This is a genomic window from Nocardiopsis metallicus, from assembly GCF_014201115.1.
GTDB lineage: Bacteria > Actinomycetota > Actinomycetes > Streptosporangiales > Streptosporangiaceae > Nocardiopsis > Nocardiopsis metallicus.
In genome coordinates this window covers 5,438,261-5,494,932 of the sequence record NZ_JACHDO010000001.1, presented here as the reverse complement: position 1 = coordinate 5,494,932, position 56,672 = coordinate 5,438,261, and the positions used below count along the sequence as shown (strand labels likewise).

Here is a 56,672-nt window from a genome sequence, read left to right as displayed (position 1 = left end):
CGAAACCGAAGCCCCCGGTTTTGCGTGCCGTGAGAGACATGGGAGGGAGGGCATGTGCGAGGATGCGGAGGATCATCCGCGTGTTCGCACCGAGAGAAGGGAACCCCCACGATGGTGGACAAGCCGGGTGCCGGCCAACCTGGCGCTGCCAGCGATTCCGACCGCTCCATCGGTGAGTTGGTCTCCGACGCCACCGACAACCTCTCCCGCATCGTGCGGCTCGAGATCAAGCTCGCCAAGCTCGAAGCCAAGGCCGACGCGGTCAAGATCGGCAAGAGCCTCGGGGAGTTCGGGGCCGCCGCCTTCGTCCTCCACCTGGTCCTGATCCTGTTCTCGGTCACCGTGGGCCTCTTCCTCGCCGAGGTGGCGGGGTGGGCCTTCTGGCTCTCCTTCCTGACCGTCACCGGCTTCTACCTGCTGATCGCCGCCCTCCTCATCCTGGTCGCGGTGATCAACCTGAAGCGCCGCCAGGGCCTGGCCCGCACCGCGGTCACCACCTCGCGCCTCATGGGGATCCTGCGCGGTGAGATCCGGCCGCCCCGCGGCACTGACGTCGAGGCCGCCGCGGAAAGCGAGACCCCCGCTCCCGCCGGCCGTTAACCGACGGTGCTGGACGACTCGGCCGCCTACGTCGACGGTCCCTGGACCCACCGAACGGTCAGCGCCGCCGGTGCCCGGTTCCACGTGGCCGAACTCGGCGAGGGCCCGCTCGTCCTCCTCCTACACGGGTTCCCCCAGTTCTGGTGGGCCTGGCGCGACCAGCTGCCCGCACTGGCCGAGGCGGGGTACCGGGCCGTCGCGGTCGACCTGCGCGGCTACGGGGCCAGCGACAAGACCCCGCGCGGCTACGACCTCGTGGGACTGGCCCAGGACATGGCGAGCCTGGTCCGCGCGCTCGGCGCGGCCGACGCCGCCGTGGTCGGCCACGGAGTCGGCGGGCTCGTCGGATGGACCATGACCGCCTACCACCCCGGTGCGGTCCGCGCCCTGGCCGCGATCTCGGCCCCCCATCCCCGCCGCGCGGCGCGCGTCCTGTTCTCCGGCGGGCCGGGCACCCGGCACATGCTCCGCGCCCAGCTGCCGATCCTGCCCGAACACCGCCTCCTCGCCGACGGCTGCGTGCGCGTGGGCGAGCTCCTCGACGAGTGGTCCGCCCCGGGCTGGCCGGACCGGGAGGCGCAGGAGCGCTACCGGCTCGCGTTCTCGATCCCCAAGGTCTCGCACTGCTCGCTGGAGTACCACCGCTGGATCTTCCGGTCGCGGTGGCGCACGGACGGGCTCAGGTACGCCAACCGGATGCGGCTCCCGGTCCGGGTGCCCGTCCTCCAACTGCACGGGGCCCTGGACCCCGTGTGCCCGCCGGATACCGCGCGCTCCTCCCGCAAGCATGTTCTCGGTCCTTTCGCTTGGGTACGGGTGTCGGACGCCGGTCACTTTCCCCACGAGGAGCGCCCGCGCGAGGTGGAGCGGGCTCTCGTAGGGTGGTTGCGGGAGATCGACGGCGAACGACCGGCAGCGGACGACAGCCGACAGCGGTGAACGTCCGGCGGCGAACAGCGGTAAGCAGCGGTGAACGGCGGTGGGGCACGCATGAGCAGGGGACCTCGACCCGGGGCGGACGGAGTCCGCGATCGCGACGAGACCGGACGGGCACAGAACCAGCGACCGCGGGACCGTTACGGTCGCCCGATGCCGCACGGCAGCGTCGGCGAGGTGGACCGGGTCCCCGACGACGCCGTGTTCACCGTGGAGGAGGGCATCGCCGAGGCGCAACGCCTGCTCGACGGCGGGTTCGCCTTCACCGCCCACGAAGTGCTCGAAGCGGTGTGGAAGTCCGTGGACGAGCCGGAACGTGAACTGTGGCGGGGGCTCGCGCAGACCGCCGTGGGTGTCACGCACGCCCAGCGCGGTAACCGGGTCGGAGCGGCCCGCCTGCTCCGTCGCGGCGCGGACCGGGTGGAGCCCTTCGGCCCCGACGCTCCGCACGGGGTGGACGTGGCCGCCGTGGCGGCGTTCGCCCGGGCCCTGGCCGACGACCTCGATTCCGGCCGCGCGACCTCCGGCGACGGTATCGACCCCTCGGGGATGCGCCTGCGCCAGGCGTAGGTCCGTCTCGCCCGGTGAGCGGGACCATAGAGAGGGCGGCGAGGGGACGGAGTCCTTCGTCTTCCGGGCGACAGCGGCCTTTTCGGGATACGGTTGCCCGGAGCGTGATTCCGTCCAGGCCGAAACCACGCCCCGTCCCAGGGGATGTCAAGAAGCGGCGCGGGGGGCGGCTGGTGTTCTCCGGTGGCTGTCAGACGATCGCCGTGGAGCCCTCTGGCCTCCCGCTTCCCCCTGGTGTGCCCGGTGCGCCCGAGACCACTGTGGCTTCTGATTCCTAAGCGGCAAATTTCCCTTTCATGGGCCTCTGCGTGCTTTAACGTTAACATCGAATTAACACGTTATGCGGAGCTATGCGCGATCAATCAGGTCGATAAAGCACTTTATCCGATTCTCAAGATCACCGTGAGATCACATCTTTAATCTCTCTTGGGCAAATGCCGAATCGGCTCTCTGATTTATTTCTTTCCGTGCGTAGAATCCCCGGATCACCGTCCGCGCGTGAGTAACTGCGGACGGCGTGCACCACACAGAAAGGTGGCACCGCTTCGACCCCGACAAGCGTGCCGTCGAGCCAGTTCAGATGCCTTTCGGACGGCGGTACGTCCACGGCGGTGCGCGGCACCGAAGCCTACGAGGCCGACGTTTCGCACGCCTTCGCGGAGGGGTCGAAAAGGACGTGCCCGTCTCAAGGAGGACGGATTGTCTGGGCTCAACCTCGCCACTGGAAGTGGCATGGCTCTAGCGCTCGAGGGGAGGGACCTCACCCTCGTCATCGTCGTGATGGTGGTCGCGCTGCTCGCGCTCGCCGTCGCCGGAATGCTGGTTCGTGAGGTCCTGGCCGCCGGTCAGGGCACCGAGCGAATGCGCAACATCGCGGTCGCGGTCCAGGAAGGAGCTGCGGCCTACCTGAAACGGCAGTTCCGAACCCTCGCGGTGTTCGTCGTCGCCATCCCCCTTCTCCTACTCCTGCTGCCCGCGGACAGCTGGGCGATCGCCATCGGGCGGTCGCTCTTCTTCGCCCTCGGCGCGCTGCTCTCCGCCGCGACGGGGTTCATCGGCATGTGGCTCGCGGTCCGCGGCAACGTCCGGGTCGCCGCGGCCGCGAGGGGCGGCGGTGAGAGCGACAACCACCGCGCCATGCGGATCGCCTTCCGCACCGGTGGCGTCGCGGGCATGATCACCGTCGGCCTCGGCCTGTTCGGTGCCGCGCTCGTCGTCGTCCTCTACCGGGGCGACGCCCCCATCGTCCTCGAGGGCTTCGGCTTCGGCGCCGCGCTCCTGGCGATGTTCATGCGTGTGGGCGGCGGCATCTTCACCAAGGCCGCCGACGTCGGCGCCGACCTCGTCGGCAAGGTCGAACAGGGCATCCCCGAGGACGACCCGCGCAACGCCGCCACCATCGCGGACAACGTCGGCGACAACGTCGGCGACTGCGCGGGCATGGCCGCCGACCTCTTCGAGTCCTACGCCGTGGTCCTCGTCGCCTCGCTCATCCTCGGCCGGGTCGCGTTCGGCACCGAGGGCCTGGTCTTCCCGCTGCTGGTCCCGATGATCGGTGTCATCACCGCCATCATCGGCATCTTCATCGTGGCGCCCAGGGCCAAGGACAAGACCGCGATGACCGCGATCAACCGCGGCTTCTTCATCTCCGCCGCGATCTCCGCCGTCCTGGTCACCGCCACCGCCTTCTGGTACCTGCCCAGCAGCTTCGAGGAGATGAGCGGGGTCAGCGAGAGCGTCATGGCCGAGATCGCCGAAGCGGGCACCAACCCCGACCCGAGGTTCATCGCGGTCGCCGCGGTCCTCATCGGTCTGGTGCTCGCCGCCGCCATCCAGCTGCTCACCGGCTACTTCACCGAGACCGACAAGCGCCCGGTCAAGGACATCGGCGAGAGCTCCCAGACCGGCGCGGCCACCGTTATCCTGTCCGGCATCTCCGTCGGCCTGGAGTCGGCGGTCTACTCGGCCCTGCTCATCGCGGGCGCCGTGTACGCGGCGTTCCTCCTGGGCGGCGGATCCATCACCCTGAGCCTGTTCGCCGTGGCCCTCGCCGGAACCGGTCTGCTCACCACCGTCGGCATCATCGTCGCGATGGACACCTTCGGTCCGGTCTCCGACAACGCCCAGGGCATCGCCGAGATGTCCGGGGACGTCGAGGGCAGGGGAGCCGAGATCCTCACCGGTCTCGACGCCGTCGGCAACACCACCAAGGCGATCACCAAGGGCATCGCGATCGCCACCGCGGTCCTGGCCGCCACCGCCCTGTTCGGCGCGTTCCGTACCTCGGTACAGGAACAGCTCAGCCTCGCCGGGCTCGACCCCGACTCCTTCTCCCTCTCCCTGGACCAGCCCGACGTGCTCGTCGGCGTCATCATCGGCGCCAGCGTCGTGTTCTTCTTCTCCGGCCTGGCGATCATGGCGGTGGGCCGCGCCGCCCAGCGCGTGGTCCTGGAGGTGCGCAACCAGTTCCGCACCCGCCCGGGGATCATGGACGGCACGGAGAAGCCGGAGTACGCGCGGGTGGTCGACATCTGCACCAAGGATTCGCTGCGCGAGCTGGTCACCCCCGGTCTCCTCGCGGTCCTGGCCCCCATCGCGGTCGGGTTCGCCTTCGGGTACGCCCCGCTCGGCGCGTTCCTCGGCGGTGCCATCGCCGCCGGTGTGCTCATGGCGGTGTTCCTGTCCAACTCCGGCGGCGCCTGGGACAACGCCAAGAAGCTGGTGGAGGACGGTCACCACGGCGGCAAGGGTTCCGCCGCCCACGAGGCCACGATCATCGGTGACACCGTCGGCGACCCCTTCAAGGACACCGCGGGCCCGGCCATCAACCCGCTGCTCAAGGTGATGAACCTCGTGGCCCTGATCGTCGCGCCCAGCGTGGTGCTCTACGCGGACAACACCGCTCTGCGGGTTGGCGTGACCGTGGTCGCGGTGGGTGTGCTGGTCGGCGCCATCCTCTGGTCGAAGAACCGGGGCGCGGGTACCGAGACCGACCTCGCCGAGATCAGTGGTGCCACCGCGCCCAAGGACGCCCCCGAATCGGGTGACGGCGGCGCCGTCACCGAGGGGGACGACACCGAGGTCTCCGGGGACGGCACCGAGAACGGCCCGGAGAACAAGGACGGCGACCGTAGGGAGGAAGCCCGCGCGGGGGATGCCGGCAAGGGCTGACCCCCTGCTCCCACTCCTCTCCTTCTGTTAGGACAGTGTCTTCTGAAGACTGTCCGAGCGTGCGGCCGCCCGGGCCCTCCCCGGGCGGCCGCACCGTGTGCGGGCACCGGGAGAGCGGGCACGGGGAGAGAAGGGGACACCAAGGGAGGGGTGCCGTCCAGGGTGGTGAGGACACACCTAACCTGGGTGGGCGTGACCGCGCAGGTCACGGCGGACCGACCACATGGTCAAGGGAGCGGCGTTGTCGGGGTTCAAGGGTTTGTTGGTCATCGTGGGGGTGATGGTGGGCTTCATGGCCCTCCTCGCCGTGGTCGCGACGGTGCTGTCGTCATGAACCGGACGCTCCTGCTGATGCGCCACGCCAAGGCCGAGGACAGTTATGAGGTCACGGACTACGACCGCGCCCTCACCGCGAAGGGGTGGGGCCAGGCCGAACGCGTCGGCCAGCTGCTCGCCGAGCGGGGGTACACCCCGGACCGCGTGATCTGCTCCGCGGCCAAGCGGACCCGCCAGACCCTGGACGGGGTCCTGGGCGCCATGGAACGCTCCGGCGGACTCCCCTCCCGGCCGGAGACCGACTACGCCGAGGCCGCCTACCTCGCGGGAGCGGACGAACTCCTGGGGCTGGTCAACCTGGTCGACGCCGACGCGAGCACGGTCCTGGTAGTCGGACACAACCCGACGATTGCCCAGGTGGCCGCTTCCTTCGTGGGCAGCGAGGCCCTGGTTGCCTACTCCCCGGCGACCGTGGCCGCCGTCGACCTCGAGGTCGAGTGGCTGTACGCCGCCCCCGGGACCGGCGCCGGCAGCATCCTCAACTGAACGAACGGGGCGTGATCCAGGATGTGACCCAGGACACGTCCACGATCGTTTGCATCACCCCGGGGCGGGGGGGTAGTGTTCTCCGAGTCGCCTCCTAACGGCCCAAGGCCGCAAGGGGAGCACGATCTTCTCGGTCGAAACGAACACGGGTTCTCCGTGGGCGTGATCGGATCTTCGAGTCAGACACTCTCCGAAGCACAGCGGTTCGAGCACTGCTCGCGCCGTGTAGGCTCGGGGAGTTGCTTCGAACAGACCAGCGGAAACAACGCGGTGAAAACACCGCCGAGGAAACGCTAGGCTGGGAAAGGCACAACGGGCTTTACCCCGATCAGGAACAACACAAACCGCCGATTTGGCGGGGCGCGGAACACCTGATAAAGTAAAGACACAACACAGCGTATCTGCCGCTCACGCGGTGGACCGGACGCGAAAGCGGCCAAAACGCAGAAAGCCTTCCACGGAAGAGCAGACGGAACCAGCTGGTTCTGGCGCTTGTACGGGAAGAGTGATTGTTTCTTGAGAACTCAACAGCGCGTGTTTGATTTTCTTTAAGCCATGTTTGTTTTGGCCCCGACGCACTTCGGTGCGTAGGGTTCCTTTGATTGGTCATCGCGAGATGATCGGTCAGGATTTCTTCTAGGTTTACTCACCCCAGGCTGACCCTCGCGGTCGCCGGGATGGGTTGTTTGACCTTTATGGAGAGTTTGATCCTGGCTCAGGACGAACGCTGGCGGCGTGCTTAACACATGCAAGTCGAGCGGTAAGGCCCTTCGGGGTACACGAGCGGCGAACGGGTGAGTAACACGTGAGCAACCTGCCCCTGACTCCGGGATAAGCGGTGGAAACGCCGTCTAATACCGGATATGACCTGTCACCTCATGGTGGCGGGTGGAAAGTTTTGTCGGTCAGGGATGGGCTCGCGGCCTATCAGCTTGTTGGTGGGGTAACGGCCTACCAAGGCGATTACGGGTAGCCGGCCTGAGAGGGCGACCGGCCACACTGGGACTGAGACACGGCCCAGACTCCTGCGGGAGGCAGCAGTGGGGAATATTGCACAATGGGCGAAAGCCTGATGCAGCGACGCCGCGTGGGGGATGACGGCCTTCGGGTTGTAAACCTCTTTTACCACCAACGCAGGCTCCACGTTCTCGTGGGGTTGACGGTAGGTGGGGAATAAGGACCGGCTAACTACGTGCCAGCAGCCGCGGTAATACGTAGGGTCCGAGCGTTGTCCGGAATTATTGGGCGTAAAGAGCTCGTAGGCGGCGTGTCGCGTCTGCTGTGAAAGACCGGGGCTTAACTCCGGTTCTGCAGTGGATACGGGCATGCTAGAGGTAGGTAGGGGAAACTGGAATTCCTGGTGTAGCGGTGAAATGCGCAGATATCAGGAGGAACACCGGTGGCGAAGGCGGGTTTCTGGGCCTTACCTGACGCTGAGGAGCGAAAGCATGGGGAGCGAACAGGATTAGATACCCTGGTAGTCCATGCCGTAAACGTTGGGCGCTAGGTGTGGGGACTTTCCACGGTTTCCGCGCCGTAGCTAACGCATTAAGCGCCCCGCCTGGGGAGTACGGCCGCAAGGCTAAAACTCAAAGGAATTGACGGGGGCCCGCACAAGCGGCGGAGCATGTTGCTTAATTCGACGCAACGCGAAGAACCTTACCAAGGTTTGACATCACCCGTGGACCTGTAGAGATACAGGGTCATTTAGTTGGTGGGTGACAGGTGGTGCATGGCTGTCGTCAGCTCGTGTCGTGAGATGTTGGGTTAAGTCCCGCAACGAGCGCAACCCTTGTTCTATGTTGCCAGCACGTTATGGTGGGGACTCATAGGAGACTGCCGGGGTCAACTCGGAGGAAGGTGGGGACGACGTCAAGTCATCATGCCCCTTATGTCTTGGGCTGCAAACATGCTACAATGGCCGGTACAATGGGCGTGCGATACCGTAAGGTGGAGCGAATCCCTTAAAGCCGGTCTCAGTTCGGATTGGGGTCTGCAACTCGACCCCATGAAGGTGGAGTCGCTAGTAATCGCGGATCAGCAACGCCGCGGTGAATACGTTCCCGGGCCTTGTACACACCGCCCGTCACGTCATGAAAGTCGGCAACACCCGAAACTTGTGGCCTAACCCTTCGGGGAGGGAATGAGTGAAGGTGGGGCTGGCGATTGGGACGAAGTCGTAACAAGGTAGCCGTACCGGAAGGTGCGGCTGGATCACCTCCTTTCTAAGGAGTCTTTACAGGTCGGCGCTTTTTCTACAGCCGGCCGGACTCGAAAGTGGACCTGAGCGTCCGGGCCTTGAGGGTCTGGTGCGACTCGGGAGTGGCTGAAGTGAAATCGGACTTGACCCCTGGCGACTAGAAGCGTCGGGGGGCGCGCTGTTGGGTATCTGAGGAAGCAATCCCGGCCATCGGCTCCTTTCGGGGGCGGGTGGTCGAGTTGGTTCCCGCTACCACCTCTGAGAACTCCCAGCTTTCGGGTTGGTGTGAGGTATCGGGGTTTGTGGTTGGTGTTTTGATTTGTGAATAGTGTGCGCGAGCATCTTATTATCTGTAGTGGCCAAGTGATAGTGGCACACGGTGGATGCCTTGGCATCAGGCGCCGATGAAGGACGTGGGAGGCCACGATAGGCCGCGGGGAGCTGTCAACCGAGCTTTGATCCGCGGGTGTCCGAATGGGGAAACCTAGCCCGAGTTGTGTCGGGTTGCCGCTACCTGAATGTATAGGGTAGTTGGTGGTGACGCGGGGAAGTGAAACATCTCAGTACCCGTAGGAAGAGTAAACAACAGTGATTCTCCTAGTAGTGGTGAGCGAACGGGGAAGAGGCTAAACCGCATGCGTGTGATAGACGGCAGTCGTTGCGTGTGCGGGGTTGTGGGATGCATCTTTTCAGGTCTGTCGGCCTGGAGCGCTGATGATTTTTCTAGCTGAATCCGTTGGGAAGCGGTACCGGAGTGGGTGAGAGTCCCGTAGGTGAAGGAAGAGTCTAGGTGTTGATGTTCTCCCGAGTAGCGCGGAGCCCGAGAAATTCCGTGTGAATCTGGCAGGACCACCTGCTAAGCCAAAATACGTCCTGATGACCGATAGTGCACTAGTACCGTGAGGGAAAGGTGAAAAGTGCCCCGGTGAGGGGTCGTGAAATAGTACCTGAAACCGTGTGCTGTCAAGCCGTCAGAGCTGAAGCTTGTCTTTGGTGATGGCGTGCCTTTTGAAGAATGAGCCTGCGAGTCATGGTGTGTGGCGAGGTTAACCCGGGTGGGGTAGCCGTAGGGAAACCGAGTCTGAATAGGGCGTTTGAGTCGCATGCTGTGGACCCGAAGCGGAGTGATCTACCCATGTCCAGGGTGAAGCGGGGGTAAGACCTCGTGGAGGCCCGAACCCACCAGAGTTGAAAATCTGGGGGATGAGGTGTGGGTAGGGGTGAAAGGCCAATCAAACTCCGTGATAGCTGGTTCTCCCCGAAATGCATTTAGGTGCAGCGTCACGTGTTTCTTGCTGGAGGTAGAGCTACTGTTTGGCTGATGGGCCCTACAAGGTTACTGACGTCAGACAAACTCCGAATGCCGGTTAAGTGAAGCGTGGCAGTGAGACTGCGGGGGATAAGCTTCGTAGTCGAGAGGGAAACAGCCCAGATCATCAGCTAAGGCCCCTAAGCGTGTGCTAAGTGGGAAAGGTTGTGGAGTTGCTGAGACAACCAGGAGGTTGGCTTAGAAGCAGCCATCCTTTAAAGAGTGCGTAATAGCTCACTGGTCAAGTGGTTCTGCGCCGATAATGTAGCGGGGCTTAAGTACACCGCCGAAGCTGTGAAGTCCAAGTTTAGACTTGGGTTGGTAGGGGAGCGTCGTGCATCCAGTGAAGCTGCCGAGTGATCGAGTGGTGGAGGGTGTGCGAGTGAGAATGCAGGCATGAGTAGCGAAAGCAACGTGAGAAACGTTGCCGCCGATTGACTAAGGGTTCCTGGGGCAGGTTAATCCGCCCAGGGTGAGTCTGGACCTAAGGCGAGGCCGACAGGCGTAGTCGATGGATAACGGGTTGATATTCCCGTACCCGTGCACGAGCGTCCAGTACCGAATCAGGTGATGCTAACCACGCTGGATCCTTCGAGCTCCTTCGGGAGATTGTTGGTGTCTGGTCTGGGACCCGAGCTTGTAGTAGGTAAGTGATGGGGTGACGCAGGAGGGTAGCTCTACCCGGCGGTGGTTGTCCGGGGGTAAGCGTGTAGGCCGAGGGGTAGGCAAATCCGCCTCTCATGAAGGTTGAGACGTGATGCCGAGCCGTTTTCGGTGAAGTGAGTGATCCCATGCTGTCGAGAAAAGCCTCTAGCGAGTTCGTGTGTGGCCAGTACCCTAAACCGACGCAGGTGGTCAGGTAGAGAATACCGAGGCGTTCGGGTGAACCATGGTTAAGGAACTCGGCAAATTGTCCCCGTAACTTTGGGAGAAGGGGAGCCCTGTCTGGTGACGGATCTTGCATCCTGAGCTGGGTGGGGTCGCAGATAGCGGGGGGAAGCGACTGTTTATTAAAAACACAGGTCCGTGCGAAGTCGTAAGACGCTGTATACGGACTGACGCCTGCCCGGTGCTGGAACGTTAAGAGGACTGGTTAGTTGGGGTTCGCCCCGGCGAAGCTAGGAATCTAAGCGCCAGTAAACGGCGGTGGTAACTATAACCATCCTAAGGTAGCGAAATTCCTTGTCGGGTAAGTTCCGACCTGCACGAATGGCGTAACGACTTCCCCACTGTCTCAACCATGGGCCCGGTGAAATTGCACTACGAGTAAAGATGCTCGTTTCGCGCAGCAGGACGGAAAGACCCCGGGACCTTCACTATAGCTTGACATTGGTGTTTGGGATGGTTTGTGTAGGATAGGTGGGAGCCGGTGAAGCTGTCACGCTAGTGGCGGTGGAGGCGTTGGTGAAATACCACTCTGACTGTTTCGGGCATCTAACTTTGGACCGTGATCCGGTTCGGGGACAGTGTCTGGTGGGTAGTTTAACTGGGGCGGTTGCCTCCCAAAGAGTAACGGAGGCGCCCAAAGGTTCCCTCAGCCTGGTTGGTAATCAGGTGTTGAGTGTAAGTGCACAAGGGAGCTTGACTGTGAGACGGACGTGTCGAGCAGGAGCGAAAGCTGGGACTAGTGATCCGGCACCGGCGTGTGGAAGCGGTGTCGCTCAACGGCTAAAAGGTACCCCGGGGATAACAGGCTGATCTTCCCCAAGAGTCCATATCGACGGGATGGTTTGGCACCTCGATGTCGGCTCGTCGCATCCTGGGGCTGGAGTTGGTCCCAAGGGTTGGGCTGTTCGCCCATTAAAGCGGCACGCGAGCTGGGTTTAGAACGTCGTGAGACAGTTCGGTCCCTATCCGCTGTGCGCGTTGGAGACTTGAGAAGGGCTGTCCCTAGTACGAGAGGACCGGGACGGACGAACCTCTGGTGTGCCAGTTGTCCTGCCAAGGGCATGGCTGGTTGGCTACGTTCGGGAGAGATAACCGCTGAAAGCATCTAAGCGGGAAGCTTGCTTCGAGATGAGGTCTCCTGCCTCCTTTGAGAGGGTAAGGCTCCCTGTAGACGACGGGGTTGATAGGCTGGATGTGGAAGCCCTGTGAGGGGTGGAGCTGACCGGTACTAATAGGCCGAGGGCTTGTCCGCTGCAGATAATTGGATGTTCGCGCACGCTTGTTCACGGATTTTCGCCGTGTGGATTCCTTCCTTTGGGGGTTGAGTCTGCTTGGTGTTGGTTTCCGTGGTGGTTTTAGCAGGAGGGTCACACCCGGTCTCATTCCGAACCCGGTCGTTAAGTCTCCTTGCGCTGATGGTACTGCTCTGTGATGGGGTGGGAGAGTAGGTCGCTGCCACGGTTTTTCTTGAGGGGAGGGGGTTCGTTCTTCGGAGCGGGCCCCCTCCTTTTTTGTTGTGGGGGTTTGTGAACATGTGAATGCGGGGGTGGGGGTGTTGTGTGGTGGGTGGGTTTGGTCGGGTTCTCGGTGATCTTGCTACGGGTACGTCAGAGGGGACTCCGCACGTGCGGAGTCCCCTCTGACGCTTGGTTAGTCCTGGGGTGCTGTTACGAGGTCGGCGGCTTCGATTTCTTCGCGGGTGATGCCGAGGATGAAGGCGATGGTGTCCAGGTAGGGCACGTTCACCGAGGTGTCGGCCTGTTGGCGGACGACCGGCTTGGCGTTGAAGGCGACGCCAAGGCCTGCGGTTTGGAGCATGTCGAGGTCGTTGGCGCCGTCGCCCACGGCCATGGTTTGTTCGAGGGGGACGCCAGCTTCTTCGGCGAAGCGCTGGAGGGTGGTGGCCTTGCCCTTGCGGTCGATGACGGGGCCGACCAGGTTGCCGGTGATTTTGCCGTCGATGATTTCCAGGGTGTTCGCCGCGGAGTAGTCCAGACCGAGGTTCTCCACCAGGACATCGGTGATCTGGGTGAAGCCGCCGCTGACGATGCCGCACTCGTAGCCGAGGCGCTTGAGGGTGCGGACGAGGGTACGGGCGCCCGGGGTCAGCTGGATTTCTTCGCGGACCCTGTCGATCGCGGAGGCGTCCAGGCCCTTGAGGAGGGACACGCGTCGGCGGAGGGACTCCTCGAAGTCGAGTTCGCCGCGCATCGCTTCTTCGGTGACCTTGGCTACCTCGTCGAGGCAGTTCGCGTGGGCCGCGAGGAGTTCGATGACCTCGCCCTGGATGAGGGTCGAGTCGACGTCCATGACGATGAGGTGCTTGCCGCGGCGGTGCAGGCCGCTGGCTTGCACGGCGACGTCCACACCCTGGGTGGCGGACTCCATGGCGAGTTCGGCGCGGAGCTGGTCCGGGTTGCCTCCGGAGATCTCCATCTCCACGGAGGTGACCGGATAGCCGGAGAGCCGCTCTATGCGGTCGATGTTGGCTCCGGAACGGGCCACACAGGACGTGATCGCTCCCAGGGCGCCGGGGCGTAGGGGTGCGGCGAGGACGGTGACGTGGAGCCGCTCGGAAGCGATCTCGTTCACGCGGTTGTTGCCGTCGGCGTACTCGACCTCCATGTCGAGGTCGATGGCGGTCTTGTCCAGGGCGGAGCGGATCTCCTCGAAGACCCGCTGGCGGCTCACCCCAGGGGCGACCCGTTCGTCGACCTCCAGAATCGCGCCCAGGACCAGTCGCCCGCCCAGGACGACCTGCTCGAGGTCGACGATGGTGACGGGGAAGACGGAGAGGGTGCTCAGAAGGCGTGCGCTGATGCCCGGACGGTCGCGTCCGGTCACCGTGACCAACAACGTGGATTCATCACTCATGGCGATCTTCACGGTACTCGGCCGTGGGGCGGGAGTGACGGTCAGGGGCCGGGGTTTTCGCAGCTAGTTCACTATGTGGACACTATTTGTCACGGCGGCCCCTGCGCTTCTTCTTCACCTTCTTGGCCTTGACGTCCACTCCGCCCAGCATGCAGGTGCCGGTCAGGTGTACGACGGGGGCGTTTGGGTCCGTGACCTGGTCCGTTCCGTGCAGGTCCGTCCCGCCCAGAATCGCTGACGTGTTGTTGATCACCCGCACCCCGTGGGGCACGGTAATGTCGACCCCGCCCATGATCACGGCGAGCTGGATGGTCACCTCGGGCTGGCTCAGCACCGCTTCGCGCAGGTCCAGTTCCACCCCGCCGCAGAGCACGGAGACGTTGGTTCGGGGCTCCACCAGCCAGCGGCCCCGGCGCTCGCAGCCGCCGAAGACCGCGACGAGGTTCTCCGAGCCCTTGCTCTGCCCGGCCAGGTCCCGCGCTTCGCTGCCGAGGACCTCCATGCCGTTGTCGAGCCCGCCGTCCGTGGCGGTGCGGCCGTACGGCACGGAGGTTCCGGAGCCGGGGAGGTCGGAGATGATCGGGGACAGCTCCCCGATGGTCTTGGCCTTGTAGAGAGTGTCCAGGCGCTCCTCGTGTTCGACCGGGCTGAGCCGCCCCTCCGCGAGGGCGTCACGGAGTCGTTCGGCAACCTGGTCCCGGTCCGCGTCCGAAGCTCGGATGTGCTCGGGTTGCATGATGACGGCTCTCCTCCTCATACGGGTCGGCCACGGGCGGCCTCTCACCCTGTGCTGCTCTCACCCAAGTATCGGGGTGGGAGCTTCACGTGCGGATCAGGTGAATCCCCTGGCTTCACCCGGAGAATTCCCGACACCACTCCCAGGGTTCCATACCCGTCTACGGCAGCTCTATGGCGGCGTGCGCCGCCACCAGGGCCCTGCGCACTGCCGCGTCGAGCTGGTGGAGGGCGTCCCGGCGGAGCTGTGCCTGGTAGGCGCTGAGGCCCCTTCCGGAGGTGGGCTCGGCCAGTTCCACTACTCTTGCCAGCCGCTCGGCCTGAGCCGCCACCCGGTGCGCGCGGTGAGGGTAGCCGTGGGCCAACAGCGGGACACCCGGGTCACCCAGGTCACCGAGGGCCCTGTGCACGGCCGGGGCGAACCCCGCGACGTCGTCCACGCCCTGGAGTTGTTCGGCGACCTGGAGCAGCGTGAGCTTGAGCTGCCGCTCGGCCTCGGGCAGGTCGGGTGTTCGGGGAACGGCGTCGTTTGCCGGATACGGAGCCCACGAAACGCCCACGTAGGATGAACCACGCCGGTCGGCGGCGGGCACCAGGCCCACCTGCCGGTCGGCGAGCTGCACCAGCACCCCCTCCTGAGCCTCGATGGCGGCCTGGTTGAGCTCGGCCGGGCCCACCAGCCCGAACGGATCACCCCAGGCGGGCAGCGCCAACCGGAACGCGGACAACCCCAGGCCACGAAGGCGTACCAGTGCGGTACGCAGCGGTACGCCGCTGTCGAACGGCAGGTCGCCTGGAGGTACTGTCCCGATCAGGTTGGGGCCGCCCCGGCGTTCCACGGCGTCGACGGCGTCGTCCAACCCGACGTGGCCGGACAGCCAGGCGTTGCCCCAGGCGACGAGCGGTGCGGACGTCAGTTGCATTACTTCAGGGTAGGGCGGCCCGTGCACCGGCGTGGGACGTGACGATAGGAGGATGATGGACGGGCGTGTTCTGGGCCTGAACGGGGTCACGGTACGGCGCGGCGGCGAGAACCTGCTCGACGGTGCCGACTGGTCGGTGCTGGAGGGCGAGCGCTGGGTCGTGCTCGGTCCCAACGGGGCGGGCAAGACCACCCTGCTGAACGTGGCTTCCAGCCAGCTGTACCCCACCGCGGGCAGGGTCGAGATCCTCGGGGAGCACCTCGGCGGAGTCGACGTGTTCGAGCTGCGGCCGCTGATCGGCTACGCGGGCGCCTCGGTGTCCAACCGGATCGAGGAGGGCACGCCTGTTCTCGATCTGGTGGTCAGCGCCGCCTACGGGTATCTGGGGCGCTTCCGCGAGGAGTACGGCACCCCCGACTACGGTCGGGCGCGTGCGCTGCTGGGTCACTGGGGCGTGGCCGACCTCGCCGACCGCGACTTCCACACTCTTTCCGAGGGCGAGCGCAAGCGGGTGCTGATCGCCCGCGCGCTGATGTCCGACCCCGAGCTGCTGCTCCTGGACGAGCCCGCGGCCGGGCTGGACCTGGGCGGCCGTGAGGACCTGCTGCGTCGTCTGGGCAAGCTGGCCGCGAACGCGATGGCGCCGGCGCTGGTGGTGGTCTCCCACCACGTCGAGGAGATCCCGCCCGGCTTCACGCACGGGCTGCTGATCCGGGACGGGGCCGTGGTGCAGGCCGGGCCGCTGGACGAGGTGATGACCGCCGAGCACCTCAGCGAGACCTTCGGGCTGCCGTTGAAGGTGGAGCGCGACGGGGGACGTTGGACGGCCAGGGCTGTCTAGGGCCGCCCTCGTCCCCCTGAGGTTGGCTGCCTGCCTGACGTGGCTGTTCCCGTGAAATAGGGGACGTTTATATGCCGAGAATGTATTGTCCGTAAATCCTATTTCCGTCCGGATGTGGTCGTCCCGGAGGGGTATGGGGTAGCGTCAACGTTCAGTGAGCGGATCGCTCTATTTCGGCGCGCTTTATGATCATCCCCGGCGGGCCGCGAGGGTGCGGTCCGCTTCCACGCTGCCTGTCACCCCCGTCAGGAGATCCGGAGCTGCCGCAGATGCCGCTGTTGAACACCGTTACCCGGTTCGACGTCGGGAGGGTTCGCTAACCCATGGCTACGAGCATCATCGTCGTCGTACTTTTCGTCGCCGTCCTGTTGATCATCTTCTGGCGAAGCGTGCGTATCGTGCCGCACTCGATGGAGGACGTGGTCGAGCGTTTCGGTAAGTTCCACCGAACGCTCAGTTCCGGTTTCAACATCGTGATTCCCGGTGTTGACCAGGTCCGGGAACGTATCGACCGCCGGGTGCAGGTGGTCAGCTTCCCGCCGCAGTCGGCCATCACCGAGGACAACCTGGCGGTCGAGGTCGACTCCGCGGTCTACATCCGGGTCGTGGACGCCTACCGCGCCACCTACGAGGTCGCCAACTTCATCCAGGCGGTCGAGCAGCTCACCCTCGCGACCCTGCGCAACGTGATCGGTGGCATGAACCTGGAGGGCACGCTCACCTCCCGGGACCAGATCAACCGCGAGCTCAAGTCCGTACTGGACGAGGCCACGCGCGACTGGGGCATCGAGATCAGCCGGATCGAGCTCAAGGGCATCGAGCCGCCGTCCTCCGTGCAGGAGGCGATGGAGATGCAGATGCGCGCGGACCGCGAGAAGCGCGCCCAGCTGCTCAGTGCCGAGGGTGAGAAGCAGGCCCTGGTTCTGCGGGCCGAGGGTGAACGCTCCTCGTCCGTGCTGAAGGCGAAGGGTAACGCCGAGGCGCAGATGCTCACGGCCAAGGCCGACGCGGACGCTCAGACCCTGCGGGCCCGCGGTGAGGCCGACGCCATCCACATGGTGTTCAAGGCCCTGCACACGAGCCGGGTCGACCCGGACGTGCTCGCCTACCAGTACCTCCAGAAGCTCCCGGAGATCGCCAAGGGCGACGCCAACAAGGTGTGGATCGTCCCGGCGGAGATGGGTCAGGCGCTCCAGGGCGTCAGCAGCGCCTTCGAGCGCATCCAGAAAGAGGTCGTGAAGATCCCGACCTGACCTGATTCCTCGTGAGGCCCCGCGGTACCCGAACCGGTGCGGCGGGGCCTCGTGTTCGTCCGGCCCCGGCCTGATGATCCGATGACCGGGTCTCGTAGTCTGTTCTGGCCCTCGAGGGTCGGGGAGCGTAGTTCGGAAGGCCGGTGGGATGGAACTCTGGGAGGCCCTGGCCATTCTGATCGCCGGTGTGGCCGCCGGCGGGATCAACGCCATCGCCGGTTCGGGGACGCTCTTCACCTTCCCGGTGCTGCTCGCGCTCGGCTACCCGCCGATCACCGCGACCATCTCCAACAGCGTCGGCCTTGCCCCCGGGACACTCAGCGGAACCATCGCCTACCGGCGCGAGCTGGCCGGGCAGAAGGAACGGCTGATCCGTTTCGGTACCATGTCCTTCCTCGGCGCCTTCACCGGCGCCATGCTGCTGATCTACCTGCCCTCGGGCGTCTTCGAGTCCGTGGTGCCGTTCATGATCGGCGGTGCCTGCCTGCTGATCATCTTCCAGCCCCGCATCACCAAGTGGGCCCGCTCGCGCAAGCCCGCCTCGAAGAACGGCGGCGTCTGGATGCCGGTGGGCGCATACGGGGCCGGGACCTACGGCGGGTACTTCGCCGCCGCACAGGGGATCATCCTGATCAGCCTGCTCGGCGCGACCCTGGACGACGACCTCCAGCGGCTCAACGCTCTGAAGAACGCGCTGGCCACCATCGCCAACAGCACCGCCGCGGTGTTCTACATCGTGCTGGCCTCACCCGCGTGGCCCGTGGTGGCCCTGCTCGCGGTCGGCACCATCGTCGGCGGCTACCTGGGCGCCAACTTCGGCCGCAGGCTCAGTCCGACGGCCCTGCGCGCGGTGCTGGTCATCGTCGGTCTGACCGCCGCGGTCCAGCTGATCATGGGCCGGGTCTGACCCGGTTCGGCCCGTCCGGCCGCTCAGCCGCGGAAGTAGCCGCGCCGGTCCGCGTCGTCGATCAGGGCGGTGGCGTAGGACCCCAGGGCCTCGGAGCCCTCGGAGATCATCTTCACCTTCTCCATGACCTGTGCCCGGGTCACGCCGAAGCGCACCCACGCGCCGCCCTCGTTGTGCCAGTTGGCGAGCATCGGGGCGAGGCGGTCGACCGCGCGGGCGAACCGCGCCTCCGGGGTCAGCCGCGCCTCGAACTCCTCCCACAGCTCACGGGCCCGGACGGCCTGGTCCTCGGGCAGGAGCGGGAAGAGGCGGTCGGCGGCGGCGCGCTCGCGCTCCGCCTGCGTCTCGGTGCTGACCTGGTCGAACAGGAAGGTGTCGCCCGCGTCGATCTCCACGATGTCGTGGATCAGGAGCATCTCGGTGACGCGATCGATGTCGGTGCCCTCGGGCGCGTACTCGGCGAAGGTGCGGGCGGACAGCGCCAGGTGCCAGGAGTGCTCCGCGGAGTTCTCCCGCCGGGAGCCGTCCACCAGCAGGTTCTGCCGCAGGACCCGCTTGAGTTTGTCCACTTCGAGGATGAAGCGCAGCTGCGCGTTCAGCCTCTCGTTGTCGACCCCGCTGGCAAAGACCGGTGCCGGTTCCGTCACGTGGTTCGCCCTCCTGGTGGATGAGTCGAAACGGATCAGATGGGACCGCTGGCGCGGTCGCCCCTGGATGATCCCATGGAACGTGTACTGACTGTCGCGGTGACGTCCGGGAAGCGGCCTCGGGGCAATGCCGCGGGGTGCTGTGGGTGAACGTCGGCTGTTGCCGTGTCCGGGACGCGCGACCGGGACCGGGGGAAGCCGGGACCTAGGAGTCCGCGGGCGCCTGGACCTGCGTGGAAGTGGTCAGGTGCAGGTGGAACCACTCGGTGAGGGCTCGGTCGGTGAGCACCCCGGCTGGCGTGAGCGGGCCCGGTTCGAGGCCGGGCTCGGGGCCGATCGCGTGTGCCAGGTCGGGCACCACGATGTGACGGAGCGCATGCCGGACGTCCCGCTGAAGGCCCTGCTCCGCGCTCTGCCGGGTGAGGACGTCGTGGAAGGCGCGGCCGTGCTCGGGCGGGGCGACCTCGTCCCGGCCGCCGTTGACCACGAGCATGGGGGTGCCGGTGCCGGAGATCTCGGCGGCCCTGGCGGAGAAGTCCAGCCAGCTCCGGGTCTGCTGGGCCTGCGGGCCCCAGCGGTACGGGGTGCCCGTGCGGCGTTCGCGGGCGGCCATGAGGAGTGAGGGGTCCACGATCGGGTTGATGACCGCTGCCGCGCCCAACGGCAGGCGTTTCTCGGCCAGGGCCAGGAGTACGGCGCTGGCTCCGGCGCCCACCCCCACCAGGCCGACCGGGACGTCGGCGACGGGGAAGGTCGAACGCAGCTCGTCGACGACCCGGCGCAGTTCGGCCGCGGCCTCCTCGACCACCGGGCCGAAGAGCTCGACGAGGTAGTCGCGTTCACCGCGCTGGTTGATCTCGGCCACACCGCCCTCGGGCAGGCGGTGGCCGAACAGGGGTAGGCCGAGGTAGACGCGCCAGGCCGGGAGGGAGGCCATGGGGACCGCTCCGGCCAGGGCCGACTCACTGCGCGGTGGTTCGAAGGCGTGCAGGCCCACCACGAGCGGGGCCGGGACGTCGGTGGCCGCGGCCGGGGGCAGGGCGAGGAAGGGCACGCCCGCGGCGGTGCCGGTGAGGGGTGCGGAGAGGGACGGTGCGTCGACTACCAAGGATGATCGCCTCCGTTGCGTTCGGAGAAGTGGGACAGGTAGCTGCTGACCAGGCGCTTGGCCTCGTAGACGAGGGCGGGGTCGCCGTCGGGGTTGTCGCGGAAGGCGAGTTTGAGGACGGCGTCCGCGGCTTCGACGGCGACGTGGATGGCGCGGTCGAGTTCGTCGTCGTCGGGGATTCCGGTGACGGAGACGATGATCCTGCGCAGCCGCACCGAGATGACGCGGTTGTTGTCGCTGCCGCCGCTGAGCAGCCGGGGGTCGACTATGTCACCGAAGTGCAGGCTGCGAAAACCCGGCACGTTGCGGTGCATGTCGATGTACTCGTCGATGATGGCGTCGACGGCCACGGTCCAGTGGGTGAACGAGGCGTCCGCCAGGCGTTCGGTGACCCGGGAGCTGAACTGGTCCAGGAAACGCAGTCCCAGGGCCTGGGTGATCGCCTTCTTGTCCGGGAAGAACTGGTAGACGGAGCCGATGGCCACCCCGGCGCGTTCGGCGATGCGGGTGGTGGAGAGGTTGTCGTAGCCGACTTCGTCGAGGAGGTCGGCGCAGCAGTCGAGCATGCGCTGGACCCGGACCATGCTGCGCTGTTGGGCCGGGAGCCTGCGCAGGGGGGCCTGGGCGAACGCGAGTTCGTCGTTGGCGACGCTTGCGGGTCCACGGCTCTTACGCGGAGCGGCGGTCCCGTTGTTCGCACCGGGGTTCCGCCGCGCGCGCGGGGGCGTTGAACTTCGGGAATTAGTCGTCACAACACCTATGATGCCTTTCCGGAATCAACTGGTTCCGGGGAAATTCCAGTTTCGTTCCCGGGATCCTCGGGGGAGCGCGTTCCCGGCCGGTGCGGCCGACGTTCTGCGAGGTGGCGGCGGCGTGGGGACGCGGGGGCGGAGCCGCGTCTTTTGTCTGTTGCGCCGCTCGGCGCCGCACGGTGTCGCCTTGGGTAGTCGAGCGCTCGCCCTCCGAGCGGTGTGCCGTGCCGAACAGAAGGGGTCATGGCATCGTGGGTTCTGTGCCCGACGCAGGGCGCGTACCCCTCCAGGAGGTTCTGGACATGACCACCGAAACCCCACGCGTCACCTCGGCCCCGGACGTTGCAGCTAGCCCCGGAGCCGCAGCGGAAGGGCTCCGTGAGACCACTCCCGAGGAACTCGACGCCGTACTGGAGCGCGCGGCCGCCGCGGCTCCGCTCTACGCCGCCCTGCCCGCCGCCGAACGCGCCCGCGCGCTGCGGGCCGTGGCCGACGCCCTGGACGGTGCGGCCGACCGGCTCGTCCCCGTCGCGATGGCCGAGGCCCACTACCCCGAAGCGCGCTGCCGGGGTGAGCTCGGCCGGACCACCTTCCAGCTGCGCCTGTTCGCGGACGTCCTGGAGGAGGGCGAGTACCTGGAGGCGATGATCGACCCGGCCGACCCGGACTGGGGCACGCCGCGGCCGGACGTGCGGCGCCTGCTGGTCCCGCTGGGCCCGGTGGTGGTGTTCGGGGCCAGCAACTTCCCCTTCGCCTTCTCCACGGCCGGCGGCGACACCGCCTCGGCCCTGGCCGCGGGCTGCCCGGTGGTGGTCAAGGCCCACCCCGGCCACCCGGAGCTCGCCCGCCTGACCGCTGAGCTGGTGGTGGCCGCGCTGGCCGACGCCGGTGCGCCTGAGGGTGTGTTCGCACTGGTGAGCGGGTTCGAGGCGGGCAAGCGCGCGGTCACGCACCCGCTCACACGGGCGGTGGGCTTCACCGGTTCCATCCCCGGCGGGCGCGCCCTGTACGACCTCGCGGTCTCACGCCCGGAACCCATCCCGTTCTACGGGGAGCTCGGCAGCGTCAACCCGGTGTTCGTGACCCGCGCGGCGATGTCCGCCCGGGGCGGGGAGGTCCTGGAGGGCTACGCGGGTTCGGCCACGATGGGCTCGGGCCAGTTCTGCACCAAGCCCGGGGTGGTCTTCGTCCCCGAGGGCGCCGAGCTGGACGCGCTGGTCGCCGACTTCGAGGGCCGGGCCGCCGCCCCGCTGCTCAACGACCGGGTGGGTGAGGGGTTCGTCCGCGGGCTGGACGCTCTGAGCGGCCATCCGGCCACGGAGGTGCTGGTCAGGGGGCGGGAGTCTGCCGAGGGCTGGTCACCGAGCCTGCTGCGCACCGATCTCGACTCCCTGCTGGAGTACTCCGAGGACCTGTTGGCCGAGTGCTTCGGGCCCGCCACCCTCGTGGTCTCCTACCCCGACGAACGCCGTCTGCTGGAGGTGGGCGGGGTACTGCACGGCCAGCTCACCGTCACCGTCCACGGCGAGGAGGGGGACCCGATGGCCCCGGCGCTGCTGGCCCTGGGCGCCTCGGTGGCGGGGCGGGTGATCTGGAACGGCTGGCCGACCGGGGTGGCGGTCACCCACGCGATGACCCACGGCGGCCCCTATCCGGCGACGACCGCGCCCCTGCACACCTCGGTGGGCAGTACCGCGATCCGCCGGTTCCTGCGCCCGGTCACCTACCAGTCGGTGCCGCAGCCGCTGCTGCCCCCGGAACTCAGGGACGGCAACCCGCTCGCTGTCCCCCGAAGGGTCAACGGCGGGCTGCCGTCGGAGTGAGTCCTCCGGTCCCTGAGGGCCTGGCCGGCCGGTGTCCTCGGACGCCGGGCCAGCCGGGCGTTCAGCCGTTCGCGGCGTCGTAGCTCTCACGGAACGCCTTGAAGCGTGCGTGCTGCGTCTTGGCGTAGGAGTAGACGAGGGCGAAGGCGACGAGGAACACGAAGGCGGGCGTGAGCCGGATCAGGTTCCGGGGGTCGAATCCGGGGCCGATGACGTCGGCCATGGGGAGGAGGGCGACGAACGCCAGGGCGACGACCAGCCCGGTCAAGGAGTACGCCGGGTTGCTGTTGTGTACGAGCCGGTCGGACAGCCGGCGGGCCAGGCGGTTGGTGGCCGGGTCCGGGCCGAGTTCTCCGGAAGCGGCCTGGAGCTTGGCCGAGGCGTACCGGACCGGGTCGGTCTCCCCGGTCTCGGGCAGGGCCCTCGCGTGGAAGTACATGGGCAGCCCGACCAGCAGCGCACCGACGAGCGTCGCGCCCAGGATCCCGATCAGGGTCCAACCCGGAACGCTGCCCGGAGCGGCCAGGGACGGCGAGGCGGCGGTAGCGGCGAGCAGCACGGTGCCCACAGCGGCCAGGGCAGCGCCGCGGAGGGCGTAACCACCGGGGCTGCTCCGCGCGTAGATCTGGGTCCGGGCGCCGAGGATCTGGGAGCCGGTGGGGCGGGGAGCGGTGGGCTGGGTGGTCATGATCTGGGCCTTCGTCTCGGGGTGCCGTGCCGCTGGGCTAGTGGTCCCCAAACTAGGGAGAGGGACCCGGGCCACACCATGCTCTTTGGTCAGCGCCTCGCGGCGGAGTTGCCCAACTTTCGTCAGGTTGCCCACCCCGGACCCCCAGCGGTGGCCACCGGTCACCCCGCGCTTCTAGGTTGGCGCTATGGATCAGAACTCCCAGTCCCCCGATTCCCAGGCCTGCGCCGGACCGCTCGCCGCCCCGCCAGCCCTCCCGCTCGCCGGCCAGCTCGTCCGGGACCTGCCCAAGGTCGAGCTGCACGTTCACCTCGAGGGCTCAATGCCCGCCGAAACCCTCTTCGAACTGGCCAGACGGCACCGGGTGGCGGGCATCCCGGACACCCTGGAGGAGCTCCGGGAGTGGTACGCCTTCACCGACTTCCCGCACTTCGTCGAGGTCTACCTGGCCTCGGTGCGCACGCTCCGGGACGAAGCCGACTTCGCCCTGCTGACGTCGGTCGTCGCCGAACGGCTGGCCGCCCAGAACGTGCGCTACGCGGAGGTGCACGTGAGCCTGTACGCCCACCTGATGCGCGGGGTCCCGGCGAAGGTGGTCTTCGACGGGATCGAGCAGGCTCGCAGGGAGGCCGAACGCGAGCACGGCATCCAGCTGAGGTGGATCCCCGACTTCCCCGCCGACTTCGGAGTCCAGACTGCGGAGGAGACGGTCGAGGCGGTGCTCCGGGACGGCCCGCCGAGCGTGGTGGGGTTCGGGGTCGGCGGGGTGGAGACTCCGCTCGGACAGTACGCGGAGGTGTTCGGCCGGGCCCGGGCGGCCGGGCTGGCCAGTCTCCCGCACGCGGGTGAGCAGGCCGGGCCGGAACGGGTCCGGGAGGCGCTGGACCTGCTGGGAGCAGAGCGGATCGGGCACGGCATCGACACGATGAAGGACCCCGACCTGTTGGAACGGCTGGTGGACGCGCAGGTTCCGGTGGACGTCAGCCCCACCTCCAACATCTGCACGCGTGTGGTGGACCGGATCGAGGACCACCCGCTGCCCGCCATGCTCGACTCGGGGCTGCTGGTCACCCTCAACAGCGACGACCCCACCCTGTTCGGCAGCGACCTGACCGGTGAGTACGAGATCGCGTACGACCTGGTGGGGCCGGACGGGCTGGTGCGGCTGGCCCGCAACGGCGTGCACGCCTCCTACCTGGGCGCGGCCCGCCGTCGTGAGCTGCTGGCCGAGATCGACGCGGTGGCCGCGCGGCACGGCCTGTAGGCGGGGTCGGCCCGTAGGCGGGCTTCCACCCGTAGGTGCGTCACGAGCGGTAGGTGAGACGGCGCAGCGCGACCTCGGCCGGTCCTCGCGTGTTCCGGCGGCGCATGAGATCGGCGAGGACCACCGTGGTCAGCCACACGGCCACCGCGATACCCGCGGCCAGGGCCGGAGAGGTGAGCTGGAAGTGGAGCGTGTAGGAGGCGAACAGCGCCGCCCACACCGCCGACTGCGCCAGGTAGAAGGTCAGGGACCGCTGTCCCAGCGCCTCCAGCGCGTTGGTGATCGGACCCCGTCGGTCGGACAGGCGCACGGCGATCAGCGCGATCAGCGCCGCGTAGCCGAATCCGGCCGCGTAGCCGGCCACTTGGTGGAGACCGCCGGCGAACATGGCGTCCAGCGGGGAGTACCCGGGCCAGACCTCGGCCTTGATCAGGGCGAGGGGCAGACCGCCCAGCACCCCCAGCGGGAGACCGGCGAAGGCGGCGCCGCGGAGCAGCTTCAGGTGCCGCCGGGGCTCCTCCAACACACGGTGCCGTGCCGCCAGGATCCCTACCAGGAAGGGGACGACGGTGCTGATCACCATGACCGGAGCGATCATCGCGTACATGGTCAGGCGGAAGACGAGCTCTTCCACGAACCCGTCGCCCATCGGAAGGAAGATGCTCTGGCCCGTCATGGCCTGCTCGGCGGCGACCACTCCCTGGATGGTCGCGCCCAGGGGCACCCAGAGCACGGCCAGGACGACGAGTGTCCGGTCCCGGAAGCGCAGCACCCCGACGAAGATCAGCGCCAGCAGGCCGTACACGGCCAGGATGTCGCCGAAGAACAGCAGCGCCGCGTGCACCACGCCGAAGACGATCAGCCATCGGCTCCGGCGGCGCAGCAGGGCGCGCACCCAGGGCCACTCGTGCCCCTGTTCGGTCCGGCGGCGGTAGATCTGGGCGAGGCCGTAGCCGAAGAGCGCCGCGAACATCGGATAGGCGCGGAGTTCGACGAACATGGCGTTGCCCGCGGTGGCGATCTGGTCCGCGGTGGACCCGAGGGCCTCCCCGCCACTGATGATCATGGCGAAGATGTGCGTGTGTGCGAGCGCGATGAACAGGAGCATCACACCCCGGGCCAGGTCGGGTGCGAGGGAGCGGCGGTCGAGCGGGAGCGCGCTGGTGGCACTGGTCGTGGTGGCTGGGTTGGGGGACCCGGTCGTGGGGGTGTGGGGCATGGTGGCCTCCGGGGCCGTGGGTTCGAAAAACGGATGAGACGCTGTACGCGTCTTGAGTCCCGGGTGGTGTACTTTCGGGCAAACCGGGTTCTGCGTACAAGATAAACACAGAGTCGGAGCCTTGAAAACCCTTATTTCATGGAGTTCTTTGCGATTGGGCACTAGTGCACTAGGGGGAGTGTGGCGGTGATTCGGTCGTTCCCGAGGGGGTGGCCGCCGGGGTGCTGGGGGTTCCGGCGCGCACGGGTGCACTAGTACGCTGAGTCCTCGGGTCGCAGGGATTCCGGGTGGGTTCGGAACGAAGGGGAACGGATGGCAGCGGACGCGAGAGGGGAGCTTCCCCCGTACGCGCGGGTCGTCGCGGACATCCGGGCGCGCATCGCCGGGGGAGAGCTGCAGCCGGGCGACCGGGTGCCCTCCACCCGGGAGATCACCCGGGAGTGGGGGGTGGCCATGGCCACCGCCACCAAGGCGCTCTCCGCACTACGCCAGGCGGGTCTGGTGGAGGCGGTACGCGGAGTGGGCACCGTGGTCCGGAGGGCCGCTGAGGCCGGCCCGGTGCCTCCTGGGCCGCTGGGCCGGGCCCCGAGCCGGTCGTCGGGTCAACCGCCTCGCCAGGAACGTCATGATGCGGAGAAACGGCGGGAGTACCCCGGGGCGGAGGAGAGACGGGCCAGCTTGCGCGCGGCGATCGACGGGCGGGACCGTCCCGCCCCCGACACCGCCCTGACCCGCGCAGCCGTCGTCCGCGCGGCCATCACCGTGGCTGACGAGGAGGGGCTCAGCGGTCTGTCCATGCGCAGGGTCTCCACCGAACTCCGGGTGAGCACCATGGCGCTGTACCGGCACATCGACAACAAGGACGAACTGCTGCGGGAGATGGTCGACGAGGTCTACACCGAGGTGGAGCTGCCCGATCCGGTCCCCTCGGACTGGGATTGGCGGCAGGCCGTCGAAGTGCTCCAACAGCGGGAGTGGGCCGTCTACCGGGCCCATCCGTGGCTCGCCACCCTGGTCACGGTCACCCGGCCGGTCATGTCGGAGAAGCTCCTGGCGTACGGCGAGTGGGTCTTGGGCCTGTTGGTCGACCGCGGCTGTTCACCCGATGACGGGCTGCGCGTCATCACGATCCTCACGGCCTACATGTCGGGCATGGCACTGCAGGTCTCGCAGGTCAAGGAGATGGAGCGCGAGACGGGGACGGACTCCGCGGAGTTCTGGGCGGGGAAGGGGGCCGAGCTCACGCTCGACGAGGCCCGCTATCCGAACATGTTCAGGGTCTCCGCCCCGCCCGAGTTCGACATCGACCGGACCTTCGCCCTCGGGATGGCGCATCTGATCGACGGCCTGGCTCCCATGATCGAGTCCGGGGGATCACCGGGGAACGGGCGGCCGCCGGGGAACAGGGTGCCGACGGAACAACAGGGGGATGAGGGCACATGAGCAGGGGCCGGACCCCTGTGAGTCCGGCCCCAGCGCGCTAGGCCGGGGAGTCGGCGAGCGGCAGGCCGCACTCCTGGCGCATGTCCACCCAGGTCTGGTGGGCCTGCTCGGCGGCCTCTCCCTCGTAGGGGACCGGTACACCGCCCTGGATCTGCGCCGGGGCCCAGTCGGCCTCCAGGACGTTGCCCTGGTCGAAGGTCAGGGTCAGTACACCGGTCTCGGCGGTCGGGCCGCTGAAGTTGTAGAACACGAAGTTGCTCAGGCCGTAGTGCACGTAGGCGTTGCCCTGGAAGCCGCCGGGGGAGAGCACGTGCGCGTGCCCGCCGACCACGGCGGTGGCGCCCGCCGCGATGAGGTCATCGGCCAGCTCCGGCGCGTGCGGGAGCGGGCAGTGCGCGCCCTCCAGCCCCCAGTGCAGGAACACCACGACGTTGTCGTGCTCGTCAGCGGCCTCGGAGACCGCCTGGACCATGCGGTCCTTCATCTCGAACTTGGTGGAGGCCAGGCCGGGCTTGCCCTCGCCCGCGGTCCACGCGGGGATGAGGTGGTCGTCGAGCACGTCGGTGGCGCCGAACATGGCCACGCTCTGGCCGTTGACCTCGGCCACGTGCGGCGCGTAGGCCTCGTCGATGTCCCGGCCCGCGCCCACCAGCGCGACGGGTGAGGCGTCCCCGTTGTCGAGGGTGTCCAGCAGACCGTCCTCGCCGAAGTCCATGCCGTGGTTGTTGGCGACGGTGGCCACGTCCACGCCGGCGGCGTCCAGCGCCTCCAGCGCGCTGGCGGGCGCACGGAAGACGAAGTCCTTGCCCGGGACGGGGGTGCCGCCCTCGGTGACGGCGGTCTCCAGGTTGACCATGGCGAGGTCGGCGGCGGAGAGCTGTTCGGAGATGGGGTCGAGGGCGGTGGCGGGGTCGTCCAGCCGGGGGCGGAGCATGCCCTCGAACATCACGTCACCGCCGAAGGCGATGGTGAGGGGCTCCGAGGAGGCCTCGGCCGAGGCCTGGACCTCGACGTTCCCCTCGCTCTCCTCGGTGTCCGGGGCGATGGCCCCTTCCCCGAGCGGGTCCGGGTCGTCGGCCGTGGAACAGGAGGCGGCGAGGGTGAGCGTGAGGGCCGCGGCACCGGCCGCGAGGATCCTGCGCGTACGTGGGCACGGGCGTTCGGGGTTCATGCATGCGCTCCAGTGGGGCGGGGGGAATCAGCAGGGCATGTCCGTCCTGTTGGACGCGGTCCCGCTGATCCCGGTTGGCCGTCGTGACTGGATGGATGCCTGGGGCAGGCTCCTGACCTGTCACCTTTCGTTCACCCTCCGCGCTTCGTGGCGCGCGGGAGGGGCGTGGGAGAAGTGTGGATCGGATGTGCGGTGTTGGCGGGGCCCTGACCTCGGGTTGACCCGACAGGCATCAGAGTATGCGCTCCTGACCAGCAGTTTTGTTGTTTTCACCGGTTGCGGCACGTCGTCGCGGGCTGGCTGGTAGGGGTGGCGGTCCGACAGTGGAACCATTCGGGCATAAAGTGCGTTCGGTTTAATTATGGGCGCAGGGTATTAGGCGTCGGGATGGTTGCGTCGAACTAATCTACGAAGTTCGTTAGTTGACTTTCCCGGTCGATCTGCGTGTGCCTTTTTTGCTCCCCATTGGCACTGGGGGTTGCTGACTTGGAACTCTTTGTGCTTGCAAGTAAGTCCATGATCAGCTATTACTTCGCTGGGTAATTATATATAAGCAGAACGTGTTCATGATCTGAGTAAACATTTCCGGAAAAGGCCTGCGTGGCTTCCAGGGCTGCTAACGTTTCGGTCCGTTGGCAGTTCGGTCCGGAAAGAACTCCGAAAGAACCGAGCCGTCACCCTTGTTTGTTTGTGCGGGCCACCCCGCCGTCCCGGCGTTCTTCGTGGAAGAGCTCGCGTGGACGGGTCCGCTCACCGTGTGTGCCGAGGCGACCGCACCGACGGCGCCGGCTTCGGTCACACGCAGTCGCGCCCCATGCGGCGCATCCCCTGGCAGTTCTTCGTGAAAGGTCCAAGCCGCACCATGCGAAACACGTTCCGTTACTCCTTCGCCACCGCACTGACCGCGGGGCTGGTGCTCGCGCCGTTCAGCGCCGCGTTCGCCAACCCCGAGACCGACGGCTCCGGAGGCGTGGGCAGCGGCAACCAGATTGTCGTCCCCGTCGACGTCGAAGCCAAGCTGTGCGGTAACGCACTGGCCGTCCTCGGTATCTCCAGCGCCAAGTGCACCCAGGTCAGCGAGGTACTCTACGAGAGCAGCGGCCAGGGCGGCGGCGCCACCACCGACGGTTCGGGCGGTGTGGCCAGCGGCAACCAGATCATCCTTCCCGTCGACGCCGCCATCGACGCCTGCGGCAACTCCGTCGCCGTGGCCGGGATCTCCCAGGCCGAGTGCGTGGAGGTGGTCGAGGCCCTGGAGGAGGAGTCCGAGGACGCCCCCAGCACCATGAGCGACGGCTCCGGTGGCGTGGCCAGCGGCAACCAGATCGTCGTCCCCGTCGACGCCGCCATCGACATCTGCGGTAACTCCGTCGCCGTCCTGGGCGCCTCCAGCGCCCAGTGCACCACGATCATCAACATCATCCAGGCCTCCCCGGACAACCAGGGCAACCAGGACAAAAAGGGCGAGACCAGCACCGACGGTTCGGGCGGTGTGGCCAGCGGAAACCAGGTCGTGGTCCCGGTGGACGCGGCCGTGCAGATCTGCGGCAACGCGGTGTCCGTGCTGGGCATCGCCGAGGCCGCCTGCGTCCAAAAGATCTCCGATGGCGGCGACCCCGAGGACCCCAAGGACCCGAAGGACCCCGAGGACCCCAAGGACCCTGAAGAGGAGCCGAAGGACCCGAAGGACCCCAAGGACCCGAAGGACCCCGAGGAGCCGAAGAAGCCCGAGGAGCCCAAGGAGAAAGAAGAGGACGACAAGCCCGCCCCCAAGGAGCAGGCCGGTGAGGAGCTCGCCGTCACCGGTGGCGCTCTGGGCGGTCTGATCGCCGCCGCCGTGGCCGCCGTCGGCGCCGGTGGCGCCGGGCTGTACTTCGCCCGCAAGCGCAAGGCCGCTGCCGCCGACGACTAGGACGCGGTGATGCACGGGCAGGGTACGAGAACGCCCGGGCAGGGCGAGTGAGAGGTTCGTGACACGGGGCCGCCGGGGAGACCGGCGGCCCCGCCCGCGTGTGCGGAGGGCGGGTACACGAAGAAGGCGCAGAGGCGAATGAGTAGGGGAAGGCACGGAGGAGTGCGCCGAAGCGGGGGCGGTGCGGGGCGGCCGGGAACGTCTCATAACCTCGAAGACGTGCTCAAAGTCCTGTTCTCCTCACGCATGATGGCCTTCCACGCGTTGGTCGTGATTCTTGTGCCCGCCTTCATCTGGTTGGGGTTCTGGCAGCTGGACCGGGCCGAACAGCGCAGTGCCTCGGTCAACCTCCAGCGCGACAACGTCGCCGCCGAACCCGTGGCCGTCGACCAACTCGCCTCCGTGGGCTCGGACGTCGCCCCGGCCGACCGCTGGCGCACGGTCGAGGCCACCGGCACCTGGGACCAGGACAACGAGGTTCTGCTGCGCAACCGGGACAGTTCCCAGGGACACGGGGTGGGTTTCCACGTCCTCACACCGCTGGTCACCGAGGACGGCACCGCGGTCCTGGTCAACCGCGGTTGGATCGAGCGTGGTGAGAACGCCCAGGACACCCCCGACGCGCCGCCGGTCCCCGAGGGCGAGGTCGAGGTAACCGGGCGCCTGCACTTCGGCGAGACCGAGGAGAACACCGGGCTGCGCAACCGCGACGGCATGCCCGAGGGCCAGATCATGTTCGTCGACGTGGACCTGCTGGCCGAGGAGCTGCCCTACCCGATCTACGGCGGGTACGTGGAGCTCACCGCCCAGGACCCCGTGCCCGAGCAGGCCCCCGAGCGGGTCGCCCTGCGCGAGGAGAACATCGGGATGAGCGCCTCGTACGCCTTCCAGTGGTGGGTGTTCACCGTCGTGGTGGTCGTCGGCTGGGTCGTCCTCGTCCGCCGTGAGCTGCGCGATGCCCGCGAGTCCGGCGGGGAGAGCACTGACGGCGGCGCCGACGGCGGCGCCGACGGTGGCGACGGCGGTGACGGCAGTGGCGGTGAGGCGGGGAACGGAGACGGCCCCGCCAACGGGGAGACTGGGAACGGATCCGCGGAGCGGGTCCAGCAGACCCACTAGCTTGGCGTTTAACCTCGAGCCCGTGACCGGATACCGTCCCGGTCACGGGCTTCGTTGTTTCCCGGACAGCACAACGGCCTTCGCGTGATCATGTGCTTCAACCACGAACACACCTGATCACAACGAAGGCCGTCACCATGAGTCTGCTGCACCAGCACACCCCTGTCGAGCCACTGTCGACATTGGCCCGATTCCGCTCCCAGTTCCACGCCTGCCTGACCACACGTGCTGACGCCCTCTTCGAGGTCTGCGAAGCCCTGGTCAGCACCCCGACCCCCGTGCGCCACCTGGCACAACTCTCCCTGGAGCCCGAACACCACCGCGGCCACGGCTCGGCCTACGCCGCCCTGGCCCACGGAAGCATCGACACCACCCAACTGCGATCGATCCTGGCCTCGCTGCCCCTGCCCCGCTTCCACGGGCGCATCGTGTTGGCCTGCGATGTCTCCCCCTGGCTGCGCCCGGACGCCTGGACCAGCCCTGACCGGGCCTGGTGCCACACCTACGGGCGCGGCACCGGCCAGGCCGAGATGGTCCCGGGCTGGCCCTACTCCATGATCGTCGCACTGGAAGAGGGCTCCACCTCCTGGACCGCGCCCCTGGACCTGCGCCGCCTGCACAGTGACGAGGACCCCACCACCGTCACCGCCCACCAAGTCCGCCAGCTGATCGCCCGATTGATCAGGGCTGAACACCACCAGCAGGGCGATCCCGACATTGTGGTGGTGGTTGACGCGGGCTATGACAGTCCTCGTCTGGCCTATCTGCTCGCTGATCTGCCCGTTCAGGTGGTGGGCCGGTTGCCCTCCAACCGGGTGCTCTACGGCCCAGCCGAGCACCGACCGATCTCAGCCAACGGGCGCCCGCCCAAACACGGGGCTGCCCTACGGATGGCCGCCCCCGATACCTGGCCCGAGCCGGAGACGGTGACCACCGCTGCCACCCGCCGCTACGGCAGTGCCACCGCGCGCTCCTGGGATCGGATGCATCCCCGGCTGACCCACCGCTCAGCCTGGGCCGAGCACCCCGGTGAGCTACCGGTGATCGAGGGCACCCTGGTGTTGTTGCAGGTGCAGGCTTTGCCCTCGCGGCGCGATCCCAAACCGTTGTGGTTGTGGTCCTCAGCCACCGGCATGCGCTCAGAGCAGGTCAGTCAGATGTGGTGGGCTTATTTGCGCCGGTTCGACATCGAGCACACCTTCCGCTTCCTCAAACAGTCGTTGGGGTGGAACGCACCCCGGCTACGGGACCCGCGATCGGCGGACCGGTGGTCCTGGCTGGTCGTGGTGGCCTATACCCAGCTACGTCTGGCCCGGTTGTTGGCGCGTCAGGTCAGATTGCCCTGGCATCGGCTGGTGGAAGCGGACCGGATGAGTCCGGCGCGGGTGCGTCGGGGGTTTCGGTACATTCGCGCTGACCTGCCGGTGTGTGTGGGTGCACCGAAATCCTGCGGGCCTGGTCCGGGGCGTCCGGTGGGGAGCCAGAACAAGCGTCCAGCTCCCCGATACGGGGTTCCCAAGAAGAACAAAACGGGCACTACGGGGCACCCCGGAGCCAAGCAAGCAGGTTAAACGCCAAGCTAGGGCCTGTCCGTTGGCGTGCAGCCGGTCGCGGACGGGGGTGGCCGAACGCCCCTCCTCGTCGGTCTCGGCGTCCGGGTCGAAGACGGCCAGCGACTGGTAGGTGAGCACGTTGACGGCGTGCCCGAGCGCCCGGTCGTTCCCGGCGGCGCAGTTCTCGGGGCGGTCGAAGCCTTCCCAGTGCCGGATCCACTGTCCCTGGATGGCGGTGTTGGGCGCCAGCACCACGGTCCGGCGGCCCAGTAGGCGGGCGGCCTCCAGCCCGACGAGGGTCTTGCCGGAACCGGGCGGGAGCACGATCCACGTCCGCCGGGCCCCTTCCGACCAGCGCCGGTCCACCTTCGCCAGCGCCTCGCGCTGGTAGGGGCGCAGCTCCCCGGGCCAGACCGCCCCGGCCAAGGGCGAGTCGGCGCCGGGCGACCCTGCCTCGGGTGGTTCCTCGGGTTCGGGCATCCCGCCGGATTCGGACACTGCCCCAGCTTAGGGCTGGCCTGAGCCCTCCCACCAGAAGGGCCCGTGCTCCGGCGGCGGGTCCGCCCGGGGCAGCGGACCCGCCAGGCCACTCACTCCCAGCGCAGACCCTCCGGGCGCATGGTCCGCAGGAGCGCGGGCAGGGCCAGCAGGGTGGTCAGCAGCGCCACCCCCGCACCAGCGCCGACGATGATCAGGATGTCCGTTGACACGAAGGCCACCGGGAACCCGACCAGGAGCAGGGTCAGGGCGCCCAGGGCCATCCCGGTCACCGTGGCCAGGGCGAGGCCCAGGAGCACGGGCAGCGTGGTCTGCCACAGAACCGAGGCCACCAGGGTGCGTCTGCGGGTGCCGAAGGCGGACAGCACAGCGTGCACCCTCTTGCGCTCGCGGATCTGCTCGACCGTGCCCACCACCAGTCCGGCGGCGATCACCGCCAGGCAGGCGAGCGCCCCGGCGATGAGCGCGGCACGCATCCTGACCATGGCGGGCAGGGTCGCGCTGGTGATCGGGAACCGCACCTGGGCCGTCGGGTCCAGGGACGCCACGGTGGCCCTGAGCTCTTCCTCCATCGCGGGGACGGACGGGTCGACCCGGATCCAGAGCGAGCCCGCAACCGCGACCTCCTCGGGCAGGGCGGCCGTCTCCGGGGTGACGAGGACGGTGTTCCGTGCCGAGTGCCCCCACCCGTGCCACGGGTGTTCGACCAGGGGCCCCTCGAAGCCGGTGTACCCGGGCACGGTCCACGGGGCCGCGGGCGCCTCTTCGCCGCCCCCGACCATGAGCGTCTCACCGGCTTCCAGCCCCGGTACCCCGCTGAAGGCGTCCCCGGGGGAGCACACGGGCAGGTCGGCCATCTGCTGGAGCGAGGGGCAGTCGGCGACGAGGACTCGCACGTCGGAGCCGTCGTCGGTGACGCCTTCGACCCTGCCGTAACCCAGGGCCTCCTGCACACCGGGCGTCTCCGCCACGGCGGCGAGGTCGCCCTCGGGCGGCACCGAGCGCAGGTCGACCTGGAGCTGGAACCCGGACGCGCCGAACTCGTCGTTCGCGTACACCTCCTCGACGAACTCCGCGAACTCCACGGTGGAATCGTTCCAGGCGTTCGCGAACAGGGTCTGCAGGGCGATGGCCCCCGCGACGGTCACGACGATCCCGCTGACCGCGCGGGTGGGTCCGCCGCCCGCCGCGCCCAGACGGCGCAGGGCCAGCTGGAGGGAGAGGGGGCCGCCCGAGGCGCGGCCGAGGAGCCGGTCGACCAACCAGGGCAGAACGGCCGTCGTGCCGAACAGGGCGGCCAAGAACCCGATCGAGACCATCGGGGCCCACAGCCCCCCGGCCGGGACCAACCGCATGCTCACAACGATGAGGGAGATCCCCAGCACGAACAGGAGCAGCCGCCACCACAGCCGGGGACGTGGCCGTTCGGCTCGGCGTACGGCGCCCAGCGGATCGATCACCACACCGCGCAGGGAACCGAGCACCACCCACAGGGCCAGCAGCGGCACCGCGAGGAACACCAGGGGGCCGAGTACCGGGTGCGGTGTCGCGTCGGTGGCGTACAGCCCGGACGCGATCGGCACCGCCTCCACGACCGGGCGCCCGGCGAGAAGGAAACCCGCTCCGAGCGCCAGGCCGAGCGCGACCCCGGGGAGGGTCTCTCCGGCCGCGATACGCCGGGTGGCCCCGCGGTCGGCGCCCATGAGCCGCAGCGCCGACAGGCGCCGGTCGCGCTGTTCGCCGCCGAAGCGCACCGCGGAACCGAGGAACACGACCACCGGGGTGAGCATGACGACCACGCCCACCACGCCGAGCAGCAGGATGACGGGTTCGTCCCCGCCGGGTCCGGGCTCGCCGCCGTAGCCGGTGATCCGATTCCCGGCGTTGTCCAGGGTCAGTTCCCCGTCACCGAGGTAGTAGACCAGCTCGTGCGGCCCCATGAGGCCCTCGGGGCCGACTTCGCCGATGACAGTGTGGTCGAACCTGCGCTGGAGTACCTCGTGCTCCGGGTCGTCGAGGAGGTCCGCCAGGGCGGGGGAGAGCACGATCTCCCCCGGGCCGGGGATCTCGGCCACGCCGGGAGGGAGCGGGGGGTCGGAGCCCTCGGCGCGGACGATCCGTCCGTGGATCGGGGTTCTCTCGTAGTCGGTGTCGGCGATCCTGAACAGGAGGGTGTCGTCGCCCGCGGGTGGTGGCGGGTACTCCGCCACCTGGTAGTCCATCCGGGCCGCGTGCCGCTCGCCCAGGTGCTCCAGGACGGTCGGCAGGGTGGTGGCCAGAAGCAGGGCGGCGGTGGCCACACCCACCCCGATCGCCGTCAGCACGGTTCGTAGCACCACCTCCCGGCCACCGCGCAGAGCGAGCTGCGCTCCGAGCCAGAGGTCGTTCAGGAAAGACGAGAGGGGTCGGCGCCGCCGGATCTGTCCGGGGGCGCGTTCGCGCAGACTCATCCGAGCCCTCCGACGTCACGGGTGCGGCCGTCCCGGACCACGACCTCGCGGTCGGCGTAGGCGGCCACCCGTGGCTCGTGCGTCACCAGGACCACGGCGGCCCCGCTCTCCCGGGCGGCGTCGGTGAGCAGCCGGATCACCCGTTCCCCGTTCAGGGAGTCGAGGGCACCGGTGGGTTCGTCGGCGAACACCACACGGGGGCGGGTGATGAGGGCGCGGGCCACCGCGACGCGTTGGCCCTGGCCGCCGGAGCACTCACCCGGAGTCTTCCCCGCGACCTCGGCCACGTCCAGCCGTTCCAGCCAGCCGAGGGCGGTGCGTTCGGCCCGGCGCCGGGGCTCTCCGCCCAGCCGCAGCGGCAGTGCGACGTTCTCCACGCAGGAGAGTTCGGGCACGAGCTGGCCGAACTGGAAGAGGAAGCCGAAGTCGGTGCGGCGCAGATCGCTGAGCCGGGAGTCGGAGACCTCGGTGAGGTCGGTGCCGTCGTAGTCGACACGGCCCCCGTCGGGCCGCACGATCCCGGCCACGCAGTGCAGCAGGGTGGACTTCCCCGAGCCGGAGGGGCCCATGACCGCCACGACCTCCCCCGGGTACAGGGTGAGGGAGGCGTCGACCAGGGCGGTGGTGGGACCGAAGGAGCGGCTCAGCCCGGAGGCGGTGAGCAGGGGTTCGGCCGGGGTGCCCGGGGTGTCACGGCCGCGCGGGGAGAGGCTGGTGGTCATCGGCCGCGAACCTCCCCGGCGAGGTCGTTCAGCCGGGCGGCGGTCAGTTCCAGCCACCGCAGGTCCGCCTCCAGGTGGAACAGGGCGTGGTCGCAGATGAGCTGGTCGGAGAGGTCGCCGTCGGTCTTGCGGCGGGTGAGCGCGCGCATCTGGCGCAGGTGCTCGGCACGCTGGACGTCGAGGATGTCATCAGCAGAGCGGCCGGTGAGCAGGGCGAGCACCACCTTGGTGTACAGGGTGCTCTGCAGGTAGGGCTCGGGGTTCTCCGGGCTGGCGAGCCACCGCTCGACGTCGGTGATCCCGGCGTCGGTCACGGCGTAGCGCTTGCGCTCGGGGCCCGCGCCGGGCTCGACCGAGTCCACTTCCACCAGCCCGTTCTTCAGGAGCCGGGACAGGGTGGCGTACACCTGTCCGTAGGCGAGCGGCCGCTTGGTGGCGAAGCGCTCGTCGTAGGCCCGTTTGAGGTCGTATCCGTGCTGGGGGCGGGTTTCCAGAAGCCCCAACAGTGTTTGGCCGAGTGACATGGGCCCGACTATACACATGATGTATACCCCGTGTGTATAGCCTGTGGGTGAACGGCGGAAGGGACCCCGATCCGCGCTGTTCGGGGTCCCTTGCGGGTGCTTCTGCGCGTGTTGGCTCCAGCGGGTCAGGCGGCCGGGTTGACGGCGCGACCGCGCACGGCCGCGAACAGGAACACCAGGGCGGCGCCCACCGCCGTCGCCAGCATCACCGCGGTCATGCTCGCCAGGGTGGTGGAGCCGCTCAGACCCGCGGTGGCGGCCAGCGCCGAACCGACCCCGAACTGCAGGGTGCCCAGCAGCGCCGAGCTGGTCCCGGCGATCTCCGGGGGCTGTCCGGACAGAGCCATCGCGGTGGCGTTGGGCGAGATGAGACCGGTGAAGACCATCATCACGAACAGCGCCGCGGTGACCGTCACCAGATCGGCTCGGCCGACCGCTGCCAGCAGGCCCATCCCGCCGACGGAGGCGACCGCGCCCGCGAGCCCCAGGCCGAGGCGTCGGCGCAGCTCCATCCGGGGAATCAGCACCACGTTGACCTGGTTGCCGAGGATCATCCCGAGCGTGGTCACGCCGAAGATCAGACTGAACTGCTGGGCGGTCGCCCCGAACTCGGCCTGGGACACGAACGAGAACGCCGAGATGTACGTGAAGCTCATCCCGAAGCTCAGCGCCAGGACCATCGTCGGCGCGATGAACCCGGGGTCGCGCAGCAGTCGGCCGAACGTACGGGCCAGGACCCGGGGGTCCTGTCGCCGCCGCTGCTCCCTCGGCAGGCTTTCGGGCAGGGCGAACAGCACCAGGGCGAAGGTGGCCGCCCCGGTCAGGCCCAGCACCCCGAAGATCAGCTGCCAGGGGCCGAACAGCAGCAGCTGTCCGCCCAGCACCGGGCCGAGCATCGGCGCGAGCCCGGTGAGCAGCATGAGTCGGGAGAAGAAGGTGGCTGCGGTGTCGCCGTGGAACACGTCCCGCACCACGGCTCGGGAGACCACCAGGCCGGCCGCGGCGGAGAGCCCCTGGAGGAACCTCAGCGCCATGAACGACTCGGCCGAGGACACGAACACGATCGCGAACGTCACCGCCGTGAACACGCCGGTTCCCACGAGCAGGGGCAGTCGGCGGCCCCAGCGGTCGCTGAGCGGGCCGGTGACCAGCTGGCCGAGGGCCAGGCCCGCCATCACGGCGGTCAGGGTCAGCTTGACCCGGGCCTCGCTGGCCCCGAGGTCGGCGGTGATCTCGGGGAGCGCGGGCAGGTAGAGGTCGGTGGCGAGCGGGCCGATGGCCGACAGGACGCCGAGGACGAGGACGAGCATGGCGACGGAGCGGCGCGAGGGCGAGGTGCCCACACGTGCGCCGCTGTTCCGGCCGCGGTTGTCGCGGACGTGCTCGTCGTGCTGGATGTTGCGGTCGTTCGGGCTGTTTCGGCGCGCGTTCGAGCGCACAGCGGTAAGGCTCACGAGCTCTCCAGAGCATGGCTGTGGAAGGTCAGGGTCAACCTGGGGGTTGGTGTTCGGCGCCGTGAGCCACCTTCGGGTGGGGCACCTGATGTGCGGTCCCATGCGGGGACACTCCGCGTGCAACGGGTGGCCAGGGGAAGGCAATCCCCGCTTGACCCGGGTTTGCCGGTGATCCGAACCACAGGCGGGAATCCCCTGCCCATGAGGGATTCCGTGTGGCGTGAGGGCGCTCACCTGAGGCTTGTCAGGCGGGCTTCGAGCATCCCGCGGTGGTTGACGGCGTCAACCTGAGGTCTGGAGTTGTCAGTGTCCACACGCCGCCCGGTTGTCCTTGGGGCGGCACACCCCTCGCGACCATGGGTTGACATGGTCAACCAAGGGGGCGCGTATGTTCCCCCTGCTGGGCCGGTTCGCCCACCGCCGGCGCTGGGCGATCATCCTGGTGATCGCCTTCGGACCGACCACCGACTGCGAACTCTTCATCGTCAGCCGTGCCCGCGAGGAGTGCCGGCGCACCGGGGACACCGCCCGCTCCGTGGCCGTGCGCCGCGGCAGACCGGCGGGGTGGTGAGCGGCGCGGCCCTGCTCATGGTGGTGGTGCTGGTGACCACGGGGATGTCGACCACGACCCGGGACAAGCTCCTCGACGCCGCCGCCCGACTCCTGGACTCGGGCGGACCCGAGGCGGTGACGCCGCGCGAGGCGGGGCGGTCGGCGGGGGTCTCGCACAACACCCCGTACAAGCACTTCGCCGACAAGGAGGACCTGCTCGCGGAGATCGCGGCGGGTGGGCTCGACGCCCTGGGGCGGCGCTGCGGACGCTGCCCCCGGCCGAACCGGAGACCCTGAGCGGGGCGCTGCTGCGTTACACGACCTGGGCGCTGGACCACCCGGCCCGGTTCGAGCTGGTCCTCGGCGCCTGGAACAGCGAGTCCGCGTCCCTGGGGCGGGCGGCTGCCGGGGCGAGGGCCGTACTGGTCACGGTGGTCGCCCCGGCCCAGCGGCAGAGGCGCCTGCCCTCGGGGGACACCGAGCGAGCGGCGGCGCTGGTGCACGCCCTGGCCCACGGCGCGGTGGACCTGGCCCTGGCCGGACACCTGACCCCGGACATGGGGCGTGCCGATCCGGCGGGCCTGGTGGAGGACCTGCTCACCTGCTTGAGAGCCGTCGCCTGAGCGCGGTGGTCAGCGGCCGGGGGCCAGCAGTCAGCGGATGACGGACAGGAGTCAGCTGCCGTGCGGCCGGTTGCCGTTGTCGGGCCGCTGGGCCTCCTGCCGGGAGGCGCGCAGGCGGGCGTCCTCCTCGGCGCGGGCGGCGCGGCGCAGGCGGTGCCAGGAGGTGGCCCAACGGAGGCGTTCGCCCTCGTCGGTGCCGACGCAGGCGGTCACGAAGGCCATCAGGAACACGTAACCGGGGAGTTCGGTCCCCTCAAGGGCGCGCTGGAACTTGGCGGAGCTGACCACGCCGCCGCACTTGTACTCCAGTTCCAGGTACGACCAGTCGCCGGCCCAGGCGAGGTAGCGGCGCATAGTGAGGAGGAACTCCGCGGGGGTGTTCGCGTCCATGGGGTTGGGGCGCTGCTCCGGTCCGGGGCGCACACTCTCGGTGGGATCGATGGGGAGGGTCATGGGCTCGGAGGGGACGCGGTCCAGCCAACCGGCCCGGTGGAGTGAGCGGTTGGGGCCGGTCGGTTCGAGGACGCCCGGGACACGCACACTGCCTCCTTTTCGGCGGTCGGCGAGACGGCCGGGATCACGGAAAGAATCTCCAGCACCCGTATGGCACGGATGCGGACAAGGGGGTTCTGAGAAGACCGGCCGTCGGATGGGGCGTTGTGGCGGGAACTCCGACTGATCGGTTACAGGGAAATCTACCGGAAGAAGACGACACGCGAAAGCGCGTGGTGTCCGGGTTTGTGGGAGGCGTGCGTCTCTTTCCGACAAGGTAGCTTCGCCACGGGGTGTCCTGTTGGGGACTTTTCTAGGAAAACGGATCAAAGGTGATCTCTGGCCCCGTGGGAAACGTCTGTAATGTCAAGAACATTCTTTTCCCTGTTCACTTGCTTGCCACCGGAAAACGATCTTTCTTTTTCGGTAAATGGCGAGCCCAAAATGAGAGATTAAGAGTGTCCGTAACTAGGGGTCAGGGTTCCCACCACAGGGCGGTGGAGTCGTCCCGGACCTTTGCGCGCGGATACCTCCGACACGACGGGTCCGCCGCCTCCAGCACTCGGACCCGTTCCACCAGGGCGCCCGGTCCCTGCCGCCGGGCCAGGTCGAAGGAGTCCTCCCACGACAGCTCCCCGAAGACCTCCACCGCGCGGCTCGCGCCGTCGGTCATCGCCAGGAACGCGCCCCTGGGAACCGTTCCGACCAGGGCCTCCTCGGCGGCACCGGGGTTGGCGCCCGCCGTCCAGAACCCGCCCGGGACGTTGCGCCAGGAGCGGGCCGGGGTCCCCGGGGCCAACCGGGGCCGCAGGTCGTCCAGCCGCGTGTCCGCGAGCAGCCGGACCTTCCCGCCCTCCTCGGTGAGCAGCACCGAGTCCGACAGCACCAGGTACTCCAGGTGGTCCGCGCCGACCCGGACCGCCACCACCGTCGCCGAAGGAGACTGCTGGTTCCCGAGGTCGCAGGTCCCCTCGTGCGCGGCCGCGACCGAGGTGATCGCGTCCGCCAGCGCCTCGCGCAGGTTCATCCCCGCGTCCGCACCGGCCAGCAACAGCGCCCCCAGCCGACGCGTGTGCCAGGAGACCCCGTGCGAGCAGCCGTTGTCGAGGTCGGCGGGGGCGCTCACCCCGTCGAGCAGGACCGCGCAGGTGGCGGTCGCGGCGGCGAAGTCCTCGTTCGGGTGATCGGGGCGGCCGGGGGAGGTGGCGATGAGGAAGGGCACGAGCCCCCTCCTACCCGCCAGGCACGCGCGAACACGGCTCAGGATGTGGTGCCGCGCACACGAAAGCCCCGTAAAGCCCCTGAACAACAGCAAAGGGCCCACGCACAACGGCGCGGGCCCATGAAGGGGGTTCGGGTCAGCGCACGACCACGGTGGCGTACACGTCCAGGTGGCCCTGCTCCCACAGCCAGTCCATGGCGGCCAGGCTCACCCGGGCACAGCCCTTGGAGGCGGGCTGGGCCGGGACGCTGGGGTAGCCGTGCACGGCGATACCGCCGTTGAAGTACTTGGGCCGGTACAGCGCCCCGTAGGGTCCCGGGTCCCAGGAGTCGACGTCCCGGAAGACCGCGTACTCGCCCGTGGGCGTGGTGGCGATCCGCTCCGAACCGTCGGAGCCCTCGTAGGGCTGACCGGAACCGGTGGACGTGTGGATCACGCTCTTGACCTCGCCGTCGGTGACGACCAGCAGCAGCTGGCGTTCGAGGTCGATCTCCACCACCGAACCGGACTCCGTGGTGGCGGAGGGGACCGTGCCCGCGCTGAGCGCGGCCCGGGTGTCGGGGCCGACGATCCCGTCCCGGTCGATCCCGGCGGCCTTCTGGAGCGCCAGTACGGCGTGCTCGGTGTGCAGGCCGAAATGGCCGTCCACGCCGTCGATCCAGTAGCCGAGCGCGGACAGCCGCTCCTGGAGCGCGCTCACCTGGGCGCCGGTGTCGCCGGTGCGCAGGTCCGAGGTCACCTCCACCGTGGCGGGGGAGGAGGCGGCCGCCGGGGCGGGAGCGGGTACGGCGTGCGCCGGTGCGGCCAGCAGCGGCGATCCCACCGCCAGGGCGCAGGCCGCCCCGAGGGTGAGGGTGGTCGTTCGGACGGGGTTCCTTGCGAAGGGTGATCGGGGGGAAACCATACGTCCCATTTACCCACAAGTCCGCCGCTGTCCCGGACCCGGGGCCGCCGCCGTCGGAACCGCCGGGTCACCGGCGGTTCCGGGGTTCGGGCTCCTCGGCGACGCTCCGGTCTCCGGCGACGGGCCCACTACCCGAGTTGCCCGGACTACTCGAAGCGGGAGCTGCGCACCGGGCCGGATGTCGCCACCGGCAGGCGCGGGCCCCGGGCCCAGTGGTCCGCGACCGCCTCGGCGAAGGGCACCAGCGCCGCGCCCCGGTCCTCTTCCCCCTCCTCGGGTTCGGCTGCCAGGATCCGCTCGGCCAGTTCCCCCTCCGGGGAGTCGTCCGCTGGGATCCGCTCGACCTCGCTGTCCGGACCCGGCGGCATGCGGAGGGTCTCGCCCCACGGCTCGACGACGTGCTGGTGCAGCACGTCGACCACGTCGGCGCTGACCCCGGGCGGGGAGGTCCAGCAGGAGGCGCGCTCGAACAGGATCTGGCCGGGCGCGCGGGGCACCAGCGCGCGCAGGAGTTCGGGTTCGCTGTCGTTCAGGTCGTAGGCGACCACCAGGGCGTCCGAACGCTCAGGGTCCACCGGGACCACCGGAAGGTCCAGCAGCCGTGCGGCGGCCAGGCCGAGGATCCGGCTGGAGCGGTCCGGCAGCGGCATGACCGCGTCCGGCCGCGTCCCGGCGGCCTCCAGAACCGCGGCCAGGTTCAGCAGACCGTTCCGGCACAGGGCGTACTGGTCGCCGAGGTGGGCGAACCGGCCGTTCATGCCCTCGTCGAAGCCGAACGGGGAGAGGTGCCCGAGGATCGACCCGGTCAGCGTGAACTGCCAGCCGCGCAGGTCCTGGCCGTCCAGGGCGCCCGCCGTACGGGCGGTCCCGGCGCGGTCCACCATCCGGGTGATCCGGTCGTGGGCCAGGTCCCAGCTGTCGTCCCCGGGGGTCGACAAGTGGTCCAGGACCTCCCGTGCGGTGCCCACGTCCCCGGAGCACAGGGCGTTGTAGGCGAGCAGGTAGCCGCCGGGCCAGTCCGGGAGGTCGCCCCGCCAGGCGCGCAGCTCCCGCACCGCGTCGGCGTGCCGTTCCTCGTCCTCCAGGGCCGAGACCAGCTCCCACAGGGCCGGGGCCGCCGCGGGTGCCAGCGCACGGGCGGCCCGCAGCGCCGGGACCGCCAGGTGCGGGGCCCCGGCCTCCAGGCACTCGAACCCGAAGTCGTAGCAGGCCTGGGCGCTGTCGGGCTGCTCCCGCAGGGCTTCGGACACGGTCGCGAGATCGTCCAGGCCCTGGTCGCGCGCGACCGCGGCGCTGAACTCGGCCAGGTCCCGCACCGGAAGGTCGTCCGCGCTCGCGCGCAGGGACCGCACCGCGGCCGGGGCGTCGCCCGCCTCCAGCGTCTTCCAGGCGCCGGGCAGGTCCGATGTCATGGTGGTGCCTTTCGCTCCGGGGGCGGGTCCCGTCCGGGACCCGCGGTGCTCCGACGCCCCGCGCACCGCCCCGGTTCACGACGGGCGCCACACGGGGCGACGACGGATCCCTACCCGGCCACGGGCGGAGCCCACCGGTCAGCGGTGGTCCGGTCTCCCCTCCAGGGAACGGGACTCCAGGGAACAGGCCACCTGGGCCAGGGCACGGCAGCGGGCGAACTCCACGGGGGTGAACGGCAGCCCCGCGCGGTGGACGGTCAGGGTGCCGCCGCCGGGCGCGGGCAGGAGCATGGTGGTACCGAGGAGTTCCTCCCGGGGCTGGGGCGCGCGTGACCCGTCGGAGACCGCGTGATCCTCGGAGCCCACGGGCGTCGGTGCGCGGCGGACGTCGTGGGCGGCGGCGAGGGCGAGCAGGCAGCGTTCGAGGGTGGTCGAGCCGGTGACCAGCGCGTCCACCATGGTGAGGGTGCGGCTCGTGGTGTCGCTGAGCTCGTGGACATCGGCGGTGCGCACCACGGCGCGGCGGCCTCCGGCGTCCCGCACCGCCCGGCGCAGGTCGGCTTCGTCGACGGTCGGGGGAACACTCACGAAGAACTCGTCGACGGCGTCGGTGCCGTCCGGGTGGACCTGCATGAGGCGGATGTCGACCCCGAGCGCCGCGAACCGGCCGGTGAGGGCGGCCAGCCCGCCGGGGACGTCGGCTACGGTGACGCGCACGCTCCAGAGCCGGTCCTCCACGGGGGAGCCGGGGCGGGGCCGCGCGAGGGCGGCCGCCGCCGCGGGATAGGCGGGTGATTGACGGCGGGTTCGGCGGTGCCTGCGCCAGCGGTGCAGGGCGGAGAACGCGAGGAGCAGGACCCCCAGCACGATCAGGGTCCGGACCCCGCTGTCGCTGTGTCCCAGGGAGACCACCAGCAGGTGCGCCGCTCCGGCGGCGAACAGCAGGGTCCCCATCTCCAGTACCTCGCGCCCGAAGAATCCTTGGTGGTCGTCGGTTCCACGGCTGCCACTGAAAGCGTCCATGCCCTCGAAGGTGCCAAGCCGAGGTTGCGCCCGTTCGTCGTTCTGTGTCCACGCGGTAACGACGGAGAGTGATGCCGCTCACCACTTCGCTCAGGCCTTGTCACCCAGGGTGAATGAGAGGGCCGGGGCAGCCGTAGGTGCCAGGGTCCGGACCTGGCGATCGCCTGCGAGGGCAGCCCTCCGGAGGCCTTCCGGGGACCTTCAGGAGGAGCTCACCACGGGCTCACCGCCACCCCCGCGAACTCGCCCGCTGGCCGCGTGTCGCCCGCCCCGTCGGAGGGCGTGGCCCGGTAGGTCCGCCCCTCCTCGAATCCGTGGCCGGTCAGCCGGATCTCCCCGCCTCACGTGGGCGGGATCAGCTCGGCCGCGGGCGCGTTTCAGGCCAGATCGATGACGTCGGTGACGTCGATGTCGATCCGCGCGACCCGCAGGCCCAGCCGGTCCGCCACGAAGGCGGCCATGGCGCGTCTGGCCGCCGCGGTGGCGTCGGGGATGACGGTACCGGCCAGCACCCGGGCGGTGGCGGTGACGGCCAGCCCGTCCGGGGTGTGACTGATCCGGCAGCGGCCGACGATCAGCCCTTCCGCCGGGTCCACGCAGGCGCGCAGCATCGCCGAGACGGCGGAGTGGCGGATCCGGGTGTTCCCGGGCGCGCCGCCGGAGTCCGGGTCGGAACCGGACCGAGGACCGGGGGCGGGCAGGCGGAGGGTCTCCCCGGAGCGCCCTTCGGCGCGTACCGTGCGCATCACGTCGTCCAGGAGCCCGGACGGGGCGGTGACCTCGCGGTTCTCGCTCAGGGCCGATCCCAGAGCGGACAGCAGCGGTCGGAACTCCTCCGCGGCGGCCAGGCAGTGCGGGCAGGTCCGCTCGTGCGCCGTGGCGGTGCCCTCCCGGAGGTGGTCCAGGAGTGCGTCGGCGGAGGTGCCGCAGGGCAGCTGTTCGTGGTCGTCGGACGGGTCTACCGCCATGGTTCGAGCGCCTCCACGAGATGGGTACGCGCGCGGTGGATGCGTCCGCGTACGGCGGTCGGGGTCGTGTCGACGATCTCCGCTATCTCCTCATAGCCCAATCCTTCCATTTCCCGAAGTACCCAGCAGATCCGCTGTGGGGGTGGCAACCCGGACAGGGCCTCGCGCAGGGCCTCGTTCAGGTCGGTGGCCAGGGCCCGGTCGGCGGGGCCCGCGCCCCTCTCCCTGAACTCTGCGTCCTCCTCGGCGGGTTCCTCGGGGCGGCGGGCGCGCAGGGCGTTCAGCGCGAGGCGGCCGACGATGCGGTGCAGCCAGGCCGGGAACGTGTGCGGGTCCCGGAGGCCGGGGAGCTTGCGCCAGGCCGTGATGAGGGCCTCCTGCGCGGTGTCCCTGGCCTCGGCGGCGTTGCCGAGGGTACGGAGGGCGATGCGGTAGACGACGTCCTGATGGCGGCGCACGAGGGCCTCGAAGGCGCGGTCGTCGCCGTCCTGCGCCCATTCCACGAGCACGCTCTCCGGTAGTGCTGCGGTGTCCGTATCCGTGTGCATCTGCGGGATCCAGCTTTCCCGGAGCCGGGGTAACTACTTGTCGCCAGAAGTTAACTACATTACGTAGCATTTTCGCGATCATCAAATGTGTTCCAGGTCACACTGGTTTCCGCGTGAGCCAACCCCCCTCTCCCGTGTCCTCCATACGACGGCCCGCACAGAAGGGCCGTCGGCACCGATCCGAACCGACCATCAGGAGCACCCCATGGCAGCCAAGAACCCCGGGACCGCCCGCACCGACATCCACGAGGCCCCCGCCCCTGCCGCCCTGGACAACAGCCAGTCCAACGGCGCCGGCGCCGGAAGCCGCACCGACATCGCCCGCACCGACCGGACCCCCGACCGCACCGACCGCGCCACGGACAACGGGCGCACCGACATCGCCGACCACGTCGTCGCCAAGATCGCCGGGATGGCCGCCCGCGAGGTCCGCGGCGTTCACCAGATGGGCGGGGGAGCGGCCCGTGCCTTCGACGCCGTCCGGGAGCGCATCCCCGGCTCCACCTCCACCAACACCGCCGCCCGCGGCGTCTCCGTCGAGGTCGGCCAGACCCAGACCGCCATCGACATCAACCTGGTCGTGGAGTACGGCATCTCCATCCCCGACCTCGCCGGGGTCGTGCGCCGCAACGTCACCACCGGGGTGGAGCGCATGACCGGGCTGGAGGTCACCGAGGTCAACGTGACCGTCGACGACATCCACCTGCCCGACGACGACTCCCAGGACACCCCGGCCGAGCCCCGGGTCCGCTAGAGCATCCCTCCCCCACACCAGTAAGGAGCAAGAACGATGTGGTCGATCGTCGGTCTGACCTACGGGTCCGTCCTCGGCCTGGTGGCCTACTTCGGCGGGTTCGGGGCCTTCCTCCTCGTCCTGGTCCTCGGCATCGCCGGGTTCCTTGCCGGGCGCGCCTACGCCGGGGAGACGGACCTGTCCACCCTCTTCACCCGTGAGCACGAGGGCGGGGGTGCGCGGTGGTGAGCGCGACGATCTCCAACCCGGGGGCATCCGACCCGACCGGGTCCGGCATGCCCCCGGGACCGGCGCCGTCCGAAGCCGACGCGCGCTCCGCCCACCGTGTGGCGGTCCGCACCTTCCGGCCGCGCAGGTCCACCGCGGCCGTCGTGGTCAGCACCGTGACCGTGCTGGTCGCGGGGCTGGCCGCGGCCGAACTGATCGCCGTGCTGGTCGGGGCTCCGCTGCGGTTCGTACCGCTGGAACGGGTCTCCGAACCGGCCATCGGCGCCCGATGGGCGGGGCCGGAGATGATCATCGCCTCCGCCACGACCGCCGTCATCGGCCTGTACTTGCTGCTCACCGCGCTCGTTCCGGGCCAGAGCAGCCACATGGTGCTGCGCACCGACGACCGTGACCTGGTCGTGGGCCTGTCCCGGCGGGGGCTGTGCCGGATCGCGGAGAGCGCGGCCCAGGAGGTGGACGGCGTCGCCGGGGCCCGCGCCCGTATCCGCAGCCGCACCGTCCGGGTCATGGTCCGCACCCCGGAGCACACCGCCCCCGGACTGCGGACACGGGTGGAGAGCGGGGTTCGGGAACGCGTCCTCGAGCTCGGCCCGGCCCGCCCGGTGCGCGTGCGCGCCAAGGTCCGGCCGGTGAAGGGAGGTCTCCGGTGAAGCGCTACCCGCACCGCCGCGCCCGCCGCACCGCCCGGGGCAACCGGCAGGGGCTGGCCCTCATGGGAGTGCTGTTGCTGGCGGCGGGGGCGGTCGTGCCCCTGCTGGTGTACGGGCCCTTCCCCCGCTTCGCCGCGGGGAGCGCGGACGAGACCCTCGGGTCGGTCGCCGGGCAGGCCGCTCCGCTGCTGGCCGCCCCCTGGATTCCGTACGCGGTCGCGGCACTGGCGGTGCTGGCGGTCGTGGCGGCGTTGCGCTGGCTGCTCGTGCAGGGGCGCTCGGCACGGGTGTCCTCGCTCCACCTGGCCGAGGGGGACGGGGGCCGCACCGACGTGGTCGCCCGTGCTGCTTGTAAGGCCCTGGCCAGTGAGATCAGCGCCTACCCGGGGGTGCGCCGGGGCCGGGCCCAACTGACCGAGTCCCCGCGCGAACCCTGCCTGCTGCTGGACCTGGTCCTCGCCGAGGACGCCGACCCCGTCGCCGTGTGGCAACGGTGTCGCAACGAGGCGCTTGCCAGACTGCGTCTCTCCCTGGACCTGGACCGGCTCCCGACGGTGCTGCGCATCTCGGTCGCCGGACAGCCGTCCGGCCGCGAACTCGCCTGAACCCGCCGCATACGCGGTCGGGTCCAGGCTGAGCGACGGGGGTGGCGCGGGCCCCGGGTCAAAGGGGAGGACCCGGCAAGGCCCCCACCCCCGTCCGATTCTGCTTGCTCCAACCCTCGGCTACGGCTTTCTCGGCTCCTGCGCTGCTCGGCGTGCCTTGCGGCCGCCGTACACGCAGCGGCGCATCAGCTGGTCGAGCGGGCCCGGGCGGTCGCGGACCGCCAGCCAGGCGGCCAGCGCCAGGCTCACCGACCAGGCCAGCGCCGCCACCAGCAGCGCACCGGCACCGCCCGTCACGGTGCCCAGCCCGACGAGATCCGGGTGGAGCACCACCGCGACCAGTACCGAGTTGAGGATGTAGAAGGTCAGGGAGCGCTGGCCCATGGCCGCGACCGCCCGGGTCAGCGGGCCCCGTGTCTGCTCCAGGCGGGTACCCCACAGGGCGAACAGCGCCGCGTACCCGGCACCGCCGAGGACCCCGCTGAGAACCTGGAGGGCCATGTACAGCCCTTCGGTGAGCGCTCCGGGGGACAGGACGCCCTGCACGGCCAGCGCGATCGGCAGCGCGCTCAGCACGGAGACCGAGATGCCGACGACCGCGACCCCGGTGAGGAACCCCCGGTGCGCCGCCGGGTCGTCCAGCAGGCCGGCGCGGCCCGCCCGGTACCCGATGACGACCAGGAACAGCAGCGGGTAGGCGAAGGCGATGAACAGCGGACTGATGGGCAGGCCTACCAGGCGTCCGATCCAGTCCTCCGCGGTGAGGTAACCGGGGAGGGCCCAGTTGTCCTCCGCGCCCTCCGTCGTACCGCTCATGGCCATGCCGACCATCGAGAGCGGCACCGTGATCGCGTAGAACACCGCGAACACCACGGCGGCGCGCACGATCGCACGGTTCGAGCGCAGCAGCAGCCAGCCGGTGACCAGCGCCGCCAGACCGTATGAAGCGAGGATCTCGCCGGGAAACACGAAGAACGCGTGCACGAAGCCGAACAGCAGCAGGAAGCCGCCACGGCGCCGCAGCAGCCGACGGACCTCCTGCTCCGAAGTGCCCCGCGCCCGCTGCCGGGAGACCATCCAGGCCATGCCGTAGCCGAAGAGGATGGCGAACATCGGGAAGGCTCGGTTGTCCAGGAAGAGTGTGGTGAACAGCGACGCCGCCCGGTCGTGGAACGCCTCCCCCGAGACGTCCGTGCCGAACCCGACCCCGGCGTACACGCCCGCGTAGGCCATCGCGATGAGCAACAGCATGACACCGCGTGCCAGATCAGGTGCCAGTTTGCGCGGCGCCCTGGGCGGGAGCCCGCCGGAGCCCACTGTTGTTGCCGACATGTCGACTCGTCCCCCTGTCGCTTGGTGCTGCTGGGTTTGGTTCTGCTCCTCGTGCCACGCCTGGCGGTTCTCTCAGTCTTCGCCGGCCGGGTGGTCAGCCGCATCGGCCGACCGGCCAGCCGATCGGCCAGAAGCTGCTCGGCCGATCGGCCGGAAGCCAACCGGAGGTGGGGCGGGCGGGGAGTGGGTAGGCATGGGGTGGGACACGGCGCCCTGCCCGTCGCGCGGTGCCCGGACGAGGGATATCCGAACCCAGGAGGCGGCATGAGCCGGTTCTTCATGAACGAGCGCGAGACCCTGGTCGAACAGGCGCTGGAGGGTCTCGCCGAGGCCCACGGCGGCCTGGTCGACGTGCACACCGACCCCCTGTTCGTCACCCGGCGCGTGCCCGCCGCGGGGAAGGTCGCCCTGATCTCCGGCGGCGGGTCCGGGCACGAACCTCTGCACACCGGCTTCGTCGGCTCCGGCATGCTCGACGCCGCCGTTCCGGGTGAAGTCTTCGCCAGTCCGACCGCGCTCCAGGTGCGGGCCGCCATCCGCGCCGCGGACACCGGCGAGGGCACGGTGACGGTGGTCAAGAACTACACCGGCGACGTCCTGAACTTCTCCATTGCCGCCGAGCTCCTCGCCGAGACCCACCGGGTCGAACAGGTACTGGTCGACGACGACCTCGCCACCCAGCGCGAGGACGACGGCGGTCCCGGCCGCCGGGGGACCGCCGCGGTCGTCGCGGTGGAGAAGATCTGCGGGGCCGCCGCCGAGGCCGGTGCTCCGCTGGCCGACGTGCGCCTGCTCGGCCAGGACGTGGTGGCGCGATCGGCCACCCTCAGCGTGGCCTTCGAAGCGTGTACCAACCCGATGACCGGCAAGCGGTCCTTCGAGCTGGAGCCGGGGGAGATGGAGTTCGGCGTGGGCATCCACGGCGAACGCGGCATCCAGACCCGGCCCGTCCTCGAAGCCGCTGGCCTGGTGGAGAGCCTGGTAGGCCCGCTCGTGGAGTCCGTGGGGATCAAGCGAGGGGACTCGGTCCTGGCGATCGTCAACGGACTCGGCGCGACCCACGGCCTGGAGCTCGGTGTGGCGGCGCGCGAGACCCGCCGGGTCCTCGACGGCCTGGGCGTGAACATCGCCCGGTCACTCGTGGGGCCGTACGTGACCTCACTGGACATGAAGGGGCTGTCGATCACGCTCACCGCGCTGACCGACGACCTCGTGAAGTACTGGGACGCGCCGGTGCGGACGCCCGCACTGGTCTGGTGAGAGGAACAGCGATGACCGAAACCGAACTCACCGGCGAGCAGACGAAGGCCTGGATCCTCGCCTTCGCCGACCGGGTGATCAAGGACGCCGACGAGCTCACCGAACTCGACAGACAGGCAGGCGACGGCGACTTCGGCTGGAACATCGGCTCGGCCCTCAAACGCGCCCGCACCGACCTGGAGGGCGGGAACCCGGCCGAGGTCTTCCAGTCCGTCTCGGACACCTTCCTCGCCTCCGGCGGCACCAGCGGCCCGCTCTTCGGCCTCTGGTTCGGCCGCCTGGGCGCTGGACCCTCCGCGCCCTGGGCGGTGTCCGACCTCGCCAAGGCCTTCGACACCGCCACCGGCGCCGTCCGCCGCCTCGGCAAGGCCGAGGTGGGCCACAAGACCATGGTCGACGCGATGGTCCCCGCCACCGAGGCCCTCGCCTCCACCGAAACCCGCTCCTGGCGCGAGGCCCTCCGGGAAGCCGCCCGAGCCGCCCGCGCCGGCGCCGACTCCACCAGCGGCATGATCGCCCACCGCGGCCGGGCCAGCTACCTGGGCGAGAGAGCCCAGCAGGTCCTCGACCCGGGCGCGCTCTCCATCGCCTGGTTCTTCGACGCGGCGGAAGGGGCCTGAGCCGGGACGGTCCTGTGCCGCACTCGATGAGGACGATGCCGGGTTGGTGAACTGGGCTCCCGCCCGCACGCATCTGCTCGGCCTTCGGTGTGAAATGGCCTTCCACCGGTGCGAACTCCTTGCGGGCGAGGGCTGGGGCCCATGCGTCGGAGTAGAGGTCGAGGACGTCGACCCGGTACTCGGCACCGCGCAGGGTCTGAGCCGCGGCGCTCATCTGGGCGGTGCTGAACGAGTGGGGCCCGTGAGGGGGCACCGGACCGGGTGCGGCCGTGTCGGATCCGGTCGGTAGTCTCCTGCTGCTGGATCGGGCCGAACGAGGGGGCTGGCCGTGGCTGCTGGGAACGACCACAAGGTCATCGTGATCACCGGGGCGGGCGCCGGGATCGGGCGGGAGACCGCGCGGCGGCTGCTCGGGGACGGGCACTCGGTGGTGCTGGCCGGTCGCCGCAGGAAGACCCTGGAGGAGACCGCCGACGGCAGCCCCGGCGCGGTGGTCGTCGAGACGGACGTGACCTCGGCGGAGTCGGTCCGGGCGCTGTTCGGAGCGGTGCGTGAGCGCTTCGGCCGGGTGGACGTACTGTTCAACAACGCCGGGGTGTTCGGCCCGGCCGCTTCGGTGGACGAGATCGGGGACAGCGCCTGGCGCGAGGTCCTGGACACCAACGTCACCGGATCGCTGAACTGCGCGCGGGAGGCCGCGGCGATGATGAAGGCCCAGGCCCCGCAGGGCGGGCGGATCATCAACAACGGCTCCATCTCCGCGCACGTACCGCGGCCGTCGAGTGTGGCCTACACGGTGAGCAAGCACGCGATCAGCGGCCTGACCGCGTCGATGAACCTGGACCTGCGGGGGTACGGGATCGCCTGCACGCAGATCGACGTCGGCAACGCCGCCACCGCGATGACCGCCGGGTTCGGCCAGGCCCGCCAGGCCGACGGTTCTGTGCGTGCGGAACCGAGCATCGACGCCGCGCACGTGGCCGACATGATCGCGCACATCGTGTCCCTTCCCTTGGACGTGAGCGTCCCGACCGTGACGGTCATGGCCAGGGAGATGCCCTTCGCCGGTCGCGGCTGATCGGCGCCCGCCGGTCCCGCTCGGCCCGCTGCCGCCCGCAGCGGCCGTTGACGCCTTCGGCTGTCGGCGGCGGGGTGCCGACCGACTCGACCGGGATGTCGGCCGCGCACTCGGCGGTGACACGCGCCCGCTCGACGCGGCCGATCCGGAACCAACGGACCGCGTCCTCGTGGCGGCAGCGGGCCACGAGGAACCAGTGCCCCCGGGCGCGGGCGAGGAGGACCGGATCGACGGTCCCGTCCGTGCCGGTGCCCTCGCGGTCGCGGTAGCTCAGCCACAGCACCCGCCGCTCCTGGAGAGCTTGGTCGACTGCGTGCCGTGAGCGGGCGGTTCCGACATCGGCGTCGGTTCGATCGATCCACACCCGCTGGGTCAGTTCGGTGGCGCGCCGTCTGGCCCGCGGTTCCATGACCCCGAGCACCTTGGTGAGCGCGGCGCGGGCATGACCGTCGAAGGGCTGACCCCGGTGCGCGGACACCGCGGCGGCCAGTCCGCAGACCTCGGCGTCGGTGAAGTTCACCGGCGGGAGCGTCGCGGCCGGGTCGACGACGTATCCGCCGCCCGGGCCGGTACGCGCCCAGGTCGGAAAGCCGCTCTGGTGGAGAGCCGAGACGTCGCGCTTGACCGTGCGGACGCTGACCTCGAAGCTCCCGGCACGCTCGCCCGCGCGATCGACGCGTTCCTCGGCCGGAAGCCGTCCCCGGCCGGTGACTGACCGGGGCGACCGCCACCCGGCGGTACCGGCTGACCGCCCTGGTCGGCCTCGCCCGTTTCGCCCGGCCGTCCGCGGTCACCACGCGGCCGGTTTCGGCGAAGGCGTGGTGGCCTCTCGAACGCCGTGCTAGTGTCACTCCTTCGCGGCGACCCGGACCTGGCCTTCCGGCCCAGGGACGTGCCGAACCCGTGTCTGCCCGCGGCCCCCTGAGGGACCTCCGTGGTCGAGACCGGATGCTTCTGCACGTTCTCTAGCTGCCAGGGGAGCCACGCCCGTGCGTGTCTACTGCGCGGTGTACGCCCGTGGGCTGCGCCGTTACTCCACTTACCGCGCGGCCACCGCCGCCGGGGTGTTCACCAACTCGGTCTTCGGCGCGATCAACGCCATGGTGCTGCTCGCGCTGTTCACGGCGCGCCCGGAGATCAACGGTTACGACGCCACCGACGCCGTCACCCAGGTGTACGTGGCCCAGGCGCTGCTGGCCCCGCTCGCCATCATGGGGCCGGCACTCGACCTCAGCGAACGCATCCGCACCGGTGCGGTGGGTATCGACCTGCTCCGCCCGGTCCCGGTTCTCGGGTGGTGGCTTGCCCAGGACCTGGGCCGGGTCACCTTCGACTTCCTCTTCCGCAGCGTGCCCACCTTCGTGATCGGCGCGCTCCTGTTCTCCCTGGCCCTGCCCGGCGACCCCGTGCGCTGGATACTGACACTGGTGTCGTTCGCCCTGGCCGTCCTGGTCGGGTTCGGGCTGCGCTACCTGTACTCCGTGGTGGGTTTCTGGCTGCTGGACACCCGGGGCGTGTGGGCGATCATGGGCCCTGCCGGTCCGGTGCTGGCCGGGATGCTGCTCCCGCTCACCCTGTTCCCGACCGGGGTCGCCGACGTGCTGCGGCTGCTGCAGTGGGCGTCCATGGTGCAGATCCCCGCGGAGGTCTTCCTCGGCAAGGACACGCTGCCGGGCGGGAGCGTGCTCGGCGGGCTGTCGCTGCAGGCGGGCTGGGCGGTGGCGCTGCTCACCCTCGGTGCCTGGCTGACCAGCCGGGCCACGCGCAGGGTGGTGATCCAGGGTGGCTGACACACTCTCCGCTCCCCACCCGGGCACCCCGAGAGCGCCCCGCTTCCGGAAACCGATCGGGGGCGTGGGCCGGACGCTGGGAACCTATGTCCTGCTCGCCTGGACCTGGTGCCGGGCCATCGCGCAGTACCCGATGGCGCTGACCCTGTTCACCACCGGTGTCGTGCTCGCCTCGCTGGCCGAGATGGGCGCCGTCGTGGTGGTCTTCGGGCACGCCGGGACGCTCGCGGGGTTCTCGGTGTACGAGGGGCTGCTGATTTACGCGCTGGCCGCCTTCGCCTTCGGCGGTGCGCAGTTCCTCATGGGCGCGGTGGACCGGCTCGGCGAGCAGATCCGCACCGGCAGCTTCGACACGATGCTGGTCCGCCCCGTCTCACCGCTCATCCAGCTGGCCACCGACCAGTTCTCCCCGCGCCGCCTGGGCAGGGTGGTTCCCGCACTCATCGTGTTGGTGTACGCCCTGGTCAAATGCGATATCGACTGGACACCGGGGCGAGCGCTCATGCTCGTGGTCCTGCTGGTCTCGGGCGTGGTCATCTGCTCCTCGGTGTGGTTGCTCGCGGGCTGCCTCCAGTTCTTCGTCGCCGACGCGCGCGAGGCGGCCAACTCGGTGACCTACGGCGGGCAGGCGTTCACTGAGTACCCCATCGCTGTCTACGGCCGCGACCTGGTGCGGGTGGTGACCTTCGTGGTGCCGCTGGCCTTCGTGAGCTGGCAGCCCGCGCTCTACCTGCTGGATCGCCCCGATCCGGTGGGCCTGCCCGAGCCGCTGCGTTACCTCGGTCCCCTCGTCGCCGTCGCCCTCGCCCTGTTCGCCGCCCTGGTGTGGCGGTTCGGGCTGCGCCACTACCGATCCACCGGGAGCTGACCGATGCCCACCGAAGGACAGATCACCGAACCCGTCACCACCCCTGCCGTCCCCGGTCCACCCGCCTCACCCTCCGCCGAACCGATCATCGAGGCGGTCGGGCTCGGCCGTGACTTCGTGCTATCCGAGGGGCCGTTCCTGCGCCGCACCCGGCGCACCGTGAGCGCGGTCCGGGACGTGACGTTCACCGTCCAGCCAGGGGAGATCGTCGGCTACCTGGGCCCGAACGGCGCCGGGAAGTCCAGCACCATGAAGATGCTCACCGGCATCCTCACCCCCTCCGCGGGCAGCGTCCGGGTGGCCGGGACGAATCCGTCCCGCCAGCGCACCCGCCTGGCCAGGGAGATCGGGGTGGTGTTCGGTCAGCGCACCACCCTGTGGTGGGACCTGCCTTTGCGCGACAGCCTCACCCTCACCCGCCACCTGTACCGGGTGCCCGCCGACGCCCACGCCGAGCGCTTGGCCGAACTCACCGGACTCCTGGAGCTCGAACCGTTCCTGGACACCCCGGTCCGCCAGCTCAGCCTGGGCCAGCGGATGCGCGGTGACCTGACCGCCGCCCTGCTGCACGCCCCGCGCCTGCTGGTGCTTGACGAGCCCACCATCGGCCTGGACGTGGTCAGCAAGTCGACCATCCGCGAGTTCCTGCTCAAGGTCAACCGGGAGCGGGGCACCACCATCCTCATCACCACGCACGACCTGGGTGACGTGGAGCGGTTGTGCGACCGGGTGATGGTGATCGACAAGGGCCGACTGGCCTTCGACGGCGATCTGCCCGAACTGCGCGCGACCGTCCCGACCCCGCGGGTGCTGGTGGTCGACCTGGTCGCCCCGGCCCCCGCGATCCAGGTCAGCGGAGCGACCACGGTCCGGGTGGAGGGCCCGCGCCAGTGGCTGGAGCTGGCGGACAACCCGGCCCGGGTGGTCGCGGAGGTCACCCGGGAACAGGAGGTCGCCGATCTGACCCTGCGCGAACCCGACATCGAGGGCGTGGTCTCCGCCCTCTACCGCGGCACGGTCCCCGCTGACAACACCCGGGCCTGAGGCAGGGCGTCGGTGTTGAGGGATGGTCGGCACCGAAGCAGCGGTCAGCGCCGAAGCGGTGGAAGAAGCAGGAGGGGGCAGGGGTAGCAGGGGTGGAGGCGGTGCGAGGAACGGAAGGCAGGTCAGGGTCGGCGGTTTCCCGTTATCCACGGGCTGGAGCACGGCTCCGGAAGGAGCTCTCATGTTCGGCCTGACGTCGATACCGGGGGAGCCTCCACTCCCGCCCGCTTCGGGCTGCCCGCAACCGAGCTCTTCCGCGAACAGGGGGGAGCGCGCACCACGGATGGTGGTGGTATCACCACCATGGAAACAGCCGCCCCGGC

Annotated in this window: 49 protein-coding genes, 3 rRNA genes and 1 pseudogene; 30 read left to right on the top strand and 23 right to left on the bottom strand. The window is 69.3% G+C overall.

Going from position 1 to position 56,672, the window contains the following annotated elements; translation table 11 throughout:
• Positions 1–111: 111 nt before the first annotated feature.
• The 8 genes from HNR07_RS24055 (at position 112) to rrf (ending at position 11,957) form a co-directional block, all read left to right on the top strand.
• Entirely contained in the window at positions 112–600 is a 489-nt protein-coding gene (locus tag HNR07_RS24055) for a phage holin family protein (RefSeq protein WP_184366909.1), read from the top strand.
• Positions 601–606: 6 nt separating this feature from the next.
• Complete coding sequence (locus HNR07_RS35170; RefSeq protein WP_312893966.1) at positions 607–1,539, top strand: alpha/beta fold hydrolase; 933 nt, start codon at positions 607–609, stop codon at positions 1,537–1,539.
• 51 nt (positions 1,540–1,590) lie between these two features.
• Positions 1,591–2,106 (top strand): DUF309 domain-containing protein, encoded by a 516-nt coding sequence (locus HNR07_RS35165; RefSeq protein WP_246420480.1) that lies wholly within the window; start codon positions 1,591–1,593, stop codon positions 2,104–2,106.
• A gap of 732 nt (positions 2,107–2,838) precedes the next feature.
• The gene (locus HNR07_RS24045) at positions 2,839–5,277 is read left to right on the top strand and encodes a sodium-translocating pyrophosphatase (RefSeq protein ID WP_184366908.1); all 2,439 of its coding nucleotides are present in this window, start codon (positions 2,839–2,841) and stop codon (positions 5,275–5,277) included.
• 330 nt (positions 5,278–5,607) lie between these two features.
• Positions 5,608–6,099 carry a SixA phosphatase family protein gene (locus tag HNR07_RS24040; protein WP_184366907.1) on the top strand — a complete coding sequence of 164 codons (492 nt, stop codon included), beginning with the start codon at positions 5,608–5,610 and terminating at the stop codon, positions 6,097–6,099.
• Positions 6,100–6,791: 692 nt separating this feature from the next.
• Positions 6,792–8,324, top strand: a 16S ribosomal RNA gene (locus HNR07_RS24035).
• 331 nt (positions 8,325–8,655) lie between these two features.
• Positions 8,656–11,749, top strand: a 23S ribosomal RNA gene (locus HNR07_RS24030).
• Between the two features lie 92 nt (positions 11,750–11,841).
• A 5S ribosomal RNA gene (gene rrf, locus HNR07_RS24025) occupies positions 11,842–11,957 on the top strand.
• Together the 16S, 23S and 5S rRNA genes form the textbook arrangement of a ribosomal RNA operon.
• 189 nt (positions 11,958–12,146) lie before the next feature.
• Here the strand turns inward: rrf and serB are convergent.
• The 3 genes from serB to HNR07_RS24010 form a co-directional block, all read right to left on the bottom strand.
• Positions 12,147–13,370, bottom strand: a complete 1,224-nt coding sequence (gene serB / locus HNR07_RS24020; protein WP_184366906.1) for a phosphoserine phosphatase SerB — start codon at positions 13,368–13,370, stop codon at positions 12,147–12,149.
• A gap of 82 nt (positions 13,371–13,452) precedes the next feature.
• On the bottom strand, positions 13,453–14,106 hold the full coding sequence (locus HNR07_RS24015) for a DUF1707 SHOCT-like domain-containing protein (RefSeq protein WP_184366905.1): 654 nt from the start codon (positions 14,104–14,106) through the stop codon (positions 13,453–13,455).
• Positions 14,107–14,266: 160 nt separating this feature from the next.
• Positions 14,267–15,028, bottom strand: a complete 762-nt coding sequence (locus HNR07_RS24010) for a hypothetical protein (RefSeq protein ID WP_184366904.1) — start codon at positions 15,026–15,028, stop codon at positions 14,267–14,269.
• Positions 15,029–15,083: 55 nt separating this feature from the next.
• Here HNR07_RS24010 and HNR07_RS24005 point away from each other — a divergent pair, with 55 nt between their 5' ends.
• The 3 genes from HNR07_RS24005 (at position 15,084) to HNR07_RS23995 (ending at position 18,029) form a co-directional block, all read left to right on the top strand.
• A complete protein-coding gene (locus HNR07_RS24005; protein ID WP_184366903.1) occupies positions 15,084–15,869 on the top strand; it encodes an ABC transporter ATP-binding protein in 786 nt (261 codons plus the stop codon).
• A 323-nt stretch (positions 15,870–16,192) separates the two neighbouring features.
• Positions 16,193–17,122 carry an SPFH domain-containing protein gene (locus HNR07_RS24000; RefSeq protein ID WP_017584025.1) on the top strand — a complete coding sequence of 310 codons (930 nt, stop codon included), beginning with the start codon at positions 16,193–16,195 and terminating at the stop codon, positions 17,120–17,122.
• Positions 17,123–17,270: 148 nt separating this feature from the next.
• Entirely contained in the window at positions 17,271–18,029 is a 759-nt protein-coding gene (locus HNR07_RS23995) for a sulfite exporter TauE/SafE family protein (protein ID WP_184366902.1), read from the top strand.
• Positions 18,030–18,052: 23 nt separating this feature from the next.
• Here the strand turns inward: HNR07_RS23995 and HNR07_RS23990 are convergent, their stop codons facing one another.
• The 3 genes from HNR07_RS23990 to HNR07_RS23980 form a co-directional block, all read right to left on the bottom strand.
• On the bottom strand, positions 18,053–18,676 hold the full coding sequence (locus HNR07_RS23990) for an HD domain-containing protein (RefSeq protein WP_184366901.1): 624 nt from the start codon (positions 18,674–18,676) through the stop codon (positions 18,053–18,055).
• 205 nt (positions 18,677–18,881) lie between these two features.
• On the bottom strand, positions 18,882–19,784 hold the full coding sequence (locus tag HNR07_RS23985) for an alpha/beta hydrolase family protein (protein ID WP_184366900.1): 903 nt from the start codon (positions 19,782–19,784) through the stop codon (positions 18,882–18,884).
• On the bottom strand, positions 19,778–20,368 hold the full coding sequence (locus tag HNR07_RS23980; protein WP_017584021.1) for a TetR/AcrR family transcriptional regulator: 591 nt from the start codon (positions 20,366–20,368) through the stop codon (positions 19,778–19,780). Before HNR07_RS23980 ends, HNR07_RS23985 begins: the two co-directional genes overlap by 7 nt.
• A 470-nt stretch (positions 20,369–20,838) precedes the next feature.
• On the opposite strand from HNR07_RS23980, the gene HNR07_RS23975 reads away from it, so the two are divergent.
• A complete protein-coding gene (locus HNR07_RS23975) occupies positions 20,839–22,359 on the top strand; it encodes an aldehyde dehydrogenase (NADP(+)) (protein WP_221318911.1) in 1,521 nt (506 codons plus the stop codon).
• Positions 22,360–22,420: 61 nt separating this feature from the next.
• Here HNR07_RS23975 and HNR07_RS23970 read toward each other — a convergent pair whose 3' ends face one another.
• Positions 22,421–23,047, bottom strand: coding sequence for a hypothetical protein (locus HNR07_RS23970; protein WP_184366898.1), 627 nt, complete (start codon positions 23,045–23,047; stop codon positions 22,421–22,423).
• Between the two features lie 187 nt (positions 23,048–23,234).
• Here HNR07_RS23970 and add point away from each other — a divergent pair, with 187 nt between their 5' ends.
• A complete protein-coding gene (gene add / locus HNR07_RS23965; RefSeq protein ID WP_246420478.1) occupies positions 23,235–24,311 on the top strand; it encodes an adenosine deaminase in 1,077 nt (358 codons plus the stop codon).
• A gap of 40 nt (positions 24,312–24,351) precedes the next feature.
• Here the strand turns inward: add and HNR07_RS23960 are convergent, their stop codons facing one another.
• Positions 24,352–25,530: a DUF418 domain-containing protein gene (locus HNR07_RS23960; protein ID WP_246420476.1), complete on the bottom strand. Its 1,179-nt coding sequence runs from the start codon at positions 25,528–25,530 to the stop codon at positions 24,352–24,354.
• Between the two features lie 312 nt (positions 25,531–25,842).
• Between HNR07_RS23960 and HNR07_RS23955 the strand changes: the two genes are divergently transcribed.
• On the top strand, positions 25,843–26,973 hold the full coding sequence (locus tag HNR07_RS23955) for a TetR/AcrR family transcriptional regulator C-terminal domain-containing protein (protein ID WP_184366897.1): 1,131 nt from the start codon (positions 25,843–25,845) through the stop codon (positions 26,971–26,973).
• Between the two features lie 37 nt (positions 26,974–27,010).
• On the opposite strand, the gene HNR07_RS23950 is transcribed toward HNR07_RS23955, so the two are convergent.
• On the bottom strand, positions 27,011–28,144 hold the full coding sequence (locus tag HNR07_RS23950) for a CapA family protein (RefSeq protein WP_184366896.1): 1,134 nt from the start codon (positions 28,142–28,144) through the stop codon (positions 27,011–27,013).
• A gap of 862 nt (positions 28,145–29,006) precedes the next feature.
• Here HNR07_RS23950 and HNR07_RS23945 point away from each other — a divergent pair.
• The 3 genes from HNR07_RS23945 to HNR07_RS23935 all read left to right on the top strand — a co-directional run bounded on the left by HNR07_RS23945 (position 29,007) and on the right by HNR07_RS23935 (position 32,746).
• Positions 29,007–30,056 (top strand): chaplin, encoded by a 1,050-nt coding sequence (locus HNR07_RS23945; protein WP_184366895.1) that lies wholly within the window; start codon positions 29,007–29,009, stop codon positions 30,054–30,056.
• Between the two features lie 219 nt (positions 30,057–30,275).
• Positions 30,276–31,175, top strand: coding sequence for an SURF1 family cytochrome oxidase biogenesis protein (locus HNR07_RS23940; protein ID WP_184366894.1), 900 nt, complete (start codon positions 30,276–30,278; stop codon positions 31,173–31,175).
• Between the two features lie 137 nt (positions 31,176–31,312).
• Positions 31,313–32,746, top strand: coding sequence for an NF041680 family putative transposase (locus tag HNR07_RS23935; protein WP_184360963.1), 1,434 nt, complete (start codon positions 31,313–31,315; stop codon positions 32,744–32,746).
• Between the two features lie 99 nt (positions 32,747–32,845).
• On the opposite strand, the pseudogene HNR07_RS23930 reads toward HNR07_RS23935, so the two are convergent.
• The 5 genes and pseudogenes from HNR07_RS23930 to HNR07_RS23910 form a co-directional block, all read right to left on the bottom strand.
• Positions 32,846–33,208, bottom strand: a pseudogene (locus tag HNR07_RS23930) (DEAD/DEAH box helicase); the annotation flags it as partial.
• A 110-nt stretch (positions 33,209–33,318) separates the two neighbouring features.
• Positions 33,319–35,676: an FtsX-like permease family protein gene (locus HNR07_RS23925; RefSeq protein WP_184366893.1), complete on the bottom strand. Its 2,358-nt coding sequence runs from the start codon at positions 35,674–35,676 to the stop codon at positions 33,319–33,321.
• Positions 35,673–36,398 carry an ABC transporter ATP-binding protein gene (locus HNR07_RS23920; protein WP_184366892.1) on the bottom strand — a complete coding sequence of 242 codons (726 nt, stop codon included), beginning with the start codon at positions 36,396–36,398 and terminating at the stop codon, positions 35,673–35,675. Before HNR07_RS23920 ends, HNR07_RS23925 begins: the two co-directional genes overlap by 4 nt.
• Positions 36,395–36,922 (bottom strand): PadR family transcriptional regulator, encoded by a 528-nt coding sequence (locus HNR07_RS23915; RefSeq protein WP_184366891.1) that lies wholly within the window; start codon positions 36,920–36,922, stop codon positions 36,395–36,397. The genes HNR07_RS23920 and HNR07_RS23915 overlap by 4 nt, the downstream gene beginning before the upstream one ends.
• A gap of 125 nt (positions 36,923–37,047) precedes the next feature.
• Entirely contained in the window at positions 37,048–38,265 is a 1,218-nt protein-coding gene (locus HNR07_RS23910; RefSeq protein WP_376769982.1) for a multidrug effflux MFS transporter, read from the bottom strand.
• Between the two features lie 499 nt (positions 38,266–38,764).
• Between HNR07_RS23910 and HNR07_RS23905 the strand changes: the two genes are divergently transcribed.
• From HNR07_RS23905 to HNR07_RS35155, 3 genes are read left to right on the top strand one after another with little or no spacing between them, the layout of a single operon-like run.
• Positions 38,765–38,947, top strand: coding sequence for a hypothetical protein (locus tag HNR07_RS23905; RefSeq protein WP_184366890.1), 183 nt, complete (start codon positions 38,765–38,767; stop codon positions 38,945–38,947).
• A complete protein-coding gene (locus HNR07_RS35160) occupies positions 38,944–39,225 on the top strand; it encodes a TetR/AcrR family transcriptional regulator (protein ID WP_312894078.1) in 282 nt (93 codons plus the stop codon). Before HNR07_RS23905 ends, HNR07_RS35160 begins: the two co-directional genes overlap by 4 nt.
• Positions 39,189–39,551: a WHG domain-containing protein gene (locus HNR07_RS35155; RefSeq protein ID WP_312894077.1), complete on the top strand. Its 363-nt coding sequence runs from the start codon at positions 39,189–39,191 to the stop codon at positions 39,549–39,551. The genes HNR07_RS35160 and HNR07_RS35155 overlap by 37 nt, the downstream gene beginning before the upstream one ends.
• Before the next feature lie 51 nt (positions 39,552–39,602).
• On the opposite strand, the gene HNR07_RS23895 is transcribed toward HNR07_RS35155, so the two are convergent.
• The 7 genes from HNR07_RS23895 to HNR07_RS23865 all read right to left on the bottom strand — a co-directional run bounded on the left by HNR07_RS23895 (position 39,603) and on the right by HNR07_RS23865 (position 46,120).
• Entirely contained in the window at positions 39,603–40,091 is a 489-nt protein-coding gene (locus HNR07_RS23895; protein ID WP_184366889.1) for a hypothetical protein, read from the bottom strand.
• A 427-nt stretch (positions 40,092–40,518) separates the two neighbouring features.
• Positions 40,519–41,265, bottom strand: a complete 747-nt coding sequence (locus tag HNR07_RS23890; RefSeq protein WP_184366888.1) for a protein phosphatase 2C domain-containing protein — start codon at positions 41,263–41,265, stop codon at positions 40,519–40,521.
• A 136-nt stretch (positions 41,266–41,401) separates the two neighbouring features.
• The gene (locus tag HNR07_RS23885; RefSeq protein WP_184366887.1) at positions 41,402–42,169 is read right to left on the bottom strand and encodes a L,D-transpeptidase family protein; all 768 of its coding nucleotides are present in this window, start codon (positions 42,167–42,169) and stop codon (positions 41,402–41,404) included.
• Between the two features lie 146 nt (positions 42,170–42,315).
• Complete coding sequence (locus HNR07_RS23880; RefSeq protein WP_184366886.1) at positions 42,316–43,581, bottom strand: hypothetical protein; 1,266 nt, start codon at positions 43,579–43,581, stop codon at positions 42,316–42,318.
• A 138-nt stretch (positions 43,582–43,719) separates the two neighbouring features.
• Positions 43,720–44,604: an ACT domain-containing protein gene (locus tag HNR07_RS23875; protein WP_184366885.1), complete on the bottom strand. Its 885-nt coding sequence runs from the start codon at positions 44,602–44,604 to the stop codon at positions 43,720–43,722.
• Positions 44,605–44,981: 377 nt separating this feature from the next.
• Entirely contained in the window at positions 44,982–45,572 is a 591-nt protein-coding gene (locus HNR07_RS23870) for a hypothetical protein (protein WP_184366884.1), read from the bottom strand.
• Positions 45,563–46,120, bottom strand: a complete 558-nt coding sequence (locus HNR07_RS23865) for an RNA polymerase sigma factor (protein WP_184366883.1) — start codon at positions 46,118–46,120, stop codon at positions 45,563–45,565. The genes HNR07_RS23870 and HNR07_RS23865 overlap by 10 nt, the downstream gene beginning before the upstream one ends.
• 205 nt (positions 46,121–46,325) lie before the next feature.
• Between HNR07_RS23865 and HNR07_RS23860 the strand changes: the two genes are divergently transcribed.
• From HNR07_RS23860 to HNR07_RS23845, 4 genes are read left to right on the top strand one after another with little or no spacing between them, the layout of a single operon-like run.
• On the top strand, positions 46,326–46,874 hold the full coding sequence (locus tag HNR07_RS23860; RefSeq protein ID WP_184366882.1) for an Asp23/Gls24 family envelope stress response protein: 549 nt from the start codon (positions 46,326–46,328) through the stop codon (positions 46,872–46,874).
• A gap of 36 nt (positions 46,875–46,910) precedes the next feature.
• On the top strand, positions 46,911–47,102 hold the full coding sequence (locus HNR07_RS23855) for a hypothetical protein (RefSeq protein WP_184366881.1): 192 nt from the start codon (positions 46,911–46,913) through the stop codon (positions 47,100–47,102).
• On the top strand, positions 47,099–47,752 hold the full coding sequence (locus HNR07_RS23850; protein ID WP_254419442.1) for a DUF6286 domain-containing protein: 654 nt from the start codon (positions 47,099–47,101) through the stop codon (positions 47,750–47,752). Before HNR07_RS23855 ends, HNR07_RS23850 begins: the two co-directional genes overlap by 4 nt.
• The gene (locus tag HNR07_RS23845; RefSeq protein WP_184366879.1) at positions 47,749–48,357 is read left to right on the top strand and encodes a hypothetical protein; all 609 of its coding nucleotides are present in this window, start codon (positions 47,749–47,751) and stop codon (positions 48,355–48,357) included. The genes HNR07_RS23850 and HNR07_RS23845 overlap by 4 nt, the downstream gene beginning before the upstream one ends.
• Positions 48,358–48,477: 120 nt before the next feature.
• Here HNR07_RS23845 and HNR07_RS23840 read toward each other — a convergent pair whose 3' ends face one another.
• Positions 48,478–49,689, bottom strand: coding sequence for a DUF418 domain-containing protein (locus HNR07_RS23840; protein ID WP_184366878.1), 1,212 nt, complete (start codon positions 49,687–49,689; stop codon positions 48,478–48,480).
• A 264-nt stretch (positions 49,690–49,953) separates the two neighbouring features.
• Here HNR07_RS23840 and HNR07_RS23835 point away from each other — a divergent pair, with 264 nt between their 5' ends.
• The 3 genes from HNR07_RS23835 (at position 49,954) to HNR07_RS23825 (ending at position 52,647) form a co-directional block, all read left to right on the top strand.
• A complete protein-coding gene (locus tag HNR07_RS23835) occupies positions 49,954–50,949 on the top strand; it encodes a dihydroxyacetone kinase subunit DhaK (protein WP_184366877.1) in 996 nt (331 codons plus the stop codon).
• An 11-nt stretch (positions 50,950–50,960) separates the two neighbouring features.
• Positions 50,961–51,569, top strand: a complete 609-nt coding sequence (gene dhaL, locus HNR07_RS23830; RefSeq protein ID WP_184366876.1) for a dihydroxyacetone kinase subunit DhaL — start codon at positions 50,961–50,963, stop codon at positions 51,567–51,569.
• Positions 51,570–51,897: 328 nt separating this feature from the next.
• A complete protein-coding gene (locus HNR07_RS23825; RefSeq protein ID WP_184366875.1) occupies positions 51,898–52,647 on the top strand; it encodes an SDR family oxidoreductase in 750 nt (249 codons plus the stop codon).
• Here HNR07_RS23825 and HNR07_RS35150 read toward each other — a convergent pair.
• Positions 52,610–53,167: a helix-turn-helix transcriptional regulator gene (locus HNR07_RS35150; protein WP_312893963.1), complete on the bottom strand. Its 558-nt coding sequence runs from the start codon at positions 53,165–53,167 to the stop codon at positions 52,610–52,612. The genes HNR07_RS23825 and HNR07_RS35150 overlap by 38 nt on opposite strands.
• A gap of 469 nt (positions 53,168–53,636) precedes the next feature.
• On the opposite strand from HNR07_RS35150, the gene HNR07_RS23815 reads away from it, so the two are divergent.
• From HNR07_RS23815 to HNR07_RS23805, 3 genes are read left to right on the top strand one after another with little or no spacing between them, the layout of a single operon-like run.
• Positions 53,637–54,437: an ABC transporter permease gene (locus HNR07_RS23815; RefSeq protein ID WP_184366874.1), complete on the top strand. Its 801-nt coding sequence runs from the start codon at positions 53,637–53,639 to the stop codon at positions 54,435–54,437.
• Complete coding sequence (locus HNR07_RS23810) at positions 54,430–55,305, top strand: ABC transporter permease (protein ID WP_376769940.1); 876 nt, start codon at positions 54,430–54,432, stop codon at positions 55,303–55,305. The genes HNR07_RS23815 and HNR07_RS23810 overlap by 8 nt, the downstream gene beginning before the upstream one ends.
• A gap of 3 nt (positions 55,306–55,308) precedes the next feature.
• A complete protein-coding gene (locus HNR07_RS23805) occupies positions 55,309–56,349 on the top strand; it encodes an ABC transporter ATP-binding protein (protein ID WP_184366873.1) in 1,041 nt (346 codons plus the stop codon).
• Positions 56,350–56,672: the final 323 nt, after the last annotated feature.

Bases quoted from the DNA above. Each gene is read 5' to 3' on its own strand.
- serB (WP_184366906.1), bottom strand. From the start codon at position 13,370: ATGAGTGATGAATCCACGTTGTTGGTCACGGTGACCGGACGCGACCGT.
- HNR07_RS23835 (WP_184366877.1), top strand. From the start codon at position 49,954: ATGAGCCGGTTCTTCATGAACGAGCGCGAGACCCTGGTCGAACAGGCG.
- HNR07_RS23920 (WP_184366892.1), bottom strand. From the start codon at position 36,398: ATGACCACCAGCCTCTCCCCGCGCGGCCGTGACACCCCGGGCACCCCG.
- HNR07_RS23860 (WP_184366882.1), top strand. From the start codon at position 46,326: ATGGCAGCCAAGAACCCCGGGACCGCCCGCACCGACATCCACGAGGCC.
- add (WP_246420478.1), top strand. From the start codon at position 23,235: ATGGATCAGAACTCCCAGTCCCCCGATTCCCAGGCCTGCGCCGGACCG.
- HNR07_RS23955 (WP_184366897.1), top strand. From the start codon at position 25,843: ATGGCAGCGGACGCGAGAGGGGAGCTTCCCCCGTACGCGCGGGTCGTC.
- HNR07_RS23905 (WP_184366890.1), top strand. From the start codon at position 38,765: ATGTTCCCCCTGCTGGGCCGGTTCGCCCACCGCCGGCGCTGGGCGATC.
- HNR07_RS23975 (WP_221318911.1), top strand. From the start codon at position 20,839: ATGACCACCGAAACCCCACGCGTCACCTCGGCCCCGGACGTTGCAGCT.
- HNR07_RS24040 (WP_184366907.1), top strand. From the start codon at position 5,608: ATGAACCGGACGCTCCTGCTGATGCGCCACGCCAAGGCCGAGGACAGT.
- HNR07_RS24015 (WP_184366905.1), bottom strand. From the start codon at position 14,106: ATGCAACCCGAGCACATCCGAGCTTCGGACGCGGACCGGGACCAGGTT.
- HNR07_RS23950 (WP_184366896.1), bottom strand. From the start codon at position 28,144: ATGAACCCCGAACGCCCGTGCCCACGTACGCGCAGGATCCTCGCGGCC.
- dhaL (WP_184366876.1), top strand. From the start codon at position 50,961: ATGACCGAAACCGAACTCACCGGCGAGCAGACGAAGGCCTGGATCCTC.
- HNR07_RS23880 (WP_184366886.1), bottom strand. From the start codon at position 43,581: ATGACATCGGACCTGCCCGGCGCCTGGAAGACGCTGGAGGCGGGCGAC.
- HNR07_RS23980 (WP_017584021.1), bottom strand. From the start codon at position 20,368: ATGGTCCGGGTCCAGCGCATGCTCGACTGCTGCGCCGACCTCCTCGAC.
- HNR07_RS23840 (WP_184366878.1), bottom strand. From the start codon at position 49,689: ATGTCGGCAACAACAGTGGGCTCCGGCGGGCTCCCGCCCAGGGCGCCG.
- HNR07_RS24045 (WP_184366908.1), top strand. From the start codon at position 2,839: ATGGCTCTAGCGCTCGAGGGGAGGGACCTCACCCTCGTCATCGTCGTG.
- HNR07_RS24005 (WP_184366903.1), top strand. From the start codon at position 15,084: ATGGACGGGCGTGTTCTGGGCCTGAACGGGGTCACGGTACGGCGCGGC.
- HNR07_RS23925 (WP_184366893.1), bottom strand. From the start codon at position 35,676: ATGAGTCTGCGCGAACGCGCCCCCGGACAGATCCGGCGGCGCCGACCC.
- HNR07_RS23855 (WP_184366881.1), top strand. From the start codon at position 46,911: ATGTGGTCGATCGTCGGTCTGACCTACGGGTCCGTCCTCGGCCTGGTG.
- HNR07_RS24000 (WP_017584025.1), top strand. From the start codon at position 16,193: ATGGCTACGAGCATCATCGTCGTCGTACTTTTCGTCGCCGTCCTGTTG.
- HNR07_RS23870 (WP_184366884.1), bottom strand. From the start codon at position 45,572: ATGGCGGTAGACCCGTCCGACGACCACGAACAGCTGCCCTGCGGCACC.
- HNR07_RS23915 (WP_184366891.1), bottom strand. From the start codon at position 36,922: ATGTCACTCGGCCAAACACTGTTGGGGCTTCTGGAAACCCGCCCCCAG.
- HNR07_RS23995 (WP_184366902.1), top strand. From the start codon at position 17,271: ATGGAACTCTGGGAGGCCCTGGCCATTCTGATCGCCGGTGTGGCCGCC.
- HNR07_RS23935 (WP_184360963.1), top strand. From the start codon at position 31,313: ATGAGTCTGCTGCACCAGCACACCCCTGTCGAGCCACTGTCGACATTG.
- HNR07_RS24010 (WP_184366904.1), bottom strand. From the start codon at position 15,028: ATGCAACTGACGTCCGCACCGCTCGTCGCCTGGGGCAACGCCTGGCTG.
- HNR07_RS23865 (WP_184366883.1), bottom strand. From the start codon at position 46,120: ATGCACACGGATACGGACACCGCAGCACTACCGGAGAGCGTGCTCGTG.
- HNR07_RS35165 (WP_246420480.1), top strand. From the start codon at position 1,591: ATGAGCAGGGGACCTCGACCCGGGGCGGACGGAGTCCGCGATCGCGAC.
- HNR07_RS24055 (WP_184366909.1), top strand. From the start codon at position 112: ATGGTGGACAAGCCGGGTGCCGGCCAACCTGGCGCTGCCAGCGATTCC.
- HNR07_RS23875 (WP_184366885.1), bottom strand. From the start codon at position 44,604: ATGGACGCTTTCAGTGGCAGCCGTGGAACCGACGACCACCAAGGATTC.
- HNR07_RS23885 (WP_184366887.1), bottom strand. From the start codon at position 42,169: ATGGTTTCCCCCCGATCACCCTTCGCAAGGAACCCCGTCCGAACGACC.
- HNR07_RS23805 (WP_184366873.1), top strand. From the start codon at position 55,309: ATGCCCACCGAAGGACAGATCACCGAACCCGTCACCACCCCTGCCGTC.
- HNR07_RS23970 (WP_184366898.1), bottom strand. From the start codon at position 23,047: ATGACCACCCAGCCCACCGCTCCCCGCCCCACCGGCTCCCAGATCCTC.
- HNR07_RS23945 (WP_184366895.1), top strand. From the start codon at position 29,007: ATGCGAAACACGTTCCGTTACTCCTTCGCCACCGCACTGACCGCGGGG.
- HNR07_RS23960 (WP_246420476.1), bottom strand. From the start codon at position 25,530: ATGCCCCACACCCCCACGACCGGGTCCCCCAACCCAGCCACCACGACC.